At 71.7% G+C, this 55456-nt stretch carries 53 protein-coding genes, 1 tRNA gene and 3 pseudogenes (1 of these 57 cut by a window edge); 33 read left to right on the forward strand and 24 right to left on the reverse strand.

What is annotated here, in order from left to right:
* Nucleotides 1–146: 146 nt before the first annotated feature.
* The 9 genes from GRC12_RS06010 to GRC12_RS06050 all read left to right on the forward strand — a co-directional run bounded on the left by GRC12_RS06010 (nt 147) and on the right by GRC12_RS06050 (nt 9319).
* Complete coding sequence (locus GRC12_RS06010; protein WP_208778020.1) at nt 147–614, forward strand: potassium channel family protein; 468 nt, start codon at nt 147–149, stop codon at nt 612–614.
* A gap of 106 nt (nt 615–720) precedes the next feature.
* On the forward strand, nt 721–2127 hold the full coding sequence (locus GRC12_RS06015) for a cytochrome P450 (RefSeq protein WP_208778021.1): 1407 nt from the start codon (nt 721–723) through the stop codon (nt 2125–2127).
* 178 nt (nt 2128–2305) lie between these two features.
* Entirely contained in the window at nt 2306–2962 is a 657-nt protein-coding gene (locus GRC12_RS06020; protein ID WP_208778022.1) for a helix-turn-helix domain-containing protein, read from the forward strand.
* Nucleotides 2963–3030: 68 nt separating this feature from the next.
* Entirely contained in the window at nt 3031–4356 is a 1326-nt protein-coding gene (locus GRC12_RS06025; RefSeq protein WP_208778023.1) for a M24 family metallopeptidase, read from the forward strand.
* A gap of 84 nt (nt 4357–4440) precedes the next feature.
* Nucleotides 4441–5418, forward strand: coding sequence for a thiamine pyrophosphate-dependent dehydrogenase E1 component subunit alpha (locus GRC12_RS06030; protein ID WP_208778067.1), 978 nt, complete (start codon nt 4441–4443; stop codon nt 5416–5418).
* Nucleotides 5406–6386 (forward strand): alpha-ketoacid dehydrogenase subunit beta, encoded by a 981-nt coding sequence (locus tag GRC12_RS06035; RefSeq protein WP_208778024.1) that lies wholly within the window; start codon nt 5406–5408, stop codon nt 6384–6386. The genes GRC12_RS06030 and GRC12_RS06035 overlap by 13 nt, the downstream gene beginning before the upstream one ends.
* Before the next feature lie 22 nt (nt 6387–6408).
* Nucleotides 6409–7761: an amidohydrolase family protein gene (locus tag GRC12_RS06040; protein ID WP_208778025.1), complete on the forward strand. Its 1353-nt coding sequence runs from the start codon at nt 6409–6411 to the stop codon at nt 7759–7761.
* A complete protein-coding gene (locus tag GRC12_RS06045) occupies nt 7758–8633 on the forward strand; it encodes a cupin domain-containing protein (RefSeq protein ID WP_208778026.1) in 876 nt (291 codons plus the stop codon). Before GRC12_RS06040 ends, GRC12_RS06045 begins: the two co-directional genes overlap by 4 nt.
* Entirely contained in the window at nt 8630–9319 is a 690-nt protein-coding gene (locus GRC12_RS06050; RefSeq protein ID WP_208778027.1) for an SDR family NAD(P)-dependent oxidoreductase, read from the forward strand. The genes GRC12_RS06045 and GRC12_RS06050 overlap by 4 nt, the downstream gene beginning before the upstream one ends.
* A gap of 491 nt (nt 9320–9810) precedes the next feature.
* Here the strand turns inward: GRC12_RS06050 and GRC12_RS06055 are convergent, their stop codons facing one another.
* Genes GRC12_RS06055 through GRC12_RS06075 form a run of 5 tightly spaced genes read right to left on the reverse strand, consistent with a single transcriptional unit; the run spans nt 9811 to nt 12458 of the window.
* Nucleotides 9811–10458 carry an endonuclease gene (locus GRC12_RS06055; RefSeq protein ID WP_208778028.1) on the reverse strand — a complete coding sequence of 216 codons (648 nt, stop codon included), beginning with the start codon at nt 10456–10458 and terminating at the stop codon, nt 9811–9813.
* Complete coding sequence (locus GRC12_RS06060) at nt 10455–10787, reverse strand: DUF3140 domain-containing protein (RefSeq protein WP_208778029.1); 333 nt, start codon at nt 10785–10787, stop codon at nt 10455–10457. Before GRC12_RS06060 ends, GRC12_RS06055 begins: the two co-directional genes overlap by 4 nt.
* A gap of 40 nt (nt 10788–10827) precedes the next feature.
* On the reverse strand, nt 10828–11310 hold the full coding sequence (locus tag GRC12_RS06065; RefSeq protein ID WP_208778030.1) for a Dps family protein: 483 nt from the start codon (nt 11308–11310) through the stop codon (nt 10828–10830).
* Nucleotides 11307–11588, reverse strand: a complete 282-nt coding sequence (locus tag GRC12_RS06070; protein WP_280117429.1) for a WhiB family transcriptional regulator — start codon at nt 11586–11588, stop codon at nt 11307–11309. Before GRC12_RS06070 ends, GRC12_RS06065 begins: the two co-directional genes overlap by 4 nt.
* 27 nt (nt 11589–11615) lie before the next feature.
* A complete protein-coding gene (locus tag GRC12_RS06075) occupies nt 11616–12458 on the reverse strand; it encodes an alpha/beta hydrolase (protein WP_208778031.1) in 843 nt (280 codons plus the stop codon).
* Between the two features lie 117 nt (nt 12459–12575).
* Between GRC12_RS06075 and GRC12_RS06080 the strand changes: the two genes are divergently transcribed.
* From GRC12_RS06080 to GRC12_RS06100, 5 genes are all read left to right on the forward strand, one after another.
* Nucleotides 12576–13349: a sulfite exporter TauE/SafE family protein gene (locus GRC12_RS06080; protein ID WP_208778032.1), complete on the forward strand. Its 774-nt coding sequence runs from the start codon at nt 12576–12578 to the stop codon at nt 13347–13349.
* A 92-nt stretch (nt 13350–13441) separates the two neighbouring features.
* Complete coding sequence (gene rpmG / locus GRC12_RS06085; RefSeq protein ID WP_133048041.1) at nt 13442–13606, forward strand: 50S ribosomal protein L33; 165 nt, start codon at nt 13442–13444, stop codon at nt 13604–13606.
* A gap of 55 nt (nt 13607–13661) precedes the next feature.
* Complete coding sequence (locus GRC12_RS06090) at nt 13662–13919, forward strand: type B 50S ribosomal protein L31 (RefSeq protein WP_208778033.1); 258 nt, start codon at nt 13662–13664, stop codon at nt 13917–13919.
* A gap of 34 nt (nt 13920–13953) precedes the next feature.
* Nucleotides 13954–14076, forward strand: a complete 123-nt coding sequence (ykgO, locus tag GRC12_RS06095; RefSeq protein WP_133048039.1) for a type B 50S ribosomal protein L36 — start codon at nt 13954–13956, stop codon at nt 14074–14076.
* Nucleotides 14077–14162: 86 nt separating this feature from the next.
* Nucleotides 14163–14909, forward strand: coding sequence for a cobalt-precorrin-6A reductase (locus GRC12_RS06100; protein ID WP_208778034.1), 747 nt, complete (start codon nt 14163–14165; stop codon nt 14907–14909).
* Here GRC12_RS06100 and GRC12_RS06105 read toward each other — a convergent pair.
* The 3 genes from GRC12_RS06105 to GRC12_RS06115 form a co-directional block, all read right to left on the reverse strand.
* On the reverse strand, nt 14896–15381 hold the full coding sequence (locus tag GRC12_RS06105) for a hypothetical protein (protein WP_208778035.1): 486 nt from the start codon (nt 15379–15381) through the stop codon (nt 14896–14898). The genes GRC12_RS06100 and GRC12_RS06105 overlap by 14 nt on opposite strands.
* A gap of 112 nt (nt 15382–15493) precedes the next feature.
* Nucleotides 15494–16270 carry a precorrin-6A synthase (deacetylating) gene (gene cobF, locus GRC12_RS06110; RefSeq protein ID WP_208778036.1) on the reverse strand — a complete coding sequence of 259 codons (777 nt, stop codon included), beginning with the start codon at nt 16268–16270 and terminating at the stop codon, nt 15494–15496.
* A gap of 312 nt (nt 16271–16582) precedes the next feature.
* A complete protein-coding gene (locus GRC12_RS06115; protein ID WP_208778037.1) occupies nt 16583–17101 on the reverse strand; it encodes a DUF309 domain-containing protein in 519 nt (172 codons plus the stop codon).
* A 101-nt stretch (nt 17102–17202) separates the two neighbouring features.
* On the opposite strand from GRC12_RS06115, the gene GRC12_RS06120 reads away from it, so the two are divergent.
* Nucleotides 17203–17279: transfer RNA gene (locus tag GRC12_RS06120), tRNA-Pro, on the forward strand.
* 345 nt (nt 17280–17624) lie between these two features.
* On the opposite strand, the pseudogene GRC12_RS46880 reads toward GRC12_RS06120, so the two are convergent.
* Nucleotides 17625–18071, reverse strand: a pseudogene (locus tag GRC12_RS46880) (hypothetical protein); the annotation flags it as partial.
* A pseudogene (locus tag GRC12_RS46885) lies at nt 18016–18705 on the reverse strand (site-specific integrase); the annotation flags it as partial. The pseudogenes GRC12_RS46885 and GRC12_RS46880, both read right to left, overlap by 56 nt.
* A 331-nt stretch (nt 18706–19036) precedes the next feature.
* Here GRC12_RS46885 and GRC12_RS06130 point away from each other — a divergent pair.
* Complete coding sequence (locus GRC12_RS06130; RefSeq protein WP_208778039.1) at nt 19037–19255, forward strand: hypothetical protein; 219 nt, start codon at nt 19037–19039, stop codon at nt 19253–19255.
* Entirely contained in the window at nt 19242–19652 is a 411-nt protein-coding gene (locus tag GRC12_RS06135; RefSeq protein ID WP_208778040.1) for a type II toxin-antitoxin system VapC family toxin, read from the forward strand. The genes GRC12_RS06130 and GRC12_RS06135 overlap by 14 nt, the downstream gene beginning before the upstream one ends.
* A 44-nt stretch (nt 19653–19696) precedes the next feature.
* On the opposite strand, the gene GRC12_RS06140 is transcribed toward GRC12_RS06135, so the two are convergent.
* Both GRC12_RS06140 and GRC12_RS06145 read right to left on the reverse strand, forming a co-directional pair.
* On the reverse strand, nt 19697–20827 hold the full coding sequence (locus GRC12_RS06140; RefSeq protein ID WP_208778041.1) for a hypothetical protein: 1131 nt from the start codon (nt 20825–20827) through the stop codon (nt 19697–19699).
* 91 nt (nt 20828–20918) lie between these two features.
* Nucleotides 20919–21317 carry a hypothetical protein gene (locus GRC12_RS06145; protein WP_208778042.1) on the reverse strand — a complete coding sequence of 133 codons (399 nt, stop codon included), beginning with the start codon at nt 21315–21317 and terminating at the stop codon, nt 20919–20921.
* Between the two features lie 155 nt (nt 21318–21472).
* Between GRC12_RS06145 and GRC12_RS06150 the strand changes: the two genes are divergently transcribed.
* Nucleotides 21473–22177: a UPF0158 family protein gene (locus GRC12_RS06150; protein WP_208778043.1), complete on the forward strand. Its 705-nt coding sequence runs from the start codon at nt 21473–21475 to the stop codon at nt 22175–22177.
* A gap of 11 nt (nt 22178–22188) precedes the next feature.
* Here GRC12_RS06150 and GRC12_RS06155 read toward each other — a convergent pair whose 3' ends face one another.
* The gene (locus GRC12_RS06155; protein WP_208778044.1) at nt 22189–22503 is read right to left on the reverse strand and encodes a calcium-binding protein; all 315 of its coding nucleotides are present in this window, start codon (nt 22501–22503) and stop codon (nt 22189–22191) included.
* Nucleotides 22504–23375: 872 nt separating this feature from the next.
* On the opposite strand from GRC12_RS06155, the gene GRC12_RS06160 reads away from it, so the two are divergent.
* Nucleotides 23376–23717 (forward strand): hypothetical protein, encoded by a 342-nt coding sequence (locus GRC12_RS06160; RefSeq protein ID WP_133048034.1) that lies wholly within the window; start codon nt 23376–23378, stop codon nt 23715–23717.
* A gap of 146 nt (nt 23718–23863) precedes the next feature.
* The gene (locus GRC12_RS06165) at nt 23864–24643 is read left to right on the forward strand and encodes an enoyl-CoA hydratase-related protein (RefSeq protein ID WP_208778045.1); all 780 of its coding nucleotides are present in this window, start codon (nt 23864–23866) and stop codon (nt 24641–24643) included.
* A gap of 50 nt (nt 24644–24693) precedes the next feature.
* Here the strand turns inward: GRC12_RS06165 and GRC12_RS06170 are convergent, their stop codons facing one another.
* Complete coding sequence (locus GRC12_RS06170) at nt 24694–25401, reverse strand: TetR/AcrR family transcriptional regulator (protein ID WP_208778046.1); 708 nt, start codon at nt 25399–25401, stop codon at nt 24694–24696.
* A gap of 204 nt (nt 25402–25605) precedes the next feature.
* Between GRC12_RS06170 and GRC12_RS06175 the strand changes: the two genes are divergently transcribed.
* The 3 genes from GRC12_RS06175 (at nt 25606) to GRC12_RS06185 (ending at nt 30712) form a co-directional block, all read left to right on the forward strand.
* A complete protein-coding gene (locus GRC12_RS06175; protein ID WP_208778047.1) occupies nt 25606–26658 on the forward strand; it encodes a phosphotransferase family protein in 1053 nt (350 codons plus the stop codon).
* A gap of 114 nt (nt 26659–26772) precedes the next feature.
* Nucleotides 26773–27870 (forward strand): GNAT family N-acetyltransferase, encoded by a 1098-nt coding sequence (locus GRC12_RS46655; protein ID WP_208778048.1) that lies wholly within the window; start codon nt 26773–26775, stop codon nt 27868–27870.
* A gap of 1 nt (nt 27871) precedes the next feature.
* Entirely contained in the window at nt 27872–30712 is a 2841-nt protein-coding gene (locus GRC12_RS06185; protein ID WP_208778049.1) for an HAD hydrolase family protein, read from the forward strand.
* A gap of 108 nt (nt 30713–30820) precedes the next feature.
* Here GRC12_RS06185 and GRC12_RS06190 read toward each other — a convergent pair whose 3' ends face one another.
* Nucleotides 30821–32152: a lipopolysaccharide biosynthesis protein gene (locus GRC12_RS06190; RefSeq protein ID WP_208778050.1), complete on the reverse strand. Its 1332-nt coding sequence runs from the start codon at nt 32150–32152 to the stop codon at nt 30821–30823.
* Nucleotides 32153–32522: 370 nt separating this feature from the next.
* Here GRC12_RS06190 and GRC12_RS06195 point away from each other — a divergent pair, with 370 nt between their 5' ends.
* The 7 genes from GRC12_RS06195 (at nt 32523) to GRC12_RS06225 (ending at nt 39566) form a co-directional block, all read left to right on the forward strand.
* A complete protein-coding gene (locus GRC12_RS06195) occupies nt 32523–34223 on the forward strand; it encodes a glycosyltransferase (protein ID WP_308286485.1) in 1701 nt (566 codons plus the stop codon).
* Entirely contained in the window at nt 34220–34759 is a 540-nt protein-coding gene (locus GRC12_RS06200; protein ID WP_208778052.1) for a hypothetical protein, read from the forward strand. Before GRC12_RS06195 ends, GRC12_RS06200 begins: the two co-directional genes overlap by 4 nt.
* A 2-nt stretch (nt 34760–34761) precedes the next feature.
* Nucleotides 34762–35574: a glycoside hydrolase family 16 protein gene (locus GRC12_RS06205; protein ID WP_208778053.1), complete on the forward strand. Its 813-nt coding sequence runs from the start codon at nt 34762–34764 to the stop codon at nt 35572–35574.
* A 140-nt stretch (nt 35575–35714) separates the two neighbouring features.
* Nucleotides 35715–36458 carry a glycosyltransferase family 2 protein gene (locus GRC12_RS06210; protein ID WP_308286486.1) on the forward strand — a complete coding sequence of 248 codons (744 nt, stop codon included), beginning with the start codon at nt 35715–35717 and terminating at the stop codon, nt 36456–36458.
* Nucleotides 36455–37750 carry a glycosyltransferase gene (locus GRC12_RS06215; protein WP_244372096.1) on the forward strand — a complete coding sequence of 432 codons (1296 nt, stop codon included), beginning with the start codon at nt 36455–36457 and terminating at the stop codon, nt 37748–37750. Before GRC12_RS06210 ends, GRC12_RS06215 begins: the two co-directional genes overlap by 4 nt.
* A gap of 35 nt (nt 37751–37785) precedes the next feature.
* Nucleotides 37786–38754: a glycosyltransferase family 2 protein gene (locus GRC12_RS06220; protein ID WP_244372098.1), complete on the forward strand. Its 969-nt coding sequence runs from the start codon at nt 37786–37788 to the stop codon at nt 38752–38754.
* Nucleotides 38751–39566, forward strand: coding sequence for a polysaccharide deacetylase family protein (locus GRC12_RS06225; protein WP_208778055.1), 816 nt, complete (start codon nt 38751–38753; stop codon nt 39564–39566). Before GRC12_RS06220 ends, GRC12_RS06225 begins: the two co-directional genes overlap by 4 nt.
* Nucleotides 39567–39704: 138 nt before the next feature.
* On the opposite strand, the gene GRC12_RS06230 is transcribed toward GRC12_RS06225, so the two are convergent.
* Nucleotides 39705–40973, reverse strand: coding sequence for a glycoside hydrolase family 16 protein (locus tag GRC12_RS06230; RefSeq protein ID WP_208778056.1), 1269 nt, complete (start codon nt 40971–40973; stop codon nt 39705–39707).
* Nucleotides 40974–41346: 373 nt separating this feature from the next.
* Between GRC12_RS06230 and GRC12_RS06235 the strand changes: the two genes are divergently transcribed.
* Both GRC12_RS06235 and GRC12_RS06240 read left to right on the forward strand, forming a co-directional pair.
* Nucleotides 41347–42399: a dTDP-glucose 4,6-dehydratase gene (locus tag GRC12_RS06235; RefSeq protein ID WP_208778057.1), complete on the forward strand. Its 1053-nt coding sequence runs from the start codon at nt 41347–41349 to the stop codon at nt 42397–42399.
* Nucleotides 42396–44180 (forward strand): glycoside hydrolase family 15 protein, encoded by a 1785-nt coding sequence (locus GRC12_RS06240; protein WP_208778058.1) that lies wholly within the window; start codon nt 42396–42398, stop codon nt 44178–44180. Before GRC12_RS06235 ends, GRC12_RS06240 begins: the two co-directional genes overlap by 4 nt.
* Here GRC12_RS06240 and GRC12_RS06245 read toward each other — a convergent pair.
* The 8 genes and pseudogenes from GRC12_RS06245 to iolC form a co-directional block, all read right to left on the reverse strand.
* Nucleotides 44116–47301 carry a putative bifunctional diguanylate cyclase/phosphodiesterase gene (locus GRC12_RS06245; protein WP_244372100.1) on the reverse strand — a complete coding sequence of 1062 codons (3186 nt, stop codon included), beginning with the start codon at nt 47299–47301 and terminating at the stop codon, nt 44116–44118. The two genes, GRC12_RS06240 and GRC12_RS06245, sit on opposite strands and share 65 nt — an antisense overlap.
* Nucleotides 47302–47334: 33 nt before the next feature.
* The gene (galE, locus tag GRC12_RS06250; RefSeq protein ID WP_208778059.1) at nt 47335–48372 is read right to left on the reverse strand and encodes a UDP-glucose 4-epimerase GalE; all 1038 of its coding nucleotides are present in this window, start codon (nt 48370–48372) and stop codon (nt 47335–47337) included.
* A gap of 116 nt (nt 48373–48488) precedes the next feature.
* Nucleotides 48489–49274 carry a GntR family transcriptional regulator gene (locus GRC12_RS06255; protein ID WP_208778060.1) on the reverse strand — a complete coding sequence of 262 codons (786 nt, stop codon included), beginning with the start codon at nt 49272–49274 and terminating at the stop codon, nt 48489–48491.
* A 103-nt stretch (nt 49275–49377) separates the two neighbouring features.
* Nucleotides 49378–49590: pseudogene (locus GRC12_RS06260) on the reverse strand (aldehyde dehydrogenase family protein); the annotation flags it as partial.
* Between the two features lie 29 nt (nt 49591–49619).
* Entirely contained in the window at nt 49620–51497 is a 1878-nt protein-coding gene (gene iolD / locus GRC12_RS06265; protein ID WP_208778061.1) for a 3D-(3,5/4)-trihydroxycyclohexane-1,2-dione acylhydrolase (decyclizing), read from the reverse strand.
* Nucleotides 51497–52387 carry a 5-deoxy-glucuronate isomerase gene (iolB, locus tag GRC12_RS06270; protein ID WP_208778062.1) on the reverse strand — a complete coding sequence of 297 codons (891 nt, stop codon included), beginning with the start codon at nt 52385–52387 and terminating at the stop codon, nt 51497–51499. Before iolB ends, iolD begins: the two co-directional genes overlap by 1 nt.
* Before the next feature lie 34 nt (nt 52388–52421).
* Nucleotides 52422–53300 (reverse strand): Cgl0159 family (beta/alpha)8-fold protein, encoded by an 879-nt coding sequence (locus GRC12_RS06275; RefSeq protein WP_208778063.1) that lies wholly within the window; start codon nt 53298–53300, stop codon nt 52422–52424.
* 13 nt (nt 53301–53313) lie between these two features.
* Nucleotides 53314–54294 carry a 5-dehydro-2-deoxygluconokinase gene (gene iolC / locus GRC12_RS06280; RefSeq protein ID WP_208778064.1) on the reverse strand — a complete coding sequence of 327 codons (981 nt, stop codon included), beginning with the start codon at nt 54292–54294 and terminating at the stop codon, nt 53314–53316.
* A 285-nt stretch (nt 54295–54579) separates the two neighbouring features.
* Here iolC and GRC12_RS06285 point away from each other — a divergent pair, with 285 nt between their 5' ends.
* On the forward strand, nt 54580–55456 hold the 5' portion of the coding sequence (locus GRC12_RS06285; protein WP_208778065.1) for a sugar ABC transporter substrate-binding protein. The gene runs 143 nt beyond the window's last position; the window shows 877 of its 1020 coding nt (coding positions 1–877); its start codon is at nt 54580–54582; the stop codon falls past the right edge of the window.

The raw sequence follows: 55456 nt of genomic DNA on the forward strand, positions 1-55456 counted from the left end.
GTGGGTGGGTGCGGCCCGCCGCGCACGCGCGCACCGGGCCGGGGGGTGAGTGGCGTCCGCTGCAACCCGAACGCCGCGCCCCGCATGCCCGGACATCCGCGCGCGATGACACTGACCCCATGCCGACCCCTCCCACGGAGTGATGCGTGCTTCCCGGATTCCTCGCCCGCGCGGTCCAGTTGCTGCTCGGCCACCAGGGCCGCTCGCTGCACCTGAGGGCGGCCGGTGGCGCCACGGTCGTGCTCGCGGTGGTGATGCTGGTCGGCTCCTGGGCCGTCGTCGCCGCCGAGGACGGCGCGCGGCGCGCCAACCTGAGGACGTACCCGCAGGCGCTGTGGTGGTCGATCGAGACGGCGACGACCGTCGGATACGGCGACTTCTACCCCGTGACCCTCGGCGGCCGGATCATCGCCGCCGTCGTGATGATCGTCGGCATCACCACGTACGGCATGGTCACCGCCGCCCTGGCCACCTGGTTCGTCGGCCGGGAACAGCAGCGGCGTCACCATCTCGCCCGCAGCGCCGAGGAGTTGGGCGAGCAGACCGCCCACGCCCTGCACGAACGCTTCGACCGGCTGGAGCGGTTGATGGCGGGGAAGGGCGAACGGGGCTGAAAACGCCCGGGCTACCGGCGAGTACCCCCACCCTGTGACGGACGGGACACGTGAGGTAGGGTCCCTGCGGTCCACGGGCGACAGTCGTAAAGGGGGCCACGGAGCCATGGAATCCCACCTGGTCGACATAGGCGGCGCGGCCTCGGGCGAGGCGCGGCTCGAGGAGCTCGCCCCGCAGCCGCTGCTGACCCGGGACTACGAGACCCGGCCCGCGCTCGTCTACGAGCGGCTGCGCGACCTGCACGGCCCGGTCGCCCCGGTCGACCTGCTGGGGGTGCCCGCCTGGCTGGTGCTCGGCTACCGCGAGTCGCTCGAAGTGCTCCAGGACGACGCCGCCTGGCCCAAGGGGCTGGAGAACTGGCGCGCCCGCTCCGAGGGCCAGGTGCCCGCCGACTGGCCGCTGGGCCCCTCCCTGGAGGTCAACCACGTCCTGATCCAGGGCGGCCCCGCCTATCCCGCCCTCCGCTCCGCCTGGGACGCCGCCCTGCGCCCGTTCCAAGACCCGCGCCAGCCGCAGGCCAAGCGCCTGAGGAACGCCGTCACGGGCTACGCCGACGAGCTGATCAGCCTCCTCGCGCAGGGCGGCCGCACCGGCCACGCGGATCTCTCGGCGCAGTTCTCCCGCCCGCTGCCGCTGATGGCGGCGAGCCATCTGCTGGGCTTCCCCGGCTCCCAGGGCGACGACGCCCTGATGGACATGTGGCGGGTCCTCGACGCGGGACCGGACGCCGAACCCGCCCTGGAACGCCTGCTGGTGACCCTCGGCGACCTCGCCGCCGCCAAGATCGACAAGCCGGGCGACGACTTCCCCTCCCTCCTGGTCGCCGCCCATCCCGACCTCCCGGTCGACGCGCTGGCCCGGGAACTGTTCATGCTGCTCGGCATGACCTCCGACCACGTCGGCATCCTCATCTCCAACACCGTCGTCGAGGTGATCTCCGGCGACCGGGAGGGCGGGGTGCGCACCGCGCTGTCCGCGGGGATGGTCCGCGAGACCATGAACCGGGTGGTCATGCGCAAGCCGCCGCTGGTCAACTTCGTACCGCGGTTCGCCGCCGAGGACACCCGGCTCGGCAAGTACACGATCCGCGCCGGGGACCCCGTGTGGGTGTCCTCCGCCGCCGCGCACGCCGACCCGCTGTTCGCCGGGCAGATGACCACGGGCTCCAGCATCAGCAGCCGGGCCCATCTCTCCTGGGGCGCCGGACGCCGCCAGTGCCCCGCCCGCGAGCTGGCCTCCACCATCGCGATGGCCGGAGTGAGCCGTGTCTTCGAACGCTTCGACCATCTGGAACTCGCCCTGCCGGTCGACCAACTCCCGTGGCGCTCCTCGCCGTTCATGCGCGGCCTGCGCTCCCTGCCGGTGCGCTACGAACTCGCCGGGCCGGTGCCGGCAGCGCCGCCGACCCCAGTCCCGGACGTCCCCGACGCACCTCCGGTACCGGACCAGGCGGCCAAGCGGCGGTCCTCGCTGTGGCGGTACCTGACCGGGCTGATCCGCTCGAACGGCTGATCCGCCGGGCGCCGTACGGGGTGGGGACGGTCATGGCAGCGGGTGGTACCGGCCACCGTTGCCGTTCCACCGCTCAACCGAGCGGCCGATCCCCGCGGAGGGAACGGTTGCCCCTGGTGCCGTGTGCGGCCGGGGCTGTTCAATGGTGCTGCACATTCCGCGCCTGAGAGGAGCCGCCGTGTCCCCCGCCGCCGTGCCGCCCGTCGGGGCGCGCATCCGGCAGGCACGCCTGGCCAAGGGCGTCAGCCTGCGGGCCCTCGCGCGGGAGATCGGCGTCTCCGCCAGCCTCGTCTCCCAGATCGAGACCGGCAAGAGCCAGCCCTCGGTGAGCACGCTCTACGCCATCACCACCGCACTGTCGATCTCCGTCGAGTCGCTCTTCGACGCGTACGAGGACCAGGGCGCCCTCGCCCCGGCGGCGACCGCGTCGGGCGCCCCCGCCACCGTCCTGCACGCCCTCGCCGCCTTCGCCGCCGACCCCGGCCGCCGCATCGGCCCGCTGGTCACCGGCGATGAGCGCGAGACGCTGGAGCTGGACTCGGGCGTGGTGTGGGAGCGCCTCGGCCATGTCCCCGGCACCGACGTGGACTTCCTGCGGGTGACCTACCGGCCCGGCGGTTCCTCCTCCAGCTCCGGCGGTCTGATGCGGCACGCCGGGACCGAGTACGGCTATCTCGTCTCCGGCGAGCTCGTCCTGACCCTCGGCTTCGACGAGCACGCCCTGCGTCCCGGCGACGCCGTCTGCTTCGAGTCGACGACCCCGCACCGCTACCGCAATGATGGAGCTGAGCCGGCCGTCGGCGTCTGGTTCGTGTTCAGCCAGGGTGTTCAGTAACCAGGGTGTTCAGTAACACTTGACAGTCGCAGGCGGCGGTCGTCTACTCCCCAGTGGGGGTGGTCGCCATGGCGATCCGCACATATGGACCCAATGCCGTCGACTGGGAAGAGCGCATCGACCTGGACCGGCTGCGCAGGCAGCGCCTGGCCCGGCTCAACGACACCCTGAACCGCTCCTCGCTCGGTGCCGTGCTCAGTTTCGACTTCGCCAACATCCGCTACATGACCGCCACGCACATCGGCACCTGGGCGATGGACAAGCTGATCCGCTTCGCCCTGCTGGTGCGCGGCGGCGAGCCGGTCGTCTGGGACTTCGGCTCGGCGGCCCGCCACCACCAGCTCTACAACCCGTGGCTGGACTACAGCGACGGCAAGGGCGGGCCGCCCAGCGGCGCCCGGGCCGGGATCTCCACCCTGCGCGGCGCCTTCCACCCGGACGCCGGGATCGCCGAGGACGTGGCCCGCAAGATCGCCACCGAGCTGCGCGATCACGGCCTCGCGGACGAGCCGCTCGGCATCGACGTCGCCGAGATGCCGGTCCTCGCCGCCCTGCGCGCCGAGGGCATCGACGTCGTCGACGGCCAGCAGATCTTCCTGGAGGCCCGCCGCACCAAGACCGGCGATGAGATCTCCCTGCTCACCCAGGCCTGCGCGATGGTCGACGCGGCCTATGAGGAGCTGTACGGGTATCTGCGCCCCGGGGTGCGGGAGAACGAGTGCGTCGGACTGGTGAGCAAGGTGCTGTACGACCTCGGCAGCGAGTACGTCGAAGGTGTCAACGCCATCTCCGGCGAGCGCTGTTCGCCCCACCCGCACGTCTACAGCGACCGGCTGATCCGCCCCGGCGACCCCGCCTTCTTCGACATCCTGCACAGCCACCTCGGCTACCGCACCTGCTACTACCGCACCTTCGCCGTCGGCAGCGCCTCCCGCGCCCAACGCGACGCCTACGTCCGCTGCCGCGCCTACATGGACCAGGCCATCGCCCTCGTCCGCCCCGGGGCCACCACCGCCGACATCGTCCAGGTCTGGCCGCGCGCCGAGGAGTTCGGCTTCGCCGACGAGACCGCCGCGTTCGCGCTGCAGTACGGCCACGGGGTCGGCCTGTCGATCTGGGAGAAGCCCATCTTCAGCCGGCTGGTCTCCCTCGACCACCCCGAAGTCCTCGAGGAGGGCATGGTGTTCGCCCTGGAGACCTACTGGCCGGCCGCCGACGGCTGGTCCGCGGCCCGGATCGAGGAGGAGCTGGTCGTCACCGCGGACGGCTGCGAGGTCATCACCAAGTTCCCGGCCGAGGAACTGCTCGTCGCGGGCCGCAAGTACTGGACGGTCGGCGGCGAGCTGAACACCCGGCGCGAGTCCCAGTCCCATCTCAACACCGGGGACCACTGATGGAAGCGACCGGATGATGTTTGCGACCGATGGATGGAAGCGACCGAATGATGGAAGCGACCGAATGATGGAAGCGACCGAATGATGGAAGCGACCGAACTCCTCGCGCTGTACGAGCGGATGGCCCTCATCCGCCGTACGGAGAAGGCCGCGCACGACCTGTTCATGTCCGGCCTGGTCAAGGGCACCACCCATCTGGCCGCCGGGCACGAGGCGATCGCCGTCGGAGCGAGTGCCGCCTTGCGCCCCGACGACTACGTCTTCGCCACCTACCGCGGCCACCACCACGCCATGGCCCGCGGCGCCACCCCGGAGGAGTGCCTCGCCGAACTCATGAGCCGCGCCACCGGGCTGTGCGGTGCCAAGGGCGGCTCGATGCACCTCACCAAGGCGTCCGCGAACATGCTCGGCTCCTACGCCATCGTCGGCGCCCACCTCCCCATGGCCGTCGGCGCCGCCTGGTCGGCCCGGCTGCGGGGCACCGGACAGCTCGCGGTCGCCTTCTTCGGCGACGGCGCCACCAACATCGGCGCCTTCCACGAGGCGCTCAACCTGGCCGCCGTGTGGAAGCTGCCGGTGCTGTTCGTCTGCGAGAACAACCTGTACATGGAGTACACGCCGATCGCCGACGTCACGGCCGTGCCCCGCCCCGCGGCCGACCGGGCGCCCGCCTACGGCGTCCCCGGCGAGGTCGTCGACGGCAACGACGTCGTCGCCGTCCGGGAGACCGTGGCCGCCCTCGCCGAGCGGGCCCGTGCGGGAGACGGGCCCGCGATCGTCGAGGCCGAGACCTACCGGCACTTCGGGCACAGCCGCGCCGACCCGGCCACCTACCGCCCGGCCGAGGAGGTCGAACGCTGGCTGGGGCACGACCCGTTGGACCTGGCGCGCGGACGGCTCGCGGAGCTGGGCGTGGACAAGGAGACGCTCACCGCCGCCGACGAACGCGCCCGTGACGCCGTACAGCGGGCGGTCGACGCGGCGAAGAACGCGCCGCCGCCCGATCCGCGCGAGGCGCTGACCGACGTGTGGGCGGACGGAGGTGCGGCATGGCGGACGTGATCACCTACCGGGAGGCCGTCGCCGAGGGCATCGCCCGCGAGATGCGCCGGGACCCGGCCGTGGTCTGCCTCGGGGAGGACATCGCCGAGGCGGGCGGGGTGTTCAAGACGACCGTCGGACTGCTGAAGGAGTTCGGGCCCGAGCGGGTGTGGGACACGCCGATCTCCGAACAGGCCATCGTGGGCGCGGCGATGGGCGCCGCGATGACCGGGATGCGGCCGGTCGCCGAGATCATGTTCTCGGACTTCCTGGCCTGTTGCTGGGACTACCTCGTCAACGAGATACCGAAGGTGCGGTACATGACGGGCGGTCAGGTCACGGTCCCGCTCGTCGTGCGCACCGCCAACGGCGGCGGCCTCGGCTTCGGCGCGCAGCACTCCCAGGCCACCGAGAACTGGGCGCTGACCGTCCCCGGCCTGAAGATCGCGGCCCCGGCCACCCCCGCGGACGTCATCGGCATGATGGCGGCCGCGATCCGCAGCGACGACCCGGTGGTGTTCTTCGAGCACAAGGGGTTGCTGGCGAGCAAGGGAGCCCCGCCGCCACCCGGCCATGTGGTGGAGCTGGGCCGCGCGGCCGTCGTCCGCGAGGGCGCCGACATCACGCTGGTCGCCCTCGCCTCGATGGTGCCGGTGACCCTGACGGCCGCCTCGCGGCTGGCCGAGGAGGGCATCGACGTCGAGGTCGTCGACCTGCGCTGTCTGATCCCGCTCGACACGGCCACCGTCCTCGCCTCCCTGGGAAAGACCTCCCGGCTGATGACCGTCGAGGAGAACCCGTACCAGGGCGGCTGGGGCGCGACCCTCGTGTCGGTCGTCGCCGACGAGGGGTTCGGGCTGCTGGACGCGCCGGTGCGCCGGGTCGCGGCGGAGTGCGTCCCGCTGCCGTTCGCGGACGCCCTGGAGGAAGAAGTCATCCCCACCGTGGACAAGGTCGTGGCGGCCGTCCGGAGCCTCGCCGCGTACTGAACACTCCTGAGGAGGAAGCGCGATGACCGATCGGACACTCCTTCGCGCCGGGTACGTCATCTCGATGGACCCGGACGTCGGGGATCTGCCGCGGGGGGACGTCCTCATCGAGGACGGGAGGATCGCCGCCGTACAGCCGGCGATCACCGCAGACGCCGAGGTGCTCGACATGACCGGCAGGATCGTGATCCCCGGGTTCGTCGACACCCACCGCCACACCTGGGAGGCGCCGATCCGGGGAGTCGCCCCCGACGCCACCCTGGACGACTACTTCGTGGACATCCTCGACACCTTCGCCCCGCTCTACACCCCCGAGGACGTGTACGCGGGCAACCTCGCCGGCGCCCTGGAATGCCTCAACGCCGGGATCACCACCCTCGTCGACTGGTCCCACATCAACAACACCCCCGAGCACCCGGACGCGGCGGTCCAGGCCCTCACCGAGTCCGGCATCCGGGCCCAGTACGCGTACGGCAGCGCCAACACCTCCCTCGCCGAGTACTGGTTCGAGAGCAAGATCGCGATTCCGGGCGACGACGTCCGAAGGATCCGCGCCAAGTACTTCGCCTCCGACGACGGCCTGCTCACCATGGCCTTGGCCACCCGCGGCCCCGGCTTCTGCCTGAACGACGTCGTCACCTCCGAATGGGCCCTCGCCCGCGAACTGGACATCCCGATCACCGTGCACGTGGCGATGGGCCGCCTGGCCGGCCGCTTCGGCATGGTGAAGCAGCTGAACGACCTCGGTCTGCTCGGCCCGGACACCACCTACATCCACTGCTGCTACCTCCACGAGGACGAGTGGCGGATGGTCGCCGACAGCGGCGGCACGGTGTCCGTCGCGCCGCAGGTGGAGACCCAGATGGGGCACGGCTGGCCGCCCGTGATGAAGGCGATCGAGTACGGCCTGCGGCCCTCCCTGAGCATCGACGTCGTCACCACCGTCCCCGGCGACATGTTCACCCAGATCCGCGCGGCCTTCGGCGCCGAGCGGGCCCGGGTCAACGCGGACTGCTGGCAGGCCAACATGCCGGTCCCGAGCACGATGTTGACGGCACGTCAGATGCTGGAGATCGCGACGAGCAACGGCGCGCATGTCGCGGGACTGGAACACCGCACCGGTTCCCTGACCCCCGGCAAGCGCGCCGACGTCGTCGCCCTCGACGCCACCGCCCTGAACGTCGCGCCGGTGCACGACCCGGCCGCCGCGGTGACCCTGTCTGCCGATGTCTCCAACGTCGACCTGGTCATGGTCGACGGCGTGATCCGCAAGCGCGACGGGAAGCTGACGGCCGACGTGGCGCGGGCCCGGCGGCTGGTCGAGGAGTCCCGTGACCGGCTGCTGGCCGCGAAGGAGGCGAAGAAGACGGCATGACACGGCACTTGGTGCGCCGGGCCGCCGACCTGCCCACACCGCTCTTCGACCGGCTCGACCACCGGCGGACGACGCTGGTCGGCGAGGAGGACGGCAGCGTGCACACCGGCTTCGGGCTGAACGAACTGCGGCCCGGCGGCCGGGTGCGGGCCCATGTCCACTCGTACGAGGAGAGCTTCCACCTCCTCGACGGGACCGTGATCCTCGACCTGCCCGAGGGCTCGTACCTGCTTCAGGAGGGCGACTACGGACTGCTGCCGACCGGCGTACCGCACGCCTGGCGCGGCGCCGGGGACACGGTCGCCCGCTGGGCGGACATGCTGGCGCCGGTCCCACGGGCCCGCTACGGGTACGACACCCAGACGGTGCCGGAACTGCCCGCGCGCGACCCCGTCCGCGTCGACGTCCGCGACCCGCGCACCCGCCTCTTCGGCCACTTCGAGCCCGCCCAGATGGACCCGGGCAAGCAGTCCCAGGACCTCCTGGCGGTCTCGGCGAGCATGCGCACCGCCCTGCTCGTCTACAGCGGCATCACCGTGAAGATGATGGTCGACAGCGACCTCGGCGCGGTCGCCTCGACGATGTTCATGGTCCAGTACGCCCCGGACGGGGTCGCCGGCACGCACGACCACCCCTTCGAGGAGACGTACTTCTTCCTGGAGGGGGAGGCCGAGGCGGTGTTCGACGGAGAGATCCACCGGCTCGGTCCCGGCGACTGCGCCTGGGCGGGCGCCGGTTGTGTGCACGGCTTCTCCAACACCGGTGTGGGGCCGCTGCGTTGGCTGGAGACCCAGGCACCGCAGCCACCGTCCCGCCACTCGTACCGGTTCACCCGGGACTGGGAGTATCTGAGGGAGGCGCTGGAGTCATGAGCAGTGTCCTCGTCGTGGGCGGTACGTCGGGCATCGGCCGCGAGTTCGCCCGGGTCCGCGCCGAGCGGGGTGACGAGGTCGTCCTGACCGGCCGGGACGCCGAGCGGGCCGCCACGGTCGCGAAGGAGACCGGCGCGCGCGGTCTCGCCCTCGACCTGTCCCGGCCGCGCGAGATCGCCGAGGCGCTGGCCGACGTCGGCCGCGTCGACCACCTGGTCCTCGCGGGCGTCTCCCGCGACGAGAACCGGGCCACCGACTACGACATCACCGCGGCCCTGCGCCTGGTCACCCTCAAACTGGTCGGCTACACCGAGGTCGTGCACGTGGTGCGGCCCCGGATGACCGACGACAGCGCCATCGTGATCTTCGGCGGCCAGGCCAAGGAGCGCCCCTATCCGGGCGCGACGACGGTGGCCACGGTCAACGCGGGCGTACGGGGTCTGGTCAACACCCTCGCCGTCGAGCTGGCGCCCGTCCGCGTCAACGCGATCCACCCCGGTGTGGTCGGCGACAGCCCGTACTGGAAGGCCAAGCCCGAGGAGGTGCTCGCCGCGCTGCGCGCCAAGACCCCGACCGGGCGGCTGGCCACCATGGCGGACGTCGTGGACGCCGCCGACTTCCTGCTGCGCAACCGGTCGGTCAACGCGGTGGAGTTGAGCGTGGACGGTGGGTGGCTGCTCGGATGACCGGCCCCCCACCGACAGCCGCCGTGCCCGGCACCGCACCGACAGCCGCCGTGCCCGCACCGCACCGACAGCCGCCGTGCCCGCACCGCACCGACAGCCGCCGTGCCCGGCACCGCACCGACAGCCGCCGTGCCCGGCACCGCACCGACAGCCGCCGTGCCCGGCACCGCACCGACAGCCGCCGTGCCCGCACCGCACCGGCGGTCGTCGTGCCCGGCACCGCACCGACAGCCGCCGTGCCCGCACCGCATCGACAGCCGCCGTGCCCGCACCGAGCCGGCGGTCTCCGTGACCCGCACCGGGCCGGCGGTCGCCGCGTTCGGCACCGGGCCGGCGGTCGCCGTGGTCGGCACCGGCCGGATGGGCGCCGCCATGGCCGTCCGGCTGCGCTGCGGCCGGCTCCCGGTCAAGCGGGCCGCGCGGGCCAACCGCCCGCCGGTTGTGCTCCTCTGCTCGCGTAGTCCGACGGACGTCCGAGCAGTCTGGCACGATCACGCGGCGCGACGGAGACTGTCTTCGGCCACCTCCTTGTCCAGCGCGGCCCGAACCAACGCGGCTGCCAGAACGGCCGGTTGGGTGTCCCCGGCGAGCTTCACGAGCCGGGCGGGATCCTTCGGCAGCCCCAGCCGCTCCGCTCCGTCGAGCGCCTTGCGGTCCAGGTACGGTCCCACCTCCGGCCACACCCGCTGCACCTCGCGCAGGAAGATGTCCGCGCCGGCCGGCCCCATCCCGGGTATCTCCCGCAGCAGCCGCCGCAGTTCACCGACGTCGCCGTCCGCCTCCTCGCGCATCCGGCGCAGATCACCGCCCCACCGGTCGAGCAACAGCTCTGCTCCGTCGCCGAGTTGGGTGGCGGTGCGCTCGTCGTAGCGCCGGTAGCCGCCCCGGCCCAGCGCGTCGACCCGCTCCTGCCAGTCGGCCTCGGCGGTCCGCCGCGGATCGCGCAGCCCGGCCCGGGACAGCTCCCGGGCCGTGGCGACGGCGATCGACCCGCGGATACGGGCGCTGAGCAGCAGCGCCAGAACCAGCAGCCGGTACAGCGGCTGCGGGGTGTCCCGCAGCGTGATGCCCGCCTCCTCGGCGAACGTCCGCCCGTGCGCGCCCACCAGCTCCCGCACCAGGCGCCGTTGGTCGGTCATGGCCTGAGCGGGTCGTGACCGAGCGACATCAGCAGGTGCCGGCGCCGGGTGTCCTCCGGCTCCGGCTCGTTCTCCACGTCCGTCTGCGCGGTCACCGTGTCCACCACCTCGTACATCACCTGGATGTCGTCCTCGGTGAGGTCGGTGCGCCGCTTCTGCAGGATCGCGAGGACGTGCTGTCCGGTCGGCGAACCCGCGTGCTCGGGCAGCGGTTCGGTGGTCTCGTCGGCGTCGCTCACCCGCAGCCAGGCGGCGAGTTCCTGTGAGGTCATGTTCACCACGCGGTGGAAGTCCTCCCACAGCGCGTCGAGTTCGAGGGCGTCGGTCATCACGTCCCCTTTCCGTACGTACGTGTTCGGCCGCGTCCGCTCAGTTCTCGCGGGGGAAGTTCTCGGCCGCGAACATCCACCGCTGCTTCTCCAGGTCGGCGGTGATGGCGATCAGCAGGTCCTGGGTGACCGGATCCGGCTCCTCGGTCGCGGTGATCCGCTCACGCAGCCGTCCGATGGCCGCTTCCAGCGACTCGACGACGAGCTGCACGACCTCGGTGTCGCGCTGCCAGCCGTCCTTGGACCCCGGCAGCGTGTAGGACGCGGCGATCGTCTCCGGCCGGCCGTCGGGCGGCAGGCCCAGGGCGGCGGACCGCTCCGCCACCGTGTCGGCGTAGGTGCGGGCCGTGTCCACGACCTCGTCGAGCTGCAGATGGATCGAACGGAAGCGCGGGCCCACGATGTTCCAGTGCGCCTGCTTGGCGATCAGTGAGAGCCCGAGGAGATCGACGAGTGTGCTCTGCAGCGCCTCACCGGCGACCTCGCGGGCCGGCTCGGGCAGCGTGCTCTTCACCACGGTCATACGGTGCTTCTCCTTCTGGCGTCGGTCGTGCCGGTACGGAGCAGCGCGACGCGTTCGTCCTCGCAGGTGCCGCCCCAGACCCCCGAGAGCTGCCCGCTGCCGAGCGCGTAGTCGAGGCACTCGACGGCCACCGGGCAGCGGGCGCAGACCCGTTTGGCGGCGGCGATGTCCCGCAGCGCCGGTCCTTCGGTGCCGACGGGGAAGAACAGCTCGGGGTCCTCACCCACGCAGGCCGCCCTGCGCAACCACTCCATGCGGGCGCGGGTGCCCCGGGGCATGCGCAGCAAACGCCACGTATGTCCGTCTCAACTCTTGATCACGCCGTCCAGGAAGCGGACCAGCTCAGCGAAGACCTCGGCCTTGTCCGTCTCGTGGAACACCTCGTGGCGGGCGCCGGGGAAGACCCGCTCGGTGAGGTCGCCGCCGCTCAGCCGCTCGACCCCGACCCGGCTCCCGGCGAGCGGCACCAGCCGGTCGTCGTCGCCGTGCAGCCACAGCACCGGCAGCCGGCCGACGTCACCGCCCTCGGCCACCCGCTGGAGCGTGCGCGCGAACGCCTCCACGGTCGGCCGCTTCATCGGCCCGTGCCACACCAGGGGATCCGCCGCGTACGCCGCCCCCACCGCCGGGTCCCGGGACAGCGCGGCCGGACTGATCGGCTTGTCCGGGATCTCGTCGAGCGCCAGCAGCCGCCCCGGCAGCTCCCAGGCCCCGATCACCGGCCCGGACAGCACGAGGGCGGCGAGCTCGTCGCCGTACCGCTGGGCGTACCGGGCGGCGATCAGCCCGCCCATCGAGTGCCCGACCAGCACGAGGGGCAGCCCGGGGTACGCGCCCCGGGCCAGCTCGGCCACCGCGTGCAGGTCACCGACGACGTCCTCGAAGTCCTCGACCAGAACCCGCTCCCCGGCCGACTTCCCGTGCCCGAGATGATCGGGTCCGAAGACGGCGGCCCCGTGCCGCACGAGCACCCGGGCCGGCTCCTCGTACCGCCCGATGTGTTCCCCGTAGCCGTGCGCGATCAGCGCCAGGTACCGCGGCCGATCATGGGACTCATGGGGCCGATCATGGGGCCGCTGATGGGGCCACTCACGGGCGACGAGGGCGCCCCGGCTCCCGGCCAGGACGTGCTCGCGGGCATCGGCCATGTCTCCTCCAGCTGACTGGGCGGGGGTTCGTCCTCGCCGGCGGCACCGAACGTCGGGTGCCAACCCGCGAGACGGTACTTACCGCACCGGTTGTCTGCACATAGCATCGGTCCCCGCATGAACACGATGACGCTCTGGCACATATCCGGCTGGGGGTTCGCCGCCCTCGCCTGCGCCGCCCTCCTCGTCGGCTTCTCCAAGACCGCCGTGAGCGGCGCCAACACGGTCAGCCTCGCGATCTTCGCCGCGGTGCTTCCCGCCCGGGCCTCCACCGGCGTCCTGCTGCCCATCCTGATCGTCGGCGACGTCCTGGCCGTCCTCACCTACCGCCGGCACGCCCACTGGCCCACCCTCTGGCGTCTGTTCCCGGCGGTCGCCGCGGGCGTGGTCGTCGGCACGCTGTTCCTGGTGTGGGCCGACGACCAGGTCGTACGGACATCGATCGGCGCGATCCTGCTGCTCATGGCGGGGGTGACGGTGTGGCGGCGGCGCACGGCGGAGAGCGAGGAGGAACCGGACTCGGTGACCACCCGGACCGGCCGTCTCAAGGCCCGCTCCTACGGCGTCCTCGGCGGCTTCACCACGATGGTCGCCAACGCGGGCGGCCCGGTGATGTCGATGTACCTGCTCTCCGCCGGCTTCCGCAAGCTGGGCTTCCTGGGTACGTCGGCGTTCTTCTTCCTGATCGTCAACGTCTCCAAGGTCCCCTTCAGCGCCGGCCTCGGCCTGATCGACGGCCACTCGCTGCTCCTGGACGCCGCGCTCGCCGTGTTCGTCGTGCCCGGCGCGTTGATCGGCAAATGGGCTGTGAACCGCATCAACCAGCGCCTTTTCGAGCAACTGGTGATCGCGGCGACGGTCGTCGGCGGTCTCCAGCTGCTCCTGCGCTGACCCGGGAATGCGGCGGGGGGCCGTGCTGTTACACCGCATGTGATTGACATGCCTGGATCAAAGATCCGGGGCATGGGTGAAGGGAGGACCTCATGGCACGCAGCACCGCGCGCCCCGTCGTCAAGCTGAAGTCGACGGCCGGAACCGGTGTCACCTACGTGACCCGCAAGAACCGCAGGAACGACCCCGACCGGCTCGTCCTGCGCAAGTACGACCCGGTGGCCGGCGCGCACGTCGAGTTCCGCGAGGAGCGCTGAACCAGCCGGAGCGGGCCCGCACCGTCGGGCCCGCGGTTCCCGAGGAGGTAACCCCGTGAAGCCCCGCAATCCCGACTCCCGGCTCGTGGTCTTCCGCGACCGCGCCGCGGACGCCGCGTTCCTGACCCGTTCCACCGCCGACTCGTCCCGGACGATCGAGTGGGAGGACGGCAACACCTACCCCCTGATCGACGTCGAGATCTCGTCGGCGTCCCACCCCTTCTACACCGGCAGGGCGCGCGTCCTGGACAGCGCCGGCCGAGTCGAACGCTTCGAGCGCCGCTACGGCCGTACCGCCGCGGCCCGCGCCTGACGCGCCCGACGAGCGACACGAGGAGGACAGCCCCATGAAGGTGCGCAAGTCCCTGCGTTCCCTGAAGGCCAGGCCCGGCGCCCAGGTGGTGCGCCGACGCGGTGTGGTCTACGTGATCAACAAGAAGGAGCCGCGCTTCAAGGCCCGCCAGGGCTGACGCGGATCTCCCGCACAGGACGGCCGTCCGGCACCAGCGCCGGGCGGCCGTTCCGCGTCCCCCGCCCGTCTCGTACGCTGCCTCCCATGTCCCCCCACGTCCTCGTCCTGGGCGGCACCACCGAGGCCCGCGAACTGGCCGCCGTCCTCGCGGCACGGCCCGGCGTACGCGTCACCACCTCGCTCGCCGGGCGGGTGAGCCGGCCGGGCGCCCTGGCCGGGGATGTACGGGTCGGCGGGTTCGGCGGGGCCGAGGGGCTCGCCGAGTGGCTGCGCGAGCAGCGGGTGGACGCGCTGGTCGACGCCACGCACCCGTTCGCCGGGACGATCACAGCGAACGCCGCGCGGGCCGCGGCGGCCACCGGAGTGCCCGCCGTCGTGCTGCGCCGACCCGGCTGGCGGGCCGCCCCCGGCGACCACTGGCACCCCGTCCCGTCCCTGGCCGCCGCCGCCGGCCTGCTGCCCCGCCTCGGCTGCCGGATCTTCCTGACCACCGGACGTCTGGGCCTCGCGGCCTTCGCGCACCTGGGCGACCTGCACTTCGTCGTACGCTCGGTGGAACCGCCCGAGCCGCCCCTGCCGCCGCACACCGAAGTACTGCTGGGGCGCGGCCCGTTCACCGTGGCCGACGAGACCAGGCTCCTGCGCGAGTACCTGATCGACGTCCTGGTCACGAAGGACAGCGGGGGAGCGGCGACGGCGGCGAAACTCACGGCCGCCCGCGACCTCGCGCTGCCCGTCGTGGTCGTACGACGCCCCCCGCTGCCGGACGGCGTCACTCCCGTGCCCGACGTGGCCGCGGCCCTCGACCGGCTGGACCTCAGCCTGTCGTGACGGACGCCCGCATACGGTCGATCGTGCGCAGCACCTCGGCGCGGTTCTTGGCGCTCTTGATCCAGGTGGGAAGCCGCGCGACCAGCGTCATCTTCCTTCCGGTGTCGTCCCAGGGCGGTCGTTCCCGCAGGTCGGCGGCGACGAACCGCCGGATGAGGTCGAGGTGTTCGAGGTTGTACGCCCACAGCTCACCGTGCCTGGTGCCGGCCCGCAGCCACAGCGGCGGCCGGTGGCAGGCTCGGCTCGCGCGCGCCGCCGGGCAGGCGGGGCCGGTGTCGATCCGGCTCAGACCACAGGACCGGCAGACCAGACGCCGCTCCGGGTACCTCACCCCACGGGCGTCGGGCGTGCGGCCCGGCCGCCGCTCGAAGTGGGCGACGCGGTCGCAGCGCGGGCAGCGGACGAGCAGCGACGCGCTGAAGTCGTACACCGTGCTGCGCGAGTCGCGGAACCGAACGGGTGAAGCGGACATGCGCCGAGTATGACCACCGCCGCGTCCGCGCGGCACATGGTTTTCCGGTGCCGCCGGGCGCCCGGCGGCGGGCGGCGGTGTCCGACGTCAAACTCAGCTCCTGCTGCCCCGCCTAACGCTTCCCGGGATGTCTGCGCAACAGATACGTGTCCATGATCCAGCCCTTGCGCTCCCGGGCCTCGGCGCGCAGCCGCTCGATGCGCGGTGCGGCCTCGGCGATCGGGCCGGAGGCCAGGATCTCGTCGGGGGTGCCTATGTAGGCGCCCCAGTAGATGTCGATGTCCTGGTCCGCGTATTGCCGGAAGGTCTGATGGGCGTCCAGCATCACCACCACGTCGTCCACCCCCTCCGGGAAACCCTCGGCGAGCCGCCGCCCCGTGGTGATCTGGACGGGCCGGGCGACCCGGTTGAGCCCGGTCCGGTGCCGGGCGACCAGCGCCGAGACGCTGCTGATGCCGGGCACGACGTCGAACGCGAAATCGACCGCGCCCCGCTCCAGCACCTCCTCGAGGATCCCGATCGTGCTGTCGTACAGCGCGGGATCCCCCCACACGAGGAACGCCCCCGTCTCCTCCTCGCCCAGCTCCTCGGCGATCAGCCGCTCGTAGATGCCGGCCCGGGCGCTGCGCCAGTCGCCGACGGCGGGGGAGTAGGCCGCGCCGCCCGCCGTACGGTCCCGGTCCGGGTCCCGCGCCTCGACCACCCGGTACGACGTCCCGTCCGGCAGGTGCGCCTCCAGCATGTCCCGGCGCAGCCGCGTCAGGTCGCTCTTCACCTCGCCCTTGTCCAGGACGAAGAACACGTCCGTGTCACGCAGCGCCCGGACCGCCTGCAGGGTCAGCTGGTCGGGGTCGCCCGCGCCGATACCGATGACATGAATCTTTCGCACGCCCCGAGTCTGCCGCACACCACTGACAACGGGGACACCGCCTCCGCCCCGTGACCAGGAGATACGACGCCCTGCCACGGGCCGGCTCCGAGGCCGGGGCGGTTTTTCGCGGGTCGTCTCCTGGATCCGGGGTTGGCTGTTCTCGGGTCAGCCGTGAAGCCGGGGCCGGTCGTTCCCGGGGCATCCCCGAGGTCGGGACCGGTCGTTCCCGGGGCATCCGCGAGGTCGGGGCTGGTCGTTCCCGGGGCATCCCCGAGGTCGGGACCGGTCGTTCCCGGGGCAGCCGCGAAGCGGAGGTCGGCCGTTCGCGGGTCAGCCGCGGAGCCGGGGTGATCGCGCCGCCGCGTCGATGACCTCGCCGCCCTGCTCGACGGCCTCCGCCAGCTCCCGGGCCCAGTCCGCCAGAGACGCCAGATCCATCCCGTACGGCACCGGCTGCCCCGCGACCGCCGCCCACTCCTCCACGGCCTCGGCGCCGCGCCGCAGCAGCCGAGGACCGCCCGTGAGGTTGCCCCGGGCGGAGTGGGTGAGCCCGACGGCGAGCTGCGCGAGCCCCCGCCACAGCTGCCGTTCCTCCTGAGGCCCCGACTTCCAGGCGTCCTCGAACACCTCGTGCGCGTGGAACGGCTTCCCCGCGTCCAGTAGCTCCTGCGCCTCGGCGACGGTCTGCGACGGAGTCCGTACGACCCCCTCCGGCTGTCGCTCCACCCCGGCCGCGCCGTACGGCAGGGGCCGCCCCAGCCCGTCCCGCGGCCGGGCGTTGCGGGCCCGGCCCTCCCCGTCCCGGTCCCGTCCCGTCATCGACCGCCCTGCGGATGCGCTGCTGCCCATACGCCGATTGTGCCGCGCCCCCACGGCCCGCTTCGGGGCCGCCCCCGTCGTGGGGTAAAGTGCTGTTCGCGTGATCACGCGGTTCACCGCGCGGCACGCACCGGGACGTGGCGCAGCTTGGTAGCGCACTTGACTGGGGGTCAAGGGGTCGCAGGTTCAAATCCTGTCGTCCCGACCAGCTTTGATGCAGGTCGGAGGCCGTTCTCTCGCTCACGGGAGGGCGGCCTTTCGCGTTCCTGGAGGGCTGGTGGTCGCACTGTGGTCGCAGGCCGGATCTGGGGCCGGTCCGCGGCGGCGCAGAAGCCGGGCGGGACGGGGGGCGGAGCCGGTTGAGGGCTTCGCGGAGCCGTTGGATGTGGTCGCGTGGTGATCGCAGCTGCTTGGGCCGGGCCTGCCGGTCTGCTCTCTGTTCGGCCCGGGTGAGGGTGTGCTCGATGGTGTCGACGGCTTCGCGGGCGGCTTGCCGGGTGAGGTGGCTGTAGATGTTGGCCGTGGTCGACAGGGTGGAGTGGCGCAGGGTCTTGGAGACCACGGTGAGGGGGACGCCGGCGGTGATGGTGAGGGTGGCGACCAGGTGCCGCAGATCGTGCACGGTCACCCGGGGCACGTCGGCTTCGTCGGACAGTTGCCGGAGCCGGCCCAGGACGGAGTGCGGCCGCAGCGGCCGACCATCGGGCCGGCAGAAGACCAGCCCGACGAACGGATCGCCGGGGCAGCTGTGGGTGCGATCCGTGGACCGGGCTCGGCGTCGGAGGGCGGACGCGACGCGGGGTGATGGCCACCCAGTTCCTGCTGGAGCGGGTCTTGGGCGGGGTGATGACGAGGTGGTTGTTGTCGATCGCGGAGAGTGTGCAGCGTACGTAGAGAACGCCCTCGCGTAGGTGGACGTCGTCCCAGTGCAGGCCGAGGGCCTCGCCCTTGCGCAGGCCGGTGCCGATGAGGAACTCGAAGAGGTCGGCCATGTCCGGATCGGCGTGGTGGCAGTGCCGGAGGAAGCGGACCGCCTCGTCGGCGGTCCAGATCCGGCGCTCCGGCGCGGGCGGCCGCCGCAGGGCCGGTGGGCTGGCGGGGTTGTGGGCGAGGCGTTGCTGGCGGACCGCATCCCCCAGCGCGCTGGACAGGGTGGCGAGGCACCGGTAGAGGGTGGTGCGGCCGCGGCCGGCGGCGAGCTGGCTGGTCACGAAGGCGCTGATGTGCCGGTGCCTGAGCTCGTCCAGCTTCAGGCTGCCGAAGGCGGGGGCGAGATCGTTGTGCACGTAGTCGCGGTAGCGGGCCATCGTGGTCGGCTTGAGCACCAGCGTCTTCGCTGTCAGCCAGGTGTGCAGGTAGTCGGCGACGGTCTGGTTCGGGTCGGCGTTGAACCCGCCCGCCTCGCCCTCCAGGAACGTCCGCAGGGCGGCCTCGGCGGCGTCGTGGCTCGTGAAGCCGCCTCGCCGGACAGTGGTCCAGTGGCGGGCTGGGGCGGGAACGTCGACCGCGAACGTCCACGTCCCGTGGTGAGTGTCGGTGAGCAGGCGGGAGCAGCGGGCTCCGAGCTGGCGGCGGTGGGTGTCTCGGCAGCCGCACCTGCGGTAGACGCGGCCGCGGTCGACGGTGGTGCGCATGAGGATCGCCTCCCGGAGGCGGAGGAAGGGCCGACACCTTCAGCCTCGTGCGACCGCATGCGACCACTCCGCCCGGCATGCCTGCAATGACCAGCACGTTTCCCTTGTCTGCGCGCCAAGGGCGGCGGCTCGGAACGATGGAGTGACCCGCACTCGGGTACCCGCAGATCTTTCATCCGCTTGGCGGTGCGATCAGGAAAAATGGCCGCGGCCTGTGATCAGCTGCGGCGGCACCCGACTCGGATGATCAATCTGGAGCCTGCTGACATGGTCATGGGCTCCGGACACCAACGCTATCGTGGACGTACGGCGCGGTGGAGAGGAAGCGGCCATGACCTCGGCGTACGACTACAGGGAACTTCACGAGCTCATCGATCGCCTGGAGCCCGAGCAGGCGGAGGAGCTGCGTCGTCACGCTCTGCGTCTGGTGAAACCCGCGTCCAGTCGGTTCCGGATACTGCGGAGTTTCGATGGCCCGGCGACCGATCTCGGCGCCCGGGCGAAGGACATCGCGCGGGCGGAGATCGGCGAGGACGATGCTGATCGTTGACACCGGACCGCTTGTCGCCTTCCTCAACCGCAACGACCCCGATCACGAGGAGTGCGTCGAGCTGCTGGAGTCATACGACGGCGACCTGCTGGTCACTCCGTATGTGCTGACCGAATGCTGTTATCTGGTCGGGAAGTATCTGGGTGCCGAGGCCGAAGTCAACCTGGTGGAGTCCGTGGTCGGCGGTGATCTCGTACAGGTGTTTCCCGATGCGCGGGACATGGCCCGGATCGCTGAGCTGATGCACCGCTACCGTGGATTCCCCCTGGGCGTGGCGGACGCTTCAGTGGTTGCGGTCGCCGAACGGCTGAAGCTGACGGATGTCGCGACGCTCGACCACCGGCATTTCCGGGCGCTCGTGCCCGAGCACGTTCCTGCGTTCACACTGCTTCCCTGAGGAGTTCTGCCCGGGCTTCCTCGACCCCGCGGCAGTTGGGGGCGTTACCGGAGACCGTGGCCGTCGAGGCGGTGGATGAGCCCGGGGCGGCGCTGGTAGTCGTCGCGCAGGCGGGTCAGGCGCCGGTCGAAGTCGGCGTCCCGTCCGGTGTGGGCGTAGGCGTCGCGCAGTTCCGCGAGGAGAGCGACGGCCTGGTCGTAGGCAGTGCTCTTCTTGGTGGCGATGTGCGCCTCGATCCGCTGCCAGGCGGACTCGGCCTCGCGTGCGAGGGCGGTCAGGTGCCGGGCGCGGGCTTCGGCTCGTTCGTGTTCGGCGTGCTGTCGGCGTTCGGTGCGCAGGGTGTGGGCGGCGTCCAGAAGGCGGGCGGCGGACCGGCGCCCGGGGATCGCGGTGGGGGCGGTGGTGCCGCGCAGGCGGTGCAGGAGTTCGGTGCGCAGCTGCGGTTCGGGGCCGAGGGCGAGCCGCAGGAGCAGGGCGTCTTTCTCCTTCTCCGGGAGGGCGGCGATCAGTGGCGCGAGTTCCTTCTTCGTGGGTTTGGCCGACTTCCTCGGGCTCGGTGGGCTGGCCTGGGCCGCGGCCGCGAGCAGATCGGCGTCCACACGCAGGAAGTCCGCGAGTGCCCTTTGCGGGGCGGTCAATTCGCCGAGGCCAGCCGGGACGGGTGGTTCGGGGCAGGACAAGTACTCCTCTTCGTCGTCGTCCTCGAGTTCCCAGGCGGCGAGCGCGGAGAGCCAGGCGAGGTAGAGGGGTCGCAGGTCGCCGGTGGCGAGTTCGTCGCGTACGCCGATGAGGGCGGCCAGTGAGTCGTCGGCGCCCTCGATCCAGTCGCCCCCTTCGTCCTCGCTGGTGAGGTCGAGCAGGAGGTGGGTGCGGGTCGTCCAGGCGTCGATGTGGTGGTCGAGGCAGTACGGCTTCACCGTGGGCAGGGCCAGGGTCTGCTTGGGCAGGCGGAGCATCAGGCGGTGGGTGCCCCAGTTGGTGACGTACAGGTGGGCGTCGAAGTAGCGCTCGACCATGCGGCGCGGATTGGCGCTGAGGTCACCCCAGTTGTAGGTGTTGGTGAAGCTGGTGGCGGTGATCCGGGCCCGGCTGGAGACGGCCCGCAACTGGTCCTGCTCCTCGCGGTTGAGCGGCCGGTCGAGGGCCTGGAACTCGTAGTACTGGTACTCACTCACACCGCGGACCCTAGCGCCGCCGCTGGTGGGTGGGCTCGGACGGATAGCGGGCAAGGCGGCGGGAGCTGACCGGACGTCATACTCAAGCGCCCTAGGGTGAGCCGAAGCGGGCGATTCCGGGGAGGCGTGGACCATGGGCGGCAATGTGGATCGAGCGGGCCATGACTCCGGCGCGTAGGCGCCGTCTTCGCATGCCCTCCAGCGACTGCTTCCACACCTTGGCACACGCTCGGGCGACGACCTTCGGATCACGCGCCGCGCCTCCGGCCAGCTCGGCCGCATCGAGCCCGTCCGCCGCAAGACGCTCCCGTGGATCCTGCAGATGGCTCCGCAACGGCGCCAGATACGCCCCGCGCATCACCCCGCCCGACCGGTCTCGCGGGAGGCGCTCATCGAGGGTGTCCCAGTCGCCGCCGCACCCCACCACGCACACCACGGCGACCCACACAACCCAGTACGACCACCCGCCCGACGGCGCCGGACGAGCCACGGCTCCGGGCCTAACGTCGGCGGCCAACGCCTGGAAGGGGACCTGTCTGCCGTGCTCACCAGCGCATGTCGCACCGGAGACGATGGCGCTCGCAGCGCGCCATGGGGGCCCCTGGTCGAGCACAGCCGAGAACTTGGGGTAGTAGCCTCGCGGGCATGACCGAGGCATGGACCGACCACGGGCTGAAGGCACTCCGCCTCGCGTGTCACACCGCCGACGGCCCGTCCCTGCTCGCCCTGCTGCATATGCATGACCCCGCCGGCGTGCTGCAACAGTGTGGGGACGCACTCACCGCAGCCGTTTCCCGGGCCGTGCCCGGCGCTCAGGAGACAGCGACCGCGTGTGCCACCACCCTGCGCGAACGGCGCTGGCCCGGCGACGAGGTCCTCGCCCGGCAACTCGACACGGCGGGCGGCGGTGCCGACTGCGTGCTGCGGCCGCTGTCGGTCGACCTGGAGGAACTCTCCGGTCTGCTCGAAGGCGACCCGGCCTGGGGCGGTGGCCGCATCCACCTGGACACCGCCGAGTGCCGACCCGCCCTCGCGGACACTGAGGAGTCGTGGGACGAGGAGGAACCGGAAGACACCGAGCGGTGGCTGCATGTGCCGTGCGAGGGGGCGCGGGATGCCTACCGCGACATGGAGGACTTCATCGCCACCCTCGACGACCAGGACCTCGTCCGCTACCTCGGCATCGCGATCCAGGGCCCAGGGGCGTTCCGCCGCTTCAAGGACATGCTGGCCACGTCACCGGCGCAGCTGCAGCGGTACTGGCTGTTCTCCGCGGAACGGCAGTACGGCCGGGCCCGGGCCTGGCTCGCCGATCAGGGCTACCGGCCGGCGCCGCCGACCGGCCACTGACCCGGGCGTCCTTACGGTCCCCAGTGCCGGTAGGCCTCGATCCACTCGGCCCCCTCGGGTGCCGGATCCGGCAACAGAAGGTCGAGAATGCCGATCGCCTGCCGGTGCCTGCCTCGCGTGCAGACCGCCACGATCTGGCTCCCGGGCAGCAGGTCCACCTTCTTCACGGTGACCTCGACCCCGAGAACGACCGTCTTGAACGGGACGACCAGATGCTCTGCGAGCATCGTGTAGAGGCCGGTGAGCTGCTCCTCGTCGTCGTAGGCGTCCACGGTGGCCTGCTCGACCAGCGCATCGAGGTCCGCGTCACTCAGCTGTCCGTCCACAGGAACACGGTACCGACGGAGCGCGCAGCTCCCCTCGCTCGGTCAACCACCGGCCGCTCCACCCTGAGCCACGACGGTCGTTTCTCCCGCCCCAAGGGCCAGCTTGCTGCCTGACAGGGCGTACCGACTCCCCAGCACCCACCGCGGATTGGCGCAGAGCGGGCCGCCGACTGCACGGGCTGATGAGGCACAGGTTCTCCGCTCGCGGTGGGTACCGAAAGCTGCCGGGCCCCATGGCCCTTGAGTAGGAGACCAGCCATGCTTCGGTACACCTGATAATCCATCAGTTCTTTGCGAGCGCGTGTGGGGGAGCGGCGCCAGGCCGCAATGAAGCAATCGGCCACGGACGCTCAGAGCACAAGGGCCGTTCCAGTCCGCTGACTTGCCTGCTCTCGGCTGAGGCGTGACGACGGAAGCGTTCGCCGTGGCTCTCATCGACCAGGGGAAGAGGTTCTGGAGGCGGCGAGGCTGCTTGGCGGGGGTCTGAAAACACAGACTCCTTAACTCGGCCGAGTACGCTGAACACTGACCTCGAAGAACGACCTGTCGCACGCCGCTCGGCGACCACCCAACTGGGGGTCAAGGGGTCGCAGGTTCAAATCCTGTCGTCCCGACCAGCTCTTACGCGGGTCGGAGGCCGTTTCCTCACCATGAGGAAGCGGCCTTCTTCATGCCGCCGCTCACCCCCTCATGTCACATTCCCGGGCCCCGCCGCGTCTGTCTGGTGCAGGACCCCGTCCTCTGGCTTCCGTGCGGTATCCGCGGGACGCTTTGGTCATGAGCGGTGTGGCTCAGGGCTCCGGCGCGCGCCGGGCGGGTGAGGAGGCCGCGGCATGATCATGTGGAGTTCACGTTTCCGTCGGGGGTACACCATGGACGCACGTGAGGAGGCCGCTCGTGGCCTGGGCGACATCGAGACCTTTCTGTACCGCGAGGCTCATGTGGGAGCGGCGCAGCGGCGCGTGGCGGACTTCACCGCACGGACCGAGGGGCTGACGCCGGAGCAGAAGCGCGACATCGAGCGGTGGTATCTCGCCGAGCAGACGTACGTCGCCCGCATGGTCACCGATCACATCGCCGAGCGTGTCCAGGCGGTGGAGGCGCAGCACCACGTCCGGATCCGGCAGTGGCTGCGTGGCACCCTCATCGCGATGGTCCTCATCACCGTGGCCATGATCGCCTGCGTGGCGGTGGTACTGGCGTCGCGGGGCTGAGCGGACCACGACCTTCGCCGGGCCCGGGGACGCCGGTTCGCCCCAGGGCCCCGGTCGACCGGAGACCCTCCCGCAACCTGACTCTGTCATTGACAGCCAGCTTCGGCCCGGGCTAGCTTCGTTGAACAGAGCCAGAGGGAGGCGACGTGACTCCAGACCGCTGCGTCCGGACGGGCGGCCCACCCGTCACGAAGTCCACCGGCGCCATCCGGGTCGACCGAACCGGGGCGCTGGTCAGGATCACCATCGACCGCCCCGAGGCGGGCAACGCCCTGACGCTGGCGATGTACCGGGCCCTGGCCGACGCCGTCGCCGAGGCGGACGCCGACCCCGGCGTACGCGTCGTCGTCCTGACCGGCGCCGGCGAGGACTTCTGCTGCGGCAGCGACCTCGACGACCTCGCCGCCGACCAGGAGACGGCGCTCGGCCTGCGCTCACCGCTCGTCGAGTTCCACAAGGCCGTCCTGCGCAGCGACACCGTCCTCGTCGCCGCCGTGGACGGGGCCGTCGTAGGAAGCGCCGCCACGGCCCTGCTCCACTTCGACCTCGTCTACGCCACGCGCCGCAGCCACCTGAAGTACCCGTTCGTCGCCCAGGGTCTGGTCCCGGACGGCGCCGGCACCCTGCTGCTCCCACAGCGCCTCGGCCCCCAGCGCGCCGCCCAACTCCTGCTGCTGGGCGAGCGCGTGTCCGCCGCGCAGGCGGCCCGGCTCGGCCTGGTCACGGAGGTCGTGGAGGACCGAGAGCACCTGCACACGCGCGTGGCGGAGCAGCTGACCACCCTCCTCGCCGCCCCGGCGGCGTCCCTGAGGGCGACACGGGCGCTGCTGCGGCCCGCCGACAGGGACGCGGTGCTGCAGATGGCGGCGGAGGGGGCGACGTCGGCGCGGCTGTTCGCGAGCGTGGCCCGTGATGGGCGCGCCTAGGGTGACCTGACGCGACCTGACCTGACTCGCCCAGCCCAACCCAGCCCTGCTCAGGCGGTCCCGGTGAAACGGTCGAGCAGTGCGTCCAGCCCGGCCGCCAGCCCCTCCGCTCCACCCGGCTCGATGAGGGTGGGCGCGGCTTCCCGCAGGCCGGGCAGTTCCTGGGGCGGCATGCGATGCAGCCCCAGACGGAAGGCGGGATCGGGTTCGTCCGGGTTGTCGATCACCGGCCGGAGCTCCACGGAGACGTAGCCGAGCAGCCAGGCGGTGAAGGCGCGGAAGGCGTTGGCCGTACGGGCCTCGTCCAGCCCGGCCTCCTTGAGCAGCCTGAGCACCCGCTCGTGGTCCTTCAGCACGGCCAGCGGCCGCCGGGCGAGCGGGACGGCCAGCATGCGCGTGGTCAGCAGCGGGACCACCTGGGGATGGGCGAGGCAGACGTCGTACGTCGCCCGGGCGACGCGATGGAGGCCGGCCCGCCAGTCGACCGCCTCGGTCTCGGCGGCCAGCCGCTCCTCCAGCTCCAGGTAGAGGGCCTCCACCAGACCGTCCAGCAGACCGTCCTTGCCTTCCGCGTACCGGTAGAGGGCCATCGCCTCCACGCCGAGTTCCGCGCCCAGCCGTCGCATGCTCAGCGCCGACAGCCCCTCGCGGTCCACCAGCGCCAGCGCGCTGGCCAGCACGCGCTCCCGGCTCAGCCGACCGTAGCGACCACGGTCGCTCGCGCGGCGTGCCTGGCCTGTTCCAGAGTCGCGTGCCATGCGTGCCTCCTCACCCGTGACCAGGAGGCCACTCGTCCGTATACAGCGTAAATGCGCCCGCCGCCGGCACACGCGACGCGGGGCGATCGCGCGTGTCGTGGGCTGGTGGGCGACGGCCGACAGAACGACTGGCTCGGCGTCGCGAACGCGACGACAATGGACATACACGACGTTCACGGACTGTCTGGCTGAGAGGAGAGCCGGATGGGTCTTGCAGCGGAGCTGCGCGGGTTCCTGCCGATCCAGTCCGCCGGTCTGCTGACCCGTCCCGTCGACCTCGTCATCGCCCGTCGGCTGGCGGATTCTCTCCGCGCCGACGGTGCGGCCTACGGCCGTCCGCGCGGGCCGCGAAGGACGCTCTCCGATCTCCTGGTGTTCCGTCTCGACGGCGCGGCGCAACCGCCCGTCCTGGTCAAGCACCCCCGCAGCCCCCGAGCGGCCGTGTCGCTGGCCGGCGAATGCGAGGTCGTACGGCGACTGGCCCACGAGGAAAGCCTCGGAGCATGGCGGCGGCTGTTGCCCGTGGTGGAGGAGTGCCGGCTGGAGGGACCCCTGCCGCTGGTGGTGGAGAGCTGGCTCCCCGGCGTCGAGGGCGACACGCTGCTGCAGCGCTCACCCCGGTTGGCCCGGTCGGTCACCGTGTCCGCGCTCGACGCGATTCGCGAGTTGCACCGGGCCACCGGACGGAGGGAGGAGGTCACTTCCCGGGTGGGGGACTGGGTCGAGCCACGACTGTCCGTCCTCGCCGAGGAGGTCCGCTGGTGCCGCCGAGGCCAGGGCGCGGAAGCCATGACGGTGCTGCGCGACCGTCTGGTGCGCGGGCTGGCCGGGCGCAAACTGCTGGTGGCGTGGACGCACGGTGACTTCCACCCAGGAAACGTGCTGGTGACCCGGCGGCATGGAGAGCTGTGCGGGGTGATCGACTGGGCCGGGGCCCTCCCGGACGGCCCGTCGGTGCTCGACCAGCACACCTTCGTCCTGACCATGAGGCATCAGCTCGAAGGGCGTCAGTTCGGGCAGGTCGTCGCCGATGTGGTGCGCCGCGCTTCGCTCCTTCCGGAAGACCGGCGCGTGCTGGCCGAGGCGGGGGCTCTCGCCGCCGACCCCGAGGGCGAGACCGCGTTCACGTTGCTGACCTGGCTGTGGCACGTCGCGGGGAACGTGGCGAAATCTGCCCGCTACGGGCGCAGCCGACGGTGGGTCGCCGACAACGTCGTGCCGGTGCTCAGCGAGGTGGGGGCGGGCGGGGTGCCGTGAGATGTCCGAGATGCCCCGTCTTTCCCTCGCCCCTAAAATCGATGGGTAAACAGGCGCGGGCCTTCGCCCCCGTAAGTCGTGCTTGCGGTACCCGTGCCCCTGCAGGAGAAGCCTGTGAACGCACCTGTGAACGCACCCGCTGAACTCCTGATCGACAGCGCCGCGGGTCCCGCGCGCGTCACCACCCCCGCACCGCGCGAGGTCTGGTGGGAACTCGCGTCACTGGACGTGGACACGCACGTCACCCAGACCCCGACCTGGCTGGACTGCCTGTGTGCCACGGGGCCGTACCAGGAGGCCAGCCGACTGTACGAGTTCGAGGACGGCAGCCGGATGGTGCTCCCGCTGGTCAGAAGGAGGCGGCGCCCGCAGTGGCTGGGCGCGGAGGAGTCCTGGCCGGCCGAATGGGGGATCGGAGGGCCGTTGGCCCCCGGGGGCGTCGGCCCGGCGAAGGCGCAGGCGCTCTTCGACGACCTGGCCGGGCGCCACGCGCTCCGGGTCGGCGTGCGGTTTCGGCCGGGGGACACGGAGGTGTGGGAGAAGGCCGCCCCGGCTGGCTTCCGGCCGGAGTCCCACATGACGCAGGTGGTGTGTCTCGACGGCGGTTTCGGCACCGTGTGGGAGTCCCGGTTCCACACACGGGTGCGGCGCGACGTCCGCCGGGCCGAGAAGTCGGATGTCGAGGTCGAGGTCGACCGCGCCGGCCGACTGGTTCCGGTCTTCCACGAGTTGTACGAGAAGTCGATCGAGCGGTGGGCCGTGCAGCAGCACGAGCCGCTCACGCTGGCCCGATGGCGCAGGAGGAGAGCCTTCCCCAGCCAGCGGCTGGCGGCCGTGGCCACCGGGTTCGGCGAAGCATGCTCAATCTGGGTCGCCTGGTACGCCGGCCGGCCCGCCGCGGCGATCGTCGTGCTGCGGCACGGCCGTCACGCCAAGCTCTGGCGCGCGGCCATGGACCGTGAGCTGGCCCATCCTGTCCGTGCCACGTCGCTGCTCAACCGGCTGGCGATCGAGGAAGCGTGTCTGGCCGACTGCGGCAGCTACGACATGGGCGAGTCCTCCCCGGGTTCCTCACTGGCCCATTTCAAGGAGGGCTTCGGAGCGGACACCTGCGCCTCCCCTCGCTACGTCCGTGAGCGGCTGCCCGTCTCCGCGGCCGAGCGCGCGCTGCGGACGGTCGTCAAACGCGCCATCCGGTTCAAGGACGCCTGACATGTCCCGCCCCCCACTGGACGCGGGAGGCGAAACCCCTCCCCGGCAGGCGGTTTCCGACCTCTATGCCGATGTGACCGAACTGCATCGCGGACTCCTAAAGGCCGCATGCCGCGGCGATCCGCTGGACGCCTTCCTGTTCGCCGCCGGCCTCACCCAGGTCTGTGAGGATCGTCTGGCCGGTACCTCCTGGCTGCTCAGTCGAGCCGCGTCGGAACTCGACGGGACTGCCGCCGGAAAGGTGCTGCGGCTCGCCCTGAACGGCGCGGTGACCGCCGCCGACCTGTCGCCCGCCACACGCCGGCTGCGGCAGTGGCTGGCTGTCACGCGTCGGCTGACGGACGCTCTGGCCGATGCCGTCACTGCCGGGCCCGCCGCCGCGACCGAGGGCGACCCGCGGGCGTTCTCCGGGCGGGTCGGCGCGCTGCTGGAGCGTCTGGGCACCGAGGTGCCGCCGTCCAGTACCGCACTGCTCAAACGTAGCGTCCTGCGTCCCCCCTCCTGCTTCCGCAGTTTCGACCAGCATCCCCGCGACGTCGTCGAACTCGCCACCCGCTTCACCGACCGGTACCCGGACCGCGGCACGCGGATCGTGGTGATCGGCCTGCGTACGTCGGGCAGCTATCTGGCGCCGCTCGCCGGGGCCGCCCTGCGCGCCGACGGGTACGCGCACGTCACGGTCCGCACCACACGGCCCGGCGGAGCCTCGTCGCGCGCGGACATCGCGGTCCTGCGCTCAGCGGTGCGTGACGGCACGCTGGCCGTGCTGATCGACGATCCGCCGTCCACCGGCGGCAGCCTGGTGACCGTGGCACGCGGGCTGTCGCGGGCGGGCCTGCCCGCGGAGCGGGTGGTGATGCTCTACGCCGCCTTCGCCGACCGGCCGTCCCCGGCGCTCCTGACCCGGTTTCCCAGTGTCGTGCTGCCGCCGGACGACTGGCACATCCGCGACCGTCTGCGGGAGCAGGGCCTGCGCCGCAGTCTGGCGGTACTGCTGCCGGACCACGATGTGCTTGGCCTGTCGGCCGACGAGCCGGGGCTGCCGTCTCGCTGGTCCCACGTCGAGGTGCCGTTCATCGTGCGGACACGCTCCGCCACCGGGGACGCAGAGCTGCGCCTGGTCGCGCAGGGAGCGGGGACCGGCTACCTCGGCCGCCACGCGCTGTCGGTCGCCGAGGCCCTCGACGGACTGGTGCCCCGGGTCCACGGATTCCACGACGGAGTGCTTCTGAGTGAACGGCCGGCCGAGGAACCGGGCTCGCGTCCGGACCTCGCCCGCACACGGCAGGTTCCGGCCGCTGACGTCGTCCGCTACGTCGTCCAGCGCCGGGCCCGTGTGCCACTCGCGGCCGACCGTAGCGTGCTGCTGAGGGGGTGTCAGCCGGTCTGGGAGGCCGGCGCCCGGCTGTTCGCCGACCGCTGCGGCCGGCTGGCGGCACCGCTGCGGCCACTGCTGATCGACCCCTTGCTGCGCGACCTGCTGCGCACCTCGTCCGCCTCGCTGGTAGACGGCCACATGGCGTTCGGACGGTGGTGCCCCGACCCCGGCGGATGGACCAAGGCCGACTTCGACGACGGCTGCTTCAGCCATCTGGACCTCGCCGCCTACGACGCGGCCTACGACCTGGCGGGTGCGGCGCAGGCCCTGCCGCCGCTCGCCGACCAGATGCACTCCGCCTACGAACGGCTGACCGGCAGCCGGATCCCGGCCGCCCGGTGGTGTGTCTACCAGGCCGTCCACGGCTGGAACGCCGAGCGGCTCGGCCGCTCCGGTGCCCGCACCGGCGTGGACGAGGCCACCGCCCGGCGGGCACGGTCGCGCGCGGTCCAGGAGTATCTGGCCGCCCTCTATCTGCGGGACCTCGAGGTGCCCGACGCCGGTCTCGAACCGCCGTCGGCGCACGGGGCGTGGTGCGTGCTGGACGTGGATGGCGTTCTGGAGACGGACCTTTGCGGTGCCCCGGCACCCGCACCCGCCGGGATGCTCGCCGTGCGGGCGCTGCGCGCCCATGGGTACCGGGTGCTGCTCGCCACGGGACGACCGGTACCGGAGGTGCGCGACCGCTGCCGTACGTACGGTCTGCCCGGTGGCGTCGCCGAGTACGGCGCCGTCGTCTACGACACCGAACGCGACAGCGTGACCCCGGTCCTGACCGGTCCCGATCCCTCCGCGCTGGCCGGTCTGCTGTCGGAACTGCCGTCCGTGACGCTGGACCCGCAATACCGGCGGTGCGTGCGGGCCTGCCGAGGCAGCGGAGCGGACCGCACGGCGCTGGACGACGCGACCGTGCGCGAGGTGACCGGCCGTCCGGAAGCCGCCGGCTTCACCGTGGTGCAAGGTGAGATGCAGACCGACTTCGTTCCCGCGGGCGTCGACAAGGCCACCGGCGTCGCGACGCTACTGCGGACCCTCGGCGCCCCCGCCGGGACACGACCCGCGCTGGCCGTGGGTGACAGTGCCACCGACATTCCACTGCTGCACTGGGCGCGCGACGGCCTTGCCCCGGGCAACGCCGCCCCGGCGGTACGTGCGGCGGGGCTCACCGTGCTGCGCCGGCCCTGCCAGGCGGGGCTGGCCGACGCGGTGGGGCGACTCCTGGGACACCGCCCCGGCGGCTGCCCCCGGTGCCGCCCTCCCTCGCTGTCCCTCGGTGATACGGCCCTGACGGCGCTGTTGGCGGTGCCCGAGGCGGGCCGGGCGGGCCTGCCCGTCCGGCTGGCCCGCCTTGCACGGGCACGGGCGGCCGTGGCCTGGTACTTCTCCGCGGGCACGGTGGGCTCACCCCTCACAGCGGACAGCGGACACGCCTCGCCGCTCCACGCCCTGAGCAGGCCCGGGTGACGACAGGACGGAGCCGAGGCGCATCCCCTCACCGAGTACCGGCTGGAGCGGACGCCGCTGACCCGGTTGCGGGGACGGCCGCGGCCGGTTGGCCCGCCCGGGCGCCGGTCAGGCGGCGTCGCGGTTCTGGGCGGCCTGTGGTGCCGACCGGCCCACGGGTAGCCACAGCGGCTTCCGCCACCACAACAGCACGGCCATGAAGGTCTGCCCGATGAGCCATCCCGCTCCGACTCCCGCGATCCCCAGCACTGGCATCAGCACCAGGGACAGACCGGTGGACAGCGAGCAGACCACGGCCAGAATGCCCATCAGCACACCGAGCCGACGCTGGGCCCGGGAGGCGCTGACGGCGACAGTCACGACCAGATTCGGGATGGCCGAGAGAGCCACCAGGCGGAGCAGCCCCGACCCGTTGCGCGCGTAGTCCGGCCCGAACACCCGCAGCAGGAGCGGCGCCGCCAGACAGAGCACCGCGCTGCCCGCCACCAGGAGCATCCCGGTGTGCCGCAGTACCTTGTGGCACTGCTTGAGCAGTTGAGCCGGGTCGTTCGCCGCCTCCACAATGAGCGACTCGCCCATGCTGGTGTTCAACTGGTACAGGGAGAATCCCGCGAGCCAGGCCAGTGAGAAGAACGCCGTCTGGTCCGGGCCGAGCCGGTTGAGGACGAGGACCGGGAGCAGGGCGGTCGCGCCGAGCCAGCACAGCGCGGCGACGTAGTCCGCCATGACGTAGGCGCCCGTGGGCCTGCTGGCGTCGGCCCGCTCGTCCAGCGCGGTCATAGCGTGCCGGGGAAAGGCCCGCGCATACAGGAACCCGTTGGTGATGGTGACGGCGACGGCGACGGCGAGTGTCCACGACAGAAGAATCCCGCTCGACGGCAGGACGACGGCCAGCACCGCCACGAGCACGATCTTCACCACGGAGAACACGGCGTTCTCCAGCACCACCCAGTCCGTGCGCCGAAGTCCGGTCAGCACTCCGTCCTGGATGACGAAGACCGCGTACGCCGCGCTGGCCAGCACGAAGCACGGCCCCAGCAGCGGGTCATGGAGGAATCGCAGCCCCGGGGAGAGAACCGGCTGCAACAGCAGGAAAGCCCCCGCGAGCAGCACGGTCGTGGCACAGGCCGCCAGATAGGCCATGGTGACCAACCGCCGGGTGCGACCCGCCGCCGTGGGGACGAACCGCAGCAGCACGTTGGTCAGGTTGAGCTGGCCCACCCCGGCGAGCAGCATCATCGCCGACACCGCCGAGTAGTTGCGGCCCACCGTGTCGGCGTCGTAGTTCCGGGCGGCGAACGCCCAGTAGCCCGCCCCCAGTGCGCCGGTCAGCACCGAGTTGAAGGTCAGCACATGGCCGTTGCGCAGCAACTGATCCTTGGACTGCGGCCCCGCCGCCCCGTCGGCACCCCGCAGGCGTCTGCCCAGGCCCGAACTCATCGGGCGCGCCCGTCGGTGGCTGCTGTCCGCGTCTGCCGTGACTCCATGCGGCGCCTACGCATCGTCGTGCTTCCGGGCTTCGTTCCGCTCAGCCTAAGTCGGAAGCGACCGGGCGGCGACCGGAGCGGTGACGGCGCGAACCGCCACGAACTGCCGGTCGCGGCGAATGAAAGTAACGTGATGTCCAGCCGTTTTTCGGCACACATGTTCCAGCCGCTCTGCGGGAGGCATCCGCATGGGCAGGTACCCGACGCAGACGAGCGGCCATCGAACGGGGCCGCGTACCAAGGCCGGCGCCCGACGGTCCGGTCCGTCCGATCCGCCCACGGCGCGGCGGCTGGGGAGGCCGTACCCCACGCGCCAGGTGTGGGTGCGGGTAGCCCTGCCCGTCTCGCTCGGCCTGTGGCTCGCCTCCCTGCGCGGTGTGGACCTCAGCCGCATGAAGGATCTGGGGCTGCTGCAGGTGCTGCCCGTGGTGTTCTGGGTCGCCCTCGGTCTGCTCGCCCTCGGCTTCAGCACGGCGCTCTCCGACCGGCGGACGCCCAACGGCTGGTTCGCGGGCTACGTCCTGGGGCTGATCGCGGTCATCCACGCCACCCCCTCGCTGCTCTATCCGACCCTGCGCTACGGCTGGGCCTGGAAGCATGTCGCGATCGTCGACGCGGTGATCAGGAACGGCGGTACGGTTCCCAACGCCGGCAAGCTCGAGCTCTACAACCAGTGGCCCGGCTTCTTCCAGCTCAACGCGTTCTTCCTCCAAGCGACGGGCCTGGACTCGGCGCTCGGTTACGCGGCCTGGACCCCTCCGGTCTTCAACGCGCTGCTGCTCGCCCCCCTGCTGCTGGTCTACCGGGCGGTGACGCGGGACAGACGGCTGATCTGGGCGGCCGCGTGGATCTACTACTCGTGCTCTTGGGTGGGACAGGACTACTTCGCTCCCCAGGCGTTCGCGTTCCTGCTCTTCGTGACGCTGATCGCCCTGGTCATGGCGCAGCTGCCCTCCTCGGCGCGCCGGCTCCCCGCCGCCACGCCCATCGGCTGGACCGTCGGCAGGTTGGCCGTCGTGCTGCTGATCGAGGGCGTGATCATCTGCTCGCACCCCCTCACACCCCTGATGATGATCAGCGCACTGGTCGCGCTGTCCCTTCCGCGCCGCAACCGGCGTGTGGTGCTGCCGGTCGCGGCCGGCGCGGTGTTGCTGACGGCGGTGTGGGACACCACCGTCGCCAGACCCTATGTCTCCGCCAATCTGCCTCAGTTCCTCGGCGCGCTGGTGCAGCCCGACGCCAACGTGGTGTCCGGACTGGCCCAGTTGGGTACCGCGGCGCCGGGCCAGGTGGAGGTGTCCTGGGTCGACCGCGGGCTGTCCGCGGCGGTCCTCCTGCTGGCGGCCGTCGCCTTCCTGAGTCGCCGGTGGACCCGTCGTACCGGTCTGCCGCTTCTCGTCCTGGCCCCCCTGCCGCTCCTGGTCGCCAACGCCTACGGCGGCGAGATGATCTTCCGCGCCTACCTGTTCGCGCTGCCCGCCGCCGCCCTCCTCGTCGCCGCGCTGTTCTTCCCGTGGGACCGCAGGCCGCTGCTGCGCGTTCTCGCCGTCACTCCGGTGCTGCTGGCCCTGCTCGGCGGCCTGCTCTTCGGCTATTACGGCAAGGAGGCGGCGAACTACTTCACCAAGGACGAGGTCTCCGCCGGCCGGTTCGTCACGTCCACTCGTCCCGGGTCCCTGATCGTCTCCGTGACGTCTGCCGTTCCGGGTCTGGACGCCTACTACGACAAGCACCCCCATGTTCAGCTCGACGAGCAGGAACTCGGCGACCGGCAGCGGCTGGCCCGGAATCCGCTGGCCGGCGTGGAGCCCTTCCTGGCGCACACCACCGCCGCGAAGCCTGCCTACATCGTGCTGAGCAGGGCGCAGGCCGCCGAGTGCTATCTGAACGGGACGCTGCCCGCCGACACCGTGCAACGGCTCGAGTCCCAGATCACGAAGGCGCCCGGCTACACGACCGTCTTCCGCAACAAGGACGCCGTGGTCTACCGCTACGAGAACCCGGGCGGGGGAGGAGAACGATGACCCTGCTCCGCACCGGCCCCTCGCCGCGCTGGGCCCTTCCGCTCCGATGCGGCCTCGCGCTGTCCGGTTGGCTGGCCGTGGCCGCGAGCGGACTTCCGGCCGGAAGCGTCCTGCGCGCCTTGGTGGTAACGCTGTTTCTGCTGGTCTGCCCCGGGCTGGCGGCCAGTCGGTGGGCGCGACCGCCGGCGGGGCGCGAGACCGGTCGGACGCCCATGCTGGAGACGGCCGTCCTGTCCTTGGTGGTCAGCCTCGCTCTGGCGGTCGTGGTCGTCGTGCCCTTCTATCTGGGCGGGGTCTTCACGACCCTCCGGGCCCTGGCGACGCTGGCCTTCGTCACCTCGGCGCTGGCCCTGCTGCCCGTGCCGCGCGGCCCCGGGCGCGCCCGGGCCTCGCGGCGGAATCCGGCTCACGATCCCTCGGTGCCGTCGGCCGACCCGTCCCGGCCGGCTCCGCCAGAGGGAGCGCCTTCGGACCCCGGCCCGTCCAGCGACAGCCGGGCCACGGGGCGGCCGGCGCATCCCGGCGACCGGCGATAGACATGCGGGTCGGCCGGGTCCGGCGGGCGCTCGCCGTCGCCGCGCTGCTGGTGGCGACGGCCTGCGGCCACGGTGGTACGAGCAGGCCTCCGCCCGCGCCGGGTCACTGGAAGCTGATCTTTCACGACGAGTTCGACGGTTCGTCCCTCGACACCCGCCGCTGGGCCACCTGCTACGACTGGAACCGTGACGGCTGCACCAACAGCAGCAACCACGAGGAGCAGTGGTACCTGCCCGGTCAGGTCACCGTGGGCAACGGCGCTCTCTCCCTGACCGCTGTCCGTCGCCCCACCCGGGGCAGCGACGGCAAGACCTATCCGTGGACCTCCGGCATGATCTCGACCGGCCGTGACCACTGGGACGGCCGCCCCCGCAGGACCTTCACCTACGGATACTTCGAGTCCGCCGTCAGGATTCCTTCCCAGGCGGGTATGTTCCCGGCCTTCTGGATGATGCCCGCGTCCCGGCACACGCCGCCCGAGCTGGATGTCATGGAGTTCCTGGGAAGTACCCGGCAGGTCCTGATGTCCACTCACTGGCGGGGCGGGGACGGCGCGCGCCGCACGGAGCGGGGGACCTATGGCCCGGAGGACTTCCCCGCCGACTATCACGTGTTCGCGCTGTTGTGGACCAGGCATGAGCTGACCTGGTTCGTGGACGGCGTCGCACGGCTCAGGGTGACCGACCCCGAGCGGGTCCCGCACGTCCCGATGGAAGTGCTGGTCGATCTGGCGGTCGGGCTTCCGCACTCGCCGCCGCCCTCGGTGCGGGAGGCCCGCATGACGGTCGACTGGGTGCGGGTCTGGCAGCAGTGACCGGCCGAGTCGGCCCCGCGACGCCCAGGACCGCGGCACCCGAGGAATTACCGACGGACGCACTTGACGCAATACCCAAACCGGTACGAAGGTGGAAATATACGGCGTAAGCATATGGCGTAGTGCGGAGGTGCGAGATCGTGTACAGCGACTGGATCACCAGCAGCGGGGGCAGGCAGGGGGCCACGGTGAGCCTGGTCGTTCCGGCGCTCAACGAGGCCCGGAACATCCCCTGGGTCTTCGAGCAGATCCCGGCGTGCGTGGACGAGGTGATCCTCGTCGACGGGGACTCCAGCGACGCGACGGTCCCCATGGCCCGGCACTGCCTGCCCGCCGTGCGCTTCGTCCGGCAAAGCGGCCCGGGCAAGGGCAACGCCCTGCGGGCGGGCTTTCTCGCGGCGACCGGCGACAACGTGGTGATGATGGACGCCGACGGCAGCATGTCGCCGACCGAGATCCCCCACTACCTGCACTTCCTCCAGAACGGTTACGACTTCGTCAAGGGCTCCCGGTTCGTCGAGGGCGGCGGCTCCCTGGACATCACCCCCATCAGGCGGCTGGGCAACCAGATGCTGCTGGCGGCTGTCAACCGGCTCTACCACGCGTCCCTGACCGACCTGTGCTACGGCTTCTGCGCCTTCCGCAGAAGCTTCCTCGACCAGTTGGACCTGCACGCCACCGGATTCGAGATCGAGACCGAGATGATCGTGCATGCCCTGCGTTCCGGGCTGCGCATCGCCGAGGTCCCCAGCCTCGAACTGCCCCGGCGCAACGGCCGTTCCAACCTGCACGCCATCACGGACGGCCGCCGGGTGCTGCGAACCCTGATCTCGGAGCGGCCGGGTGCGCACTCCTCCGCCGCGGGTGTGCGCACCGCGTCATGACCTCCGTCGCGGTGCGTCCCACCGGTGTCGGGTACGGAATCCGTGTCGTCGACGTCGACCTGGGGCGCCCGGGCGAACTCCGTTCCCCCGCCGGTCCGTTGCCGTCGGAACCGCAGGGGCCGGTGCGCGCCCTCGTACGACTCCACGGCCATCCGCTGGGCATGGTCGACACGGTGAACGCCTCCGGCCCCGGCGGCCTGTGGCGAGCGGTCAGCCGAGCGGCGCACGGGGAGCTGGCGGAACAGCTCGCCCGGCATCAGGAGGCGGACCGGGCGCAGGCGTCCGGCGCCCGCACCGCCGCGTGGCCCCCCTGCCAGGCCGCGAGGCGCCGCGCGCTGGGGCGGGCGCCCTTCATCAGCGTGGTCGTGGCCACCCACGACCGCCCGGAGCAACTGCGCCACTGCCTCCGTTCCCTGCTGCGGCAGGACTACCCCCGGTTCGAGATCGTCGTCGTCGACAACGACCCGGCCGACGACGCGGCCGAGGCCCTGATCCGCCGGCAGTTCCGTGGGCAGGTCCGCTACGTCCGCGAACCCGTCGCCGGACTGGCCCGGGCCCACAACCGGGGACTCGCCCACACTGACGGATCGGTCGTCGCCTTCACGGACGACGACACGCTCGTCGACTCCGGATGGCTCGCCGCCCTGGCCGAGACGTTCGTGGGCGAACCGCGAGCCGGCTGTGTCACCGGACTGATCGTCCCCGCCGAACTGGAGACGCCGGCACAGGCCGCGCTGGAACGCCAGGGAGGCTTCGCCAAGGGCTGCACGCCGTGCGCATGGTCACTGTCGCAGCCGCCGGCCGACCCGCTCTTCCCCTTCACCGCCGGGCGTTTCGGCTCCGGCGCCAACATGGCCTTCCGGGCCGGCGTACTGCGCTCCCTGGGCGGTTTCGACACCGCCACCGGCGCCGGAACCCCTGCGCGCGGCGGTGACGATCTGCTCGCCTTCTTCGAGGTCCTGAGCGCAGGTCACACTCTGGCCTACCAGCCGGATGCCATCGTCTGGCACCGGCACCGCCGGACACCGGACGCCGTGACCGCCCAGGCCTTCGGATACGGGGCCGGACTCACCGCCTACCTCACAGCGGCGATGGCGGGCGATCCGCGCAGGCTGCCTGCCTTGCTGCGCAGGCTCCCCGGTGGCATCCGCCACGCCATGCTCCGATCGCGTGCGCGCGGCGCCGACCCCGAGGCCGGCTGGTCACGACGCCTCGCACTCCTGGAATTGCGCGGAATGGCGTACGGACCCTTCGGCTATCTGCGCGGACGTCTCACCGGCGACCGCTCCTGACTCCGCACTCCGATCGGACCGGACAAGAGGTCCTCATGAACGACGCGATGCCCCCCTCCCGCCCCTCCGTCACCCTGTCGGTCGTCGTCTGCGCCTACACCCTCGAGAGGTGGGACGACCTGCGGGCCGCCGTCACCTCGGTGCGGAACCAGCACAACCCCCCGGACGAGATCGTGCTGGTCGTCGACCACTGCCGGCCGCTGTACGAGCGGGCGTCGAGGGAGCTGCCGGGTGTCCGGGTGGTGCCCAGCAGTGGCCCCCGCGGCCTGTCCGGGGCCCGCAACACGGGCGTCGCGGTCTCGCACGGCGACGTGGTCGCCTTCCTCGACGACGACGCGGCGGCGGAACCGGAATGGACCGACCGTCTGCTGGCACCGTACGACGACCCGAGGGTGGTCGGAGTGGGGGGACTGGTCAGGCCGCGCTGGTCCACCCATCGTCCTGTGTGGTTCCCGCCGGAGTTCGACTGGGTGGTGGGCTGCTCGTACCGGGGACTGCCCGAACGGACCGCTCCCGTGCGCAACTTCATCGGGGCCAACATGTCCTTCCGCAGAACGGAGCTGCTCGCGGTCGGCGGATTCCTCGACACTCTGGGCAGGGTGAGCGACCGGCCGACCGCGGGCTGCGAGGAGACGGATCTGTGTCTGCGCATCACTGCCCGCCGACCTGACGCCGTCCTGCTGTACGAGCCGGCGGCGGCGGTGCGCCACCGTGTCCCCGAGGCCCGTACCCGGTGGTCGTACTTCCGGTCTCGCTGCTACGGCGAGGGACGGTCCAAGGCGCTGGTGGCGCGGTACGACGGCAGCGGGCCGGCCCTGACCAGTGAGCGCGCCTACCTGCGCTCCACCATTCCGCGCGCCCTGGTCAGAAACCTGCGACGGACGGGGCGTCCCGGTGCCGTGCGCACTCTGGGGGCGCTGTCCGCGGGGGTCTGCGCGACCGGCACCGGCTACCTCGTCGGACGGCTCCGTTCCTCGGGGACACGGGATGCGGGCAGCTCATGAACGCCATACCCGTCTTCCTCTATCACGCCGTGTCCGACGACCCACCGTCATGGCTCGCGCCGTTCACGGTGACTCCTCGCGCGTTCGTGGAACAGCTGGACATGATCGCCGACAGCGGTCTGCGCCCGGTCCCGCTGAGGCAGTTGGTGGCGGCTCTCCTCGGAGGGCCCCAGCCACCGCGCCGGTCCGCCGTGCTGACCTTCGACGACGGATACGCGGACTTCGCCTCGACGGTGGCTCCGCTGCTCCACGCCAGGGGACTGCCGGCCACGCTGTATGTCACCACCGGCGCCCTGGGGGTCCCCGGACAGCGCTCGCGCCGCGGACCCTTTCCGGCGGTCGAGATGCTGAGTTGGGCCCAGGTCCGGGAACTGGACGCGGCCGGATTCGAGATCGGCGGTCACAGCAGGACGCATCCGCAACTCGACACCCTGCCGCGGAAGGCCGTGCGGGAGGAAGTCGGCGGATGCAAGCGGGAGCTCGAGGACGCCCTCGGTCACGCCCTCGACGCGTTCGCCTACCCGCACGGCTACTCGAGCAGCCGCGTCCGCGCGCTGGTGGGGGAGTCGGGATGGACCTCCGCTGCCGCCATCCGAGCCGCTTCGGCCCTCAGCTCGCTCCGGGACGACCCGTTGTGGTTCGCCCGGCTCATGGTGCGGGCCGACACGAGCCGGGAGCGCTTCGGACAGTGGACCCGTGGCGAGGGCGCCCCCGTCGCGCCGTTCGCCGAGGGCATGCGCACCCGGGGATGGCGGGCGTACCGTCGGTTGAGGGCCTCGGTGGGGCGACCGTACCGGGCTCTTCCGGCGTGACCGGACCGGTGACGGCACCGACAAAGGCGCGGTCAGCGGTCCGTGCCCGCGACGACGCCGTGGGCGACCCTGCGAGGGGGCGCGGAGCGGTGCCGGCCCGCGGGAGGCGGGCCGGCGTCCGGGAAGGTGCCGGGTCGGTCAGTGCTGCCAGACCTTCACGTAGTCGACCATCATGTCGGCCGGGACCTGGGTGGGTCCGCCGTGCGTGGAGCTGACGGCGTTGTTGAGAATCAGGTACATCGGAGCGGACGTGATCCCGGTCGTGATGCGTCCGACCTGCTTGCCGTCGTAGTAGTACGTGACCGAGCCCGGCGCCCATTCAGCGCCGTAGGTGTGCCATCCGGTGTACGAGCCGGAGGCGCAGCCGCCCGGACCGCCGGCCGGGGAATGGAAGTGGTAGCAGGCCGAGCCGCCCAGCCCCTCCATGACGTCCATCTCCCCGTCGGTGGGCCAGTTCTGCCCGTCGGTCCAGAAGGCGGGCCAGTTCGCGATCTGAGTACCGGACGCGGGGGTGTAGATACGGGCTTCGAAAGCACCGTAGGTGAACTGGGCCTTGCCGTTGCTCTCGACCAGGCCGGAGACGTACGGATAGGTCGTGCCGTTGACCGTCGCCGACTGCTGGACGGCCTTCAGATGGAGATTTCCGCCGCTGACGCTCACCTGCGAGGGCGAATAGGCGGAAAGTTCGCCGGAGTTGACGGGCTTGGTGGTGCAACCGGAACAACCGAGCCAGTTCGGGTTCCACTTCGAGCCGTCGAGACTCGTGCCGTTGAATTCGTCGTCGAATACGTTGCGCCACGTCCCCGGAACGCCGAGCGGCGCGTCGGAGGTCGAGGAAGAGGCCGTGGGTGTGGATGTGGCTGTGCGTGTGGCGGTCGGCGTCGGCGTGGGAGTCGGTGTCGAGACGGTGGGGGAAGGGGAGGCCGTCACCGTCGGTGTTCCTGACGGCGTGGAGGCCGAACCGCCTTCGGCGGTGAAGGAATTCACCGGAGAAAGGCGGTACCAGATGCCGTGCAGCTTGTAGGACACGAAATACGTGTACGTGCCGGCGGGGAACGCGCGACTGCCCGAGGTGTAGGTGGTGGGCGACGTGCTGAGGGTGGCCGGGGCGGCGCCGGGGAAGTCGAAGGCTCCACCGCCGGCGGAACGCGCGGCTACGGCAAGGGCCTGCACCTTGATCGTTTTTGTGGCGTGCACCCTGGTGGTGGCCTTGAGTTGCCCGTCCGGCGTCGCGGAGACGGACAGGGAGTCGACGACGATCGGCGCCGTCGACGCCTTGGCCTGTGCCGCTTGGACGAGTGCGCCGCCGGCGAGGACGGCGGTGGCGAGCAGAAGACCGCCCGCCTTTGTGCGCGCGGCAAACGGGCGGCGGTGTCGCGCAATGACAGCTGTGTGTTTTGTCGGCATGTACGGTGTGACCCTTTCGCCCCCCAGGCTTCGGCAGTTGAGCCTGCGCATGCGCGAAGCAATGGCGGGCTGAACGGTCATGGACTCTGCGCGAGGCGGATTTCATGCGCAAGGGGCGTTCCGCGTCGAAGCATGCCGATATTTCGCGGAAATGCTTGTGGTTTCCCCGAGTTGCAGATGCCCGGCCGGTTCCAGTGACGTCTGACACACCGGAGGATAATTCGGTCAAAGGTACTGAATCGCCCCGCGCGGCGTGCAGTTGGAAGGCGTCGGCAATGGTCTGTCGGGCGGGGTTGACTCGACGGGATTCCGGGCGGATGATTTACGTATACGGTGTAAACATACGCACTAAAGATCAATCCGGGCGGTGATCATGACGCGGAACAGGACCATCCTCCCCACCCGCATCCTCGTCACCGGCGGAGCCGGTTTCATCGGCTCGCACTACGTCCGTACGATGCTGGGTCCCGGCGGCCCCCCGGATGTCGCGGTGACCGTTCTCGACAAGCTCACCCGGGCCGGAAACCCCGCCAACCTGGACGACGTCCGTCACGCGCGGGGCTTCTCCTTCGTCCGCGGCGACATCTGCGACCGGGACCTCGTCGACGCGTTGGCCGCGGCGCACGACCAGGTGGTGCACTTCGCCGCCGGCGCTCCCGCCGTCCGCACGAACGTCCTGGGGACGCAGACCCTGCTGGAGGCGGCGCTGCGGCACGGGCTGCGCAGGTTCGTCCATGTCTCCTCCGCCGAGGTCTACGGCTCCGTGCGCGCCGGCTCCTGGCCCGAGACCGCCCCCCTGCGGCCCAACTCGCCCTACGCCGCCTCCAGGGCGGCGTCCGACCTGCTGGCGCTGGCGTACCACCGCACCCACGGCATCGACGTGCGGGTGGTCCGGTGCTCGACCAGCTACGGGCACCATCAGTTCCCCGAGCGGGTCGTCCCGCTGATCATCACCCACGTCCTGCAGGACAGCCCCGTGCCGCTGTACGGCAACGGGCTCACCGTCCGTGACTGGATCCACGTCGACGACCAGGTGCGCGGCATCGAACTGGTCCGCAGGGGCGGACGCCCGGGCGAGGTCTACAACGTCGGCGCCGGCGACGAACTCTCCCACCGGGAGCTCGCCGGGCTGGTGCTGGGCGTCTGCGGGGCCGACCGGGGGATGGTCCGGTTCGTCGACGACGGCCGGAGCGGCGGCGACCACCGCCGCTCGGTCGACTGCACGAAGATCCGCACGGAGCTCGCGTTCGCGCCCCGCAAGGACCTGGTCACGGGCCTGGAGGAGACGGTCGACTGGTACCGGACGCACCGCTCCTGGTGGGAGCCGCTGCTGCGGCCCGCCTCCGCGCGCCGGTGCGGCCACGGGCGCGGCGACTCCGAGCGGTGCGACTCCGAGCGGTGCGATTACGAGCGGCTTCCGTCATGAACGCGCCCATCGAGGACTACGCCCTCATCAGCGACCTGGAAACCGCCGCCATGGTCGGCCGGGACGGATCGGTCGACTGGTTGTGCCTGCCCCGGTTCGACTCGCCGGCCTGTCTCGCCGCGCTCGTGGGCACCCGGGACAACGGGTTCTGGCGGGTGGCACCCGTCGCCGGCGGCCGGTGTGCCCGCCGGACCTATCGCGGGGACACCCTGATCCTGGAAACGGAGTGGCACGGCGCGACCGGCGCCGTGCGGGTCGTCGACTTCATGCCCCCGCGCACGCAGTCGCCGTGCCTGGTCCGCATGGTGGAGGGCCTGTGGGGCCGGGTGACCGTGCGCAGCGAACTCCGGCTGCGCTTCCACCAGGGCCGTGTGCTGCCGTGGATCCGGGTCGGCGAGTCCGGCACGGTCGCGGTCGCCGGTCCTGACGCCGTCTGGCTGCATGCCGACGGGCCGGTGCACGGGCCCGACCGGGCGGACCGGACGGTGCACGACTTCGTGGTCACGGCCGGCCGCAGGATCGCCCTGACGCTCGTCTGGTCCCCGTCGCACCTGACCGAGCCGCCCCCACCGCTGTACGTTCCGGCGGAGACGGCGCTGAAGGAGACCAGTCAGTTCTGGCGACGCTGGAGCGCCCGGTGCCGCTACGCCGGACCGTGGCGCGAGGCGGTGATGCGCTCCCTGATCACCCTCAAGGCGCTCACGTACGCCCCCACGGGCGGCGTCGTCGCGGCACCGACCACGTCGCTTCCCGGCTGCGTGGGAGGAGAGCGCAATTGGGACTACCGGTACTGCTGGCTGCGCGACTCCACCGTCACCCAGTCGTGTCTGCTGCGCAGCGGCTACCGGGAGGAGGCCACGGCCTGGCTGGACTGGCTCGTACGGGCCGTCGCGGGTGACCCGGACCATCTGCAGACCGTCTACGGCGTCGAGGGCCAACGGCTCCTGACGGAGACCGAGGCGCCGTGGCTGACCGGTTACGAGGGTTCGCGGCCGGTCCGGTTCGGGACCGCGATGACTCAGTTCCAGCTCGACGTGTACGGCGAGGTCATGGACACGCTCTGGCTGTCGCTGCGCGCCGGGATCCCCATGCCGGCCCATGTGTGGGACCTGGTGGAGGTGCTCATGGGCCACCTCGAGCGGCACTGGCGCCGGCCGGACCAGGGGATGTGGCAGGTGCGGGGAGCGCGCAGACAGTTCGTCCACTCCAAGGTCATGGCCTGGGTGGCCGCCGACCGTGCCGTGCGCATGGGGGTGCTGCTCGGCAGGAACGGCTCCTCCGGTGTGTGGCGGGCCATGCGCGACGAGGTCCACCGGGACGTCTGCCGCAAGGGGTGGGACGGCGGGCAGCGGTCCTTCGTGCAGTTCTACGGCTCCTCGGCCCTCGACGCCTCGGCGCTGCTGATCCCCCGCCTCGGCTTCCTGCCCGCCGGTGACGAGCGGGTGCGCGGCACCGTGCGCGCCATGCGGCGGCTGGACCACGGAGGGTTCGTGCGCCGGTACGCCGCCGAGCACACGCCGGACGGCATCCGCGACCCCGAGGGAACGTTCGTGTCGTGCTCCCTGTGGTACGCCCAGAGCCTCGCCGCGACCGGACATCCGCGACAGGCCCGGGAGGTCTTCGAACGGGTCCTCGCCATCCGCAACGACGTCGGTCTGCTCGCCGAGCAGTGGGACCCGGACGCGGGCCGCCAGCTGGGCAACGCGCCGAAGGCGTTCAGCCACGTCGCGCTGGTGGAGACGGCGTTCGCCCTGTCGTCCCTCGCCCCGACCCGTCGCTGAGGTTGCCCCCGTCGCTGAGGGTCCCCGACCCGTCGGACCCGTCGCTGAGGGCGCGTCCGTCAAGCACCACGGCAGCCCCCTCCTGCGCCGTCATCGGACGCGCGAACAGGAAACCCTGTCCGTACCGGCAGCCCATGGCGGTCAGCAGCTGGCGCTGCCGCGACACCTCGACGCCCTCCGCGATCACCTGCACCTCGAGCGTGCCGGCGAGGCGGACGATCCCCTCGACGAGTTTGAGCTGCCGGGCGTCCTCGGGGATGTCGTCGATGAACGACTTGTCGATCTTGAGGACGTCCACGGGGAAGTCGTGCAGATAGCGCAGCGAGGAGAACCCGGTGCCGAAGTCGTCCACGGCGATGCGCACACCGAGGTCCCTGAGCTCCCGGACGAGCTCGTCGATCTGCTCGTCCCGTCGCATCAGCACCGACTCCGTGAGTTCCAGCTGCAGTGAGCCCGGGGCCAGACCCGACGTGTCCAGGGCGCGGGAGACCTCGTCCACGAAGCCCTGCTCCTGCCACTGACGTCCGGAGACGTTCACGCTGACGTACGGCGGCGCCGGCCGCCCGACCTCGTGCTGCAGCCGGGCCATGTCGGCGGCGGCGCTGCGCAGCACCCAGGCGCCCAGCGGCGTGATGTGCCCGGTCTCCTCGGCGAGCGGGATGAACTGGCTGGGCGGTACGGGCCCGTGCCGGTGGTGCGGCCAGCGGGCCAGCGCCTCGAAGCCGACCACCTCGTCCGTGACGAGGTCCACCACGGGCTGGTACAGCAGCGCGAACTCGTCCCGGGCGATCGCGTCGTCCAGCCGCACCCGCAGATCCTGGCGCTGCGTCATGCGGGTCCGCAGCTGGGGCCGGAAGCGGCGCCACTGGCGCTTGCCCGCCGCCTTCGCCGCGTACAGGGCCACGTCGGCGAGGGCCAGCAGTTCCTGGGCGTCCGTGGTGTCGAGAGCGGTGGCCACGCCCACGCTGGCGGAGACGTTCACGGTCTCGCCGGACAGCCGGAAGGGCCGGCTCAGGGTCTGGATGACCTGCGCAGCCAGCAGTTCGGCGTCCAGCGGCAGCTTGGCGTCCTCCATCAGCACCGCGAACTCGTCGCCGCCGAGCCGTGCCGCCGTGTCGGTACGGCGCAGCGTCCCCTCCAGCCGCTCGCCGACCGCCTTCAGGAGCTGGTCGCCGCAGGAGTGTCCCAGGGTGTCGTTGACGTTCTTGAAGTCGTCCAGGTCGATGAAGAGCAGACAGGTCAGCGCGGGTTCGCGTCGCCCGCGCAGCAGCGCGCGGTGGGTCCGCTCCAGCAGCAGCGTGCGGTTGGGCAGGCCGGTCACCGGGTCGTGGAAGGCCCGCTGGGTCAGTTCCTGCTGCAGCCGGCGCTGTTCGGTCACGTCCCGCAGGGTGACGACCAGTCCGCCCACGGTCTCGTCCCGCCGCAGGTCGCGGCAGCGCACCTCCACCTCGATGTGGCCGCCTCCGCGCAGCACCCGCCAGTGGTCGTGGCTCTCCCGGCGCGCGTCGCCGTCCGGCGCCATAAGGGTGCTCTCCACCCGGTCGCGGTCCCGGGGGTCCACCAGTTCCCGCAGCGCCGTGCCGGTCAGGGCGGCGCTGCCCAGGACGGCCTCGGCGGAGGGGCTGGCGTACCGCACGGTCGTGTCGTCGTTGACGATCAGGATGACGTCCGAGGCGCTGCGGACCAGCGTGCGGAAGTACGCCTCGCTCTCCCGGTGCACGATCTCCCGGCGCAGGGCGATACGGTCCGCGGCCAGTCCCGCGTGCGAGGCGAGGATCTCCACGGAGCCGCGCACGTCGGCGAGCCGGCGCTCCGGTCCCGCGGCCACCAGCATGCTCGGGAGGTCGTCGCCGGCCCTGCGGTCGGGCTGGCCGACGGCGCACACCAGGGCGTTCGGCAGCTCGCCGAGAGCGGGGGCGAGGTCCGGACCGAGCCGGTCGGCGGGGACCAGGCGGCAGCCGTGGCGAGGGCCGCCCCGCGGGGCCCCGGGAGCCTCCGCGCCCGCGAGGAGCTCGTGGAGGCGCCGGGACCGTCCGGGCGGCACGAGCAGGGTCATATGGGGAACGTCCGGCCCCACCAGGGCCGTGACCGCCGTGTCGCAGGCCCGCGCGATCTCGCCCGGAGCCATGGCCGCCACGAGGGAGGCGGTCGCCGCGCGCAGCGCATGCTCGCGTGACACCGCCTTGCGGTGGGCGACGACCATGCCCGCGAGCCGCAGGATGACCAGCAGGAACAGCATGGCCGAGAACGTGGCCAGCACGGTGGCGTGGCGCACGGTGCCCGTCCGCTCCTCGATGACCAGGATGCCGGGTGCGATCAGCGTGGCGACGGTCAGTACGACGAGCCTGCGCCACTGCGGCCGCAGGGACTCCGCCCGGGGCTCCGGATCGGTCAGCCGGGCCATCGAGGGGTGCAGGCCGGCCAGCCCCCAGGTCAGGTAGAAGACGATCCAGCCGGCGTCCAGCAGGGTGTCGGGCGGCTGGCTCTCGTCGAGCCGCAGGATCCCGTAGGTGATGTCGAAGGCGAGCAGCGTCAGCATGCCCAGACCGAGCAGTTGCACGGCACGGTTGTGCAGGGTGCCCGGGGCGGCCGCGAGCAGCCGGACGAGCATGGCCAGCAGCAGGAGGTCGCCCAGCGGGTAGGCGAGGCTGATCGCGCGCTGCTGCCAGGTGAGCCCGTCCAGCGCGGCGAGCGGCTGCACCAGGTAGATCCACACCGGCAGGCCCAGCCCGGCGGTGACGATCAGGGCGTCCAGCACACTGGGCAGGTCCCGGCGGCCACAGCTGTACCGGACGAGGCCGGACAGTCCCGCGGCGAAGAGGGGGTACACCGCCAGGTAGCAGGCGTCCGCCGGAGAGGGGTCCAGCGCCCGGAAGTACTGGTCCTGCACGTCGTAGTACGTGTCACCCGCGATGAACACCAGCAGGCCGGCGGCGAGGGCCAGCCACGGCCAACTGCGCGCGGGACGGTGCAGTCGCACGCCGGTGAGGACGGCCACGGCGCTGCCCAGGCCGATGAGGGCCTCGACCACGACATGCGCGTCGGCGAGGGTCATGGAGACACAGGTCAGACCCGCCACGACGACGGTGTAGACGGTCATCGACCGGTGGGTCCGCGTCATCGGCACACGCCTCCGGGCGGGAACCTCCCCGGATCACCGGGAACAGTCCGCGTAGCCATGGGGATTGAGCTGCTGGAACCGCCAGGCGTCCCGGCACATGTCGGTCAGGTCACGGGTGGGCCGCCAGCCCCAGGCCCGGGTGACGGCGCTCGCGTCGGTGACCAGTCCGGCGACGTCGCCGGGACGGCGCGGACCGATCCGGTACGGCACCTGCGCACCGCACACCTCGGAGAAGACGGCGACCACGTCCAGAACCGAACTGCCCTGCCCCAGGCCGATGTTGTACACCCGCATGCCGGGGGCGCCGACGAGGTGGTCGAGCGCCACGCGGTGCGCCTCGACGGTGTCCATGACGTGGATGTAGTCGCGGATCGCGGTGCCGTCGGGGGTGGGGTAGTCCCCGCCGTGGATGTCCACCAGGTTCTGGCGGCCGGCGGCGGTCCGGGCCACGGAGGGCATCAGGTTCTCGGCTCCGCCCGGCGGGTCCTCGCCGAGCAGCCCGCTGGGGTGCGCGCCGGCCGGATTGGCGTACCGCAGGCACAGCACCGTGTACTCGGGGCAGCGGCGGCAGACGTCCGCCAGGATCTGCTCGCACAGCCACTTCGAGGCCGCGTCCGGCGTGACCGGCCGGGCGGGGGTGGCCTCGTCGAGCAGACCGGGGCCGGCGTCGCCGTAGACCCCGCAGGAGGAGGCGAACACCAGGCGGTGCACACCGTGCTCGTGCATGGTCGACAGCAGGGCGGTGGTGCCGCCGACGTTGGTGTCGTAGCACTCGACGGGCCGCTTCAGGGACCCGCTCGGGGACTTGACGGCGGCCAGGTGCACCACGGCGTCCACGGAGTGCCGGGTGAAGACGGACGACAGGGCGTGCCGGTCCCGGATGTCCAGTTCGTAGACGGTGCCGACGAAACGGCCGGCGATCCGCTCGACCCGGGAGAAGACCTGCGGCGTGCTGTTGGAGTAGTCGTCGACGACGATCAGCTCGTAGCCGTGGTCCAGCAGGTCGACGCACGTGTGACTGCCGATGAAGCCCGCCCCACCGGTGACCAGGACTGTTGACGGTGCGCTCATGGGCGCTCGGCCCTTCGTAGGCATCGTACATTTACGATGTATCCATACGATTGTTCCGGCCCGCCCCCGGTCAGTCAAGGGCGGACGGGCCTCGGACGGGCCCGCCGTCCTGCCCCCTACGCCCGCACGAGCAGCTGGAAGTCGAACGCGTAGCGCGACGCCCGGTAGATGTGCGTGCCGTACTCGACGGGGCGGCCCGTGTCGTCGTACGCCGTGCGCTGCATGGTCAGCAGGGCGGCGCCCTCCTTCTCGTCGAGGCGGCCGGCCTCCTCGGCGGTGGCGGAGCGGGCGCCGATGCTCTGGTGGGCGCTGTGCAGGGTGATGCCGGCGGTGCGCATCATCCGGTACAGGCCGGTCGACTCCAGCCGCTCGGTGTCGAGTGCGAGGAGGGCCGCCGGGAGGTGGTTGGTGAGCAACGCGACCGGCTGGCCGTGCGTCAGGCGCAGCCGCTCCAGCGCGATCACCTCGCTGCCCTCCGCGACGCCGAGCGCGGCCGCCACGTCGGCGCAGGCCGCCTCGCGCTCGTTGCGCACCACGCGCGTGGTCGGGCCCTGGCCGGCCGCCTCCAGGTCGTCGTAGAGGCTGGAGAGCTCCAGCGGGCGCTTGACCTGGCTGTGCACCACCTGGGTGCCGACACCCCGGCGGCGCACCAGCAGACCCTTGTCGACCAGGGACTGGATGGCCTGCCGGACCGTGGGTCTGGACAGCCCCAGACGGGTCGACAGGTCGATCTCGTTGCCCAGGAGGTTGCCCGGGGCGAGCGCCCCGTGCTCGATCGCCGCCTCCAACTGCTGCGCGAGCTGGTAGTAGAGCGGTACCGGGCTGCCCCGGTCCAGCGCGAAGTCCAGGGATTCGAGCGCGGGAGCGGTCGCGGCACGGGTTGCGCCACGGGTCCTCGCCATGGACGCACCTCCCTCCGATGAGTCTGACGTGACGTCAGGAGTGGCTGGGGAAACCGAGGTTGATGCCCGAGTCGGCCGGGTCCGGCCAGCGCGTGGTGATCACCTCGAACAGCACCGCGGTGCGCCCGGCCAGCGAGGAGGTGCCCCAGGTCTCGAACGCGGCCTTCGCGGAGGCGACGGCGGCGTCCACCTCGTCGACGGTCGCGAAGCCGACCTGCTTCTCCTGCGCGCCGGTCGCCGGGTCGTAGACGGCGCCGAAGCGGCCGGAGGCGGACTCGACCGGCTTGCCGCCGATCCAGTGGGTGATGGTCTTCATGGGGCACGGGCCTTTCACGGGGCGGGGGTTCACAGGTGGCGGCGCTGGCCGGCGACCTGGCGGTCGTACTCCTCGCGGGCCCGTAGGGCGGCCTCGCGGGAGGCGGTCGCGGCGACCGGCACGTCCCACCAGGCCTCCGCCGGGGGAGCGGTGGCGGTGGCGGTGTCGGTCTCGACGTACACGCAGGTCGGGCGGTCGGAGGCGCGGGCCGCGGCGAGCGCCTCGCGCAGTTCGCGGACCGTCTTGGCGCGCAGGACGTCCATGCCGAGGCTGCCCGCGTTGGCGGCCAGGTCGACGGGGAGCGGGGCACCGGAGAAGGTGCCGTCGGCGGCCCGGTAGCGGTAGGCGGTGCCGAAGCGCTCGCCGCCGACGGACTCGGACAGGCCGCCGATCGAGGCGTAGCCGTGGTTCTGGATGAGGACCAGGTTGACCGGCAGGCCCTCCTGGACGGCGGTGACGATCTCCGTCGGCATCATCAGATACGTGCCGTCACCGACCAGCGACCAGACGGGGGTGCCGGGGGCGGCCTGCTGGACGCCGATGCCGGCCGGGATCTCGTAGCCCATGCACGAGTAGCCGTACTCCAGGTGGTACTGGCGCCGGCTGCGGGCCCGCCACAGCTTGTGCAGATCGCCCGGGAGCGAACCGGCCGCGTTGATCACCACGTCCTCGTCACCGACGACCGCGTCCAGGGCGCCGAGCACCTGGGTCTGGGTCGGGACGGCGCTGTCGTCGGGGGCGGTGAAAGCAGCCTCGACGACCTGCTCCCAGCGTTCCTTTCCGGCGCGGTACTCGTCCTCGTAAACCCGGTTCACACGATGACCGGCCAGCGCCTCCGTCAACGCCGCGAGCCCGGCGCGCGCGTCGCAGACCACCGTGCGGGCGGCCAGCTTGTGCGCGTCGAAGGCCGCGATGTTGAGGTTGACGAAGCGGACGTCCGGCCGCTGGAAGAGCGTGTTGGAGGCGGTCGTGAAGTCCGTGTACCTGGTCCCCACACCGATCACCAGATCGGCCCCGCGCGCGATGTCGTCGCTGACCGCCGTGCCGGTGTGGCCGATGCCGCCGAGGTCGGCGGGGTGGTCGTGGCGCAGCGAGCCCTTGCCCGCCTGGGTCGAGGCGACCGGGATGCCGGTCGCGTCCACCAGCGCCTTCAGCGCGTCCTCGGCCCGGCTGTGGTGGACGCCGCCGCCCGCGACGATCAGCGGACGCTGGGCGCCCCTGATCGCCGCCACCGCCTGGGCCAGCTCCTGCGGATCGGGGGCGGGACGCCGTACGTGCCACACGCGCTCGGCGAAGAACTCCTCCGGCCAGTCGTACGCCTCGGCCTGGACGTCCTGCGGCAGGGCCAGGGTGACCGCGCCGGTCTCCACCGGGTCGGCGAGGACGCGCATGGCGTTCAGCGCGGAGGGGATCAGGGCCTCGGGGCGGGTGACGCGGTCGAAGTACCGGGAGACCGGGCGCAGGGTGTCGTTCACCGACAGGTCCGCCTCCACCGGGTGCTCCAGCTGCTGCAGCAGCGGGTCTGCGACGCGGGTGGCGAAGTAGTCGCCGGGCAGCAGCAGGACCGGGAGGCGGTTGACGGTGGCGAGGGCGGCACCCGTGACCAGGTTGGTGGCGCCGGGGCCGATGGAGGTGGTGACCGCCTGCGCGGAGAGCCGGTCCAGCTGGCGGGCGTGGGCGACGGCCGCGTGCACCATCGCCTGCTCGTTGCGGCCCTGGTGGAACGGCATGGTGTCCTCGCCCGCCTCCAGCAGGGCCTGGCCGAGGCCGGCGACGTTGCCGTGGCCGAAGATGCCCCAGGTGCCGGCGATCAGCCGCTGTCGTACGCCGTCGCGCTCGGTGTACTGGGCGGACAGGAACCGCACCAGGGCCTGGGCGACGGTCAGGCGGCGGGTGGGGGTGTTCATCAGGACTTCTCCGGTGCCGTGTAGAGGGGGAGGCGGGGGTCGACCGGCCGGCCGGCCCAGGTGTCGCGGATCCAGGCGTGATCGGGGTGGTCGCAGATCAGCCAGGCGCGCTCGGGCTCGGGGCCCGCCATGACGTTGAGGTAGTACATGTGGTGGCCGGGCACGGCCATGGACGGTCCGTGCCAGCCGTCGGGGATCAGTACGACGTCGCCGTCGCGGACCTCGGCCAGGACGTCGGTGCCCCGACCGTGTCCGGAGGGGGAGACACGCTGGTAGCCGAGGCCGGGGATGCCGTCATGGCCCGCGAACTCGAAGTAGTAGACCTCTTCGAGGACGGACTCCTCGCCCGGCCGGTGCTCGTCGTGCTTGTGCGGCGGGAACGACGACCAGTTGCCGCCCGGCGTGATCACCTCGACGGCGATGAGCTTGTCGCACTCCAGGACGCCTGCCGCGCCGAAGTTGTTGACCTGCCGGGAGCAGTTGCCGGTGCCGCGCAGCTCCACCGGAACCGAGGAGGCCGGCCCGTAGCGGGCGGGCAGCCGGCGGGTACAGCGCGCGCCGGTGAGGGCGAACCGTCCGCCGCCGGCGCTCGTGACGGTCGTACGGGCGTCACGCGGCACGTAGGCGAAGTCGCTGACCGCGCTGAACACGCTCTCGCGGCCGGTGAGTTCGAAGGTGTCGTGGCCGAAGTCGTCGTCGGACGTCACCGTGCAGCCGCCGCTGAGCGGCAGCACGATCCACTCGCTCTCGCCGGTGTTGAAGGAGTGCGTGCCGCCCGGCGGCAGCTCCAGCACGCGCAGGCTGGAGTAGCCCCAGCCGGCCTTCTCGGGGGTGACGTCCACGACGTAGGGGCCGCCGAGGGCCTTTCCGGCGGGAAGGTGGTAGGTCATAGGGCACTCCTCGTCCGTGTCATGACAGCCGGGGTCACAGCAGCCCGACAGCCGTGTCCACCGCGTTCTCCACGCTGCCGTCGGCCGGGTAGAGCAGCGACCGGCCGACGACCATCCCCAGCACCGTCGGCAGCCTGAGCGCCTTGCGCCAGCGCTCGTAGGCGCCCTCCTGGTCCTCGCCCACCTCGCCGCCGAGCAGGACCGTCGGCAGGGTGGAGGTCTCCAGGACCTCGCCCATGGCGTCCGGGTCCTCGGTGACGGGCAGCTTCAGCCAGGTGTAGGCGGAGGTGCCGCCGAGGCCCGAGGCGATGGCGATGGACTTCGTGACGGCCTCGGCGGACAGGTCGTTGTGGACCCTGCCGTCGATCCGGTGGGAGACGAACGGCTCGACGAACAGCGGCAGCCGGCGCTCCGCCATGGCGTCGATCGCGCGGGCGGTGGACTCCAGCGTGGTCAGCGAGCCCGGGTCGGCGTAGTCGATGCGCAGCAGCAGCTTGCCCGCGTCGAAGCGGAGGCGGGCGATGTCCTCGGCGCGGTGGCCGGTGAAGCGGTCGTCCAGCTCGAAGGCGGCGCCCGCGAGGCCCCCGCGGTTCATGGAGCCCATGACAACCTTGTCGTCGAGCACGCCGAGCAGCAGCAGGTCCTCCAGGATGTCGGCGGTGGCCAGCACCCCGTCGACGCCGGGCCGGGACAGCGCCACGCACAGGCGCTCCAGCAGGTCCCTCCGGTCCGCCATGGCGAGGGGGCGGCCGCCGACGCCGAGGGCGCCGCGAGCCGGGTGGTCGGCGGCCACGATCATCAGGCGGCCGCTGACGCCGAGCAGCGGCCGGCGCCTGCGCCGCGCGGCCGCCTCGGCGATCGCCTCGGGGTGCCGGACCCGGACCGAGACGAGGCCGGGGATGCTGAGGGTCAAGGAAGGCTCCGTTTCAGGCGACAGTGGCTCGCGCCAGCAGGTCTTCGACCTCGGCCGCGGTGGGCATCGCGGCGGAGCAGGCGAGGCGGGAGGCGACCAGGGCCCCGGCCGCGCCCGCGTACCGCATGGTTTCGGCCAACTCCCATCCGGACAGCAGACCGTGCACCAGCGCACCGCCGAAGGCGTCGCCCGCGCCGAGTCCGTTGGCCACCTCCACCGGGACCGGCGGGATCTCGGCGGTGGTGCCGTCACGGTGCACCGCCAGCACGCCCTCGGAGCCCTGCTTGACGACGGCCAGCCGCACCCCGGCCGCGAGCAGCGCCTCGGCGCAGGCCCTCGGTTCGCGCACGCCGGTGGCGACCTCGCACTCGTCGAGGTTGCCGACCGCGACGGTGGCGTGCCGCAGGGCCTCCGCGTAGTAGGGCCGGGCTTCCCCGGGGTCCTTCCAGGCTGTGTCACCCCAAAGCCGCGGCCGCCAGTCGAGGTCGAAGACGGTGACGCCGGTCCTGCCGCGGGCCTTCAGGGCGGCCAGCGTGGCGGAGCGGCTGGGCTCCTCGCTCAGGCCGGTGCCGGTGATCCAGAAGACGCGGCTCGCCCGAATGGCGAAGAAGTCCAGGTCCCCGGTGTGTATCTCCAGGTCAGGGGCCTTAGGCTGCCGGTAGAAATAAAGAGGGAAGTCGTCCGGCGGAAAGATCTCGCAGAAGGTCACCGGTGTCGGGTACGCGGCGACGGGCGCGACCCAGCGGTCGTCGACGCCGAACTCCTTCAGCGCCTGGTGCACAAAGACGCCGAAGGGGTCGTCCCCGGTGCGGGTGATCACCGCGGTGGACCGGCCGAGCCGGGCGGCGGCGACCGCGACGTTCGCGGCCGAACCGCCGAGGAACTTGCCGAAGGTCTCGACCCGCGGCAGGGCCACACCCGACTGCAGGGGGTAGAGATCCACCCCGATACGGCCCATGGTGATCAAGTCGAAGGGCGGGGCTGACTCGGCCATGTGTGCTCCTCGGACGGGACTGGGGACGCGGGTCCCAAGGGGCCTGCCGCCTCCCAGGTGTAGGCCCCGACCGAGGGCGCTGTCAATAGTTTGTACTTACATTCGGACTAGCTCGTGAAATGATGTCTTAACAAAGTATTGACAGCGGGCGCGGCCGGGGGTTTGATCCCGTCCCAGCGCAACCGCCGCGTTTGCGGCGGACGACCCGAACATGCCAAGATCCCGGGCTCTGGATCTTCGAGATCCCTTCCTTTCCCCCGAAAGCACAGTGAGGTGCCAGGAAAGATGGACCGCTCTTCTCACCCCCGCTCCCGCAGACTCGTACCCGTCGTCGCGGTGGCTGCGGCGGCTGCCCTGACCCTCGCCGGCTGCTCCAGCAGTTCCGGGGGCAAGAAGTCCGAGGACAACGGCGCGGCGGCCTCCGCCGGCAAGGCCACCACCCCCCGCATGACCGTCGCGCTGGTCACGCACCAGTCGCCCGGCGACACCTTCTGGGACATCGTCCGCAAGGGTGCCGAGGCGGCCGCGGCCAAGGACAACATCAAGCTGATCTACTCCGCCGACCCGAACGCGGGCAACCAGTCCAACCTGGTGCAGAACGCGATCGACCAGAAGGTGGACGGGATCGCGGTCACCCTCGCCAAGCCGGACGCCCTCAAGGCCGTCATCGCCAAGGCCAAGTCGTCCAACATTCCGGTGGTCGGCCTCAACTCCGGCGTGAGCGACTGGAAGAAGCTCGGTCTGATGGAGTTCTTCGGCCAGGACGAGACGGTGGCCGGTGAGGCCTTCGGCAAGAAGCTCAACGCGCTCGGCGCCAAGCACGCCGTCTGTGTCGTCCAGGAGCAGGGCAACATCGGTCTGACCCAGCGCTGCGACGGCCTGAAGAGCACCTTCTCCGGCAAGACCGAGGTCCTCAACGTCAACGGCACGGACATGCCGTCCGTGAAGTCGACCATCACCGCCAAGCTGAAGCAGGACACCTCCATCGACTACGTCGCCACGCTCGGCGCGCCCTTCGCGCTGACCGCGGTGCAGTCGGTGTCGGACGCCGGCTCCAAGGCGAAGGTCGCCACCTTCGACCTCAACAAGGACCTCACCACCGCCATCAGCAAGGGCACGATCCAGTTCGCGGTGGACCAGCAGCCGTACCTGCAGGGCTACC

The organism is Streptomyces griseorubiginosus, from assembly GCF_017614965.1.
Taxonomy (GTDB): Bacteria; Actinomycetota; Actinomycetes; order Streptomycetales; family Streptomycetaceae; genus Streptomyces; species Streptomyces griseorubiginosus_B.

Coding starts and splice junctions, on each gene's coding strand:
- GRC12_RS06255 (WP_208778060.1), bottom strand. CDS start 49,274: ATGGCGAGGACCCGTGGCGCAACCCGTGCCGCGACCGCTCCCGCGCTC.
- GRC12_RS06225 (WP_208778055.1), top strand. CDS start 38,751: ATGAACGCCATACCCGTCTTCCTCTATCACGCCGTGTCCGACGACCCA.
- GRC12_RS06035 (WP_208778024.1), top strand. CDS start 5,406: ATGGCGGACGTGATCACCTACCGGGAGGCCGTCGCCGAGGGCATCGCC.
- GRC12_RS06015 (WP_208778021.1), top strand. CDS start 721: ATGGAATCCCACCTGGTCGACATAGGCGGCGCGGCCTCGGGCGAGGCG.
- GRC12_RS06245 (WP_244372100.1), bottom strand. CDS start 47,301: ATGACGCGGACCCACCGGTCGATGACCGTCTACACCGTCGTCGTGGCG.
- GRC12_RS06115 (WP_208778037.1), bottom strand. CDS start 17,101: ATGGGCAGCAGCGCATCCGCAGGGCGGTCGATGACGGGACGGGACCGG.
- GRC12_RS06220 (WP_244372098.1), top strand. CDS start 37,786: ATGAACGACGCGATGCCCCCCTCCCGCCCCTCCGTCACCCTGTCGGTC.
- GRC12_RS06105 (WP_208778035.1), bottom strand. CDS start 15,381: ATGTCCGCTTCACCCGTTCGGTTCCGCGACTCGCGCAGCACGGTGTAC.
- GRC12_RS06205 (WP_208778053.1), top strand. CDS start 34,762: ATGCGGGTCGGCCGGGTCCGGCGGGCGCTCGCCGTCGCCGCGCTGCTG.
- GRC12_RS06135 (WP_208778040.1), top strand. CDS start 19,242: ATGCTGATCGTTGACACCGGACCGCTTGTCGCCTTCCTCAACCGCAAC.
- GRC12_RS06190 (WP_208778050.1), bottom strand. CDS start 32,152: ATGAGTTCGGGCCTGGGCAGACGCCTGCGGGGTGCCGACGGGGCGGCG.
- GRC12_RS06070 (WP_280117429.1), bottom strand. CDS start 11,588: ATGCCCCGGGGCACCCGCGCCCGCATGGAGTGGTTGCGCAGGGCGGCC.
- GRC12_RS06240 (WP_208778058.1), top strand. CDS start 42,396: ATGAACGCGCCCATCGAGGACTACGCCCTCATCAGCGACCTGGAAACC.
- galE (WP_208778059.1), bottom strand. CDS start 48,372: ATGAGCGCACCGTCAACAGTCCTGGTCACCGGTGGGGCGGGCTTCATC.
- GRC12_RS06100 (WP_208778034.1), top strand. CDS start 14,163: ATGTCCCCCCACGTCCTCGTCCTGGGCGGCACCACCGAGGCCCGCGAA.
- GRC12_RS06230 (WP_208778056.1), bottom strand. CDS start 40,973: ATGCCGACAAAACACACAGCTGTCATTGCGCGACACCGCCGCCCGTTT.
- GRC12_RS06080 (WP_208778032.1), top strand. CDS start 12,576: ATGAACACGATGACGCTCTGGCACATATCCGGCTGGGGGTTCGCCGCC.
- GRC12_RS06175 (WP_208778047.1), top strand. CDS start 25,606: ATGGGTCTTGCAGCGGAGCTGCGCGGGTTCCTGCCGATCCAGTCCGCC.
- rpmG (WP_133048041.1), top strand. CDS start 13,442: ATGGCACGCAGCACCGCGCGCCCCGTCGTCAAGCTGAAGTCGACGGCC.
- GRC12_RS06200 (WP_208778052.1), top strand. CDS start 34,220: ATGACCCTGCTCCGCACCGGCCCCTCGCCGCGCTGGGCCCTTCCGCTC.
- GRC12_RS06060 (WP_208778029.1), bottom strand. CDS start 10,787: ATGACCGACGCCCTCGAACTCGACGCGCTGTGGGAGGACTTCCACCGC.
- GRC12_RS06185 (WP_208778049.1), top strand. CDS start 27,872: ATGTCCCGCCCCCCACTGGACGCGGGAGGCGAAACCCCTCCCCGGCAG.
- iolD (WP_208778061.1), bottom strand. CDS start 51,497: ATGAACACCCCCACCCGCCGCCTGACCGTCGCCCAGGCCCTGGTGCGG.
- GRC12_RS06050 (WP_208778027.1), top strand. CDS start 8,630: ATGAGCAGTGTCCTCGTCGTGGGCGGTACGTCGGGCATCGGCCGCGAG.
- GRC12_RS06030 (WP_208778067.1), top strand. CDS start 4,441: ATGGAAGCGACCGAACTCCTCGCGCTGTACGAGCGGATGGCCCTCATC.
- iolC (WP_208778064.1), bottom strand. CDS start 54,294: ATGGCCGAGTCAGCCCCGCCCTTCGACTTGATCACCATGGGCCGTATC.
- iolB (WP_208778062.1), bottom strand. CDS start 52,387: ATGACCTACCACCTTCCCGCCGGAAAGGCCCTCGGCGGCCCCTACGTC.
- GRC12_RS06235 (WP_208778057.1), top strand. CDS start 41,347: ATGACGCGGAACAGGACCATCCTCCCCACCCGCATCCTCGTCACCGGC.
- GRC12_RS06170 (WP_208778046.1), bottom strand. CDS start 25,401: ATGGCACGCGACTCTGGAACAGGCCAGGCACGCCGCGCGAGCGACCGT.
- ykgO (WP_133048039.1), top strand. CDS start 13,954: ATGAAGGTGCGCAAGTCCCTGCGTTCCCTGAAGGCCAGGCCCGGCGCC.
- GRC12_RS06055 (WP_208778028.1), bottom strand. CDS start 10,458: ATGACCGACCAACGGCGCCTGGTGCGGGAGCTGGTGGGCGCGCACGGG.
- GRC12_RS06150 (WP_208778043.1), top strand. CDS start 21,473: ATGACCGAGGCATGGACCGACCACGGGCTGAAGGCACTCCGCCTCGCG.
- GRC12_RS06130 (WP_208778039.1), top strand. CDS start 19,037: ATGACCTCGGCGTACGACTACAGGGAACTTCACGAGCTCATCGATCGC.
- GRC12_RS06045 (WP_208778026.1), top strand. CDS start 7,758: ATGACACGGCACTTGGTGCGCCGGGCCGCCGACCTGCCCACACCGCTC.
- GRC12_RS06040 (WP_208778025.1), top strand. CDS start 6,409: ATGACCGATCGGACACTCCTTCGCGCCGGGTACGTCATCTCGATGGAC.
- GRC12_RS06025 (WP_208778023.1), top strand. CDS start 3,031: ATGGCGATCCGCACATATGGACCCAATGCCGTCGACTGGGAAGAGCGC.
- GRC12_RS06160 (WP_133048034.1), top strand. CDS start 23,376: ATGGACGCACGTGAGGAGGCCGCTCGTGGCCTGGGCGACATCGAGACC.
- GRC12_RS06215 (WP_244372096.1), top strand. CDS start 36,455: ATGACCTCCGTCGCGGTGCGTCCCACCGGTGTCGGGTACGGAATCCGT.
- GRC12_RS06065 (WP_208778030.1), bottom strand. CDS start 11,310: ATGACCGTGGTGAAGAGCACGCTGCCCGAGCCGGCCCGCGAGGTCGCC.
- GRC12_RS06075 (WP_208778031.1), bottom strand. CDS start 12,458: ATGGCCGATGCCCGCGAGCACGTCCTGGCCGGGAGCCGGGGCGCCCTC.